At 41.0% G+C, this 57,671-nt stretch carries 59 protein-coding genes, 1 pseudogene and 1 other annotated feature (1 of these 61 running past the window's edge); of the genes and pseudogenes, 44 read left to right on the top strand and 16 right to left on the bottom strand.

Features of this window, described 5'->3' with window-relative positions; translation table 11 throughout:
• From V7654_RS17510 to V7654_RS17435, 16 genes are all read left to right on the top strand, one after another.
• Positions 1 to 93, top strand: partial view of a cytochrome c maturation protein CcmE gene (locus tag V7654_RS17510; RefSeq protein ID WP_335431969.1) — the 3' end only. Its footprint begins 357 nt before the window's first position; 93 of the gene's 450 nt are visible here — the last part of the coding sequence; the start codon falls outside the window, past its left edge; its stop codon occupies positions 91 to 93.
• Positions 94 to 114: 21 nt separating this feature from the next.
• Positions 115 to 2,094 carry a heme lyase CcmF/NrfE family subunit gene (locus V7654_RS17505; protein WP_335431968.1) on the top strand — a complete coding sequence of 660 codons (1,980 nt, stop codon included), beginning with the start codon at positions 115 to 117 and terminating at the stop codon, positions 2,092 to 2,094.
• A 5-nt stretch (positions 2,095 to 2,099) separates the two neighbouring features.
• A complete protein-coding gene (locus V7654_RS17500) occupies positions 2,100 to 2,570 on the top strand; it encodes a cytochrome c-type biogenesis protein CcmH (RefSeq protein WP_335431967.1) in 471 nt (156 codons plus the stop codon).
• 12 nt (positions 2,571 to 2,582) lie between these two features.
• Complete coding sequence (locus tag V7654_RS17495; RefSeq protein WP_335431965.1) at positions 2,583 to 2,936, top strand: hypothetical protein; 354 nt, start codon at positions 2,583 to 2,585, stop codon at positions 2,934 to 2,936.
• A gap of 6 nt (positions 2,937 to 2,942) precedes the next feature.
• Positions 2,943 to 3,272: a hypothetical protein gene (locus tag V7654_RS17490; RefSeq protein ID WP_335431964.1), complete on the top strand. Its 330-nt coding sequence runs from the start codon at positions 2,943 to 2,945 to the stop codon at positions 3,270 to 3,272.
• Positions 3,269 to 3,994, top strand: a complete 726-nt coding sequence (gene ccmA / locus V7654_RS17485) for a heme ABC exporter ATP-binding protein CcmA (RefSeq protein ID WP_335431963.1) — start codon at positions 3,269 to 3,271, stop codon at positions 3,992 to 3,994. The genes V7654_RS17490 and ccmA overlap by 4 nt, the downstream gene beginning before the upstream one ends.
• Complete coding sequence (locus V7654_RS17480; protein ID WP_335431962.1) at positions 3,991 to 4,674, top strand: heme exporter protein CcmB; 684 nt, start codon at positions 3,991 to 3,993, stop codon at positions 4,672 to 4,674. The genes ccmA and V7654_RS17480 overlap by 4 nt, the downstream gene beginning before the upstream one ends.
• A complete protein-coding gene (locus tag V7654_RS17475; protein WP_335431961.1) occupies positions 4,674 to 5,384 on the top strand; it encodes a cytochrome c biogenesis protein in 711 nt (236 codons plus the stop codon). The genes V7654_RS17480 and V7654_RS17475 overlap by 1 nt, the downstream gene beginning before the upstream one ends.
• 52 nt (positions 5,385 to 5,436) lie before the next feature.
• Entirely contained in the window at positions 5,437 to 5,568 is a 132-nt protein-coding gene (locus V7654_RS17470) for a CcmD family protein (RefSeq protein ID WP_335431959.1), read from the top strand.
• Positions 5,569 to 5,583: 15 nt separating this feature from the next.
• On the top strand, positions 5,584 to 6,090 hold the full coding sequence (locus V7654_RS17465; protein ID WP_335431958.1) for a TlpA family protein disulfide reductase: 507 nt from the start codon (positions 5,584 to 5,586) through the stop codon (positions 6,088 to 6,090).
• A 97-nt stretch (positions 6,091 to 6,187) separates the two neighbouring features.
• Positions 6,188 to 6,712: a cytochrome c3 family protein gene (locus V7654_RS17460; RefSeq protein ID WP_335431957.1), complete on the top strand. Its 525-nt coding sequence runs from the start codon at positions 6,188 to 6,190 to the stop codon at positions 6,710 to 6,712.
• A complete protein-coding gene (locus V7654_RS17455; RefSeq protein WP_335431956.1) occupies positions 6,705 to 8,150 on the top strand; it encodes an ammonia-forming cytochrome c nitrite reductase subunit c552 in 1,446 nt (481 codons plus the stop codon). The genes V7654_RS17460 and V7654_RS17455 overlap by 8 nt, the downstream gene beginning before the upstream one ends.
• A gap of 586 nt (positions 8,151 to 8,736) precedes the next feature.
• A complete protein-coding gene (locus V7654_RS17450) occupies positions 8,737 to 9,921 on the top strand; it encodes an MDR family MFS transporter (RefSeq protein ID WP_335431955.1) in 1,185 nt (394 codons plus the stop codon).
• 154 nt (positions 9,922 to 10,075) lie between these two features.
• Positions 10,076 to 10,603 carry a CueP family metal-binding protein gene (locus V7654_RS17445; protein WP_335431954.1) on the top strand — a complete coding sequence of 176 codons (528 nt, stop codon included), beginning with the start codon at positions 10,076 to 10,078 and terminating at the stop codon, positions 10,601 to 10,603.
• Positions 10,604 to 10,841: 238 nt separating this feature from the next.
• A complete protein-coding gene (locus V7654_RS17440) occupies positions 10,842 to 11,270 on the top strand; it encodes an NUDIX hydrolase (protein WP_335431953.1) in 429 nt (142 codons plus the stop codon).
• A gap of 79 nt (positions 11,271 to 11,349) precedes the next feature.
• Entirely contained in the window at positions 11,350 to 11,856 is a 507-nt protein-coding gene (locus V7654_RS17435; protein ID WP_335431952.1) for a GNAT family N-acetyltransferase, read from the top strand.
• A gap of 102 nt (positions 11,857 to 11,958) precedes the next feature.
• Here V7654_RS17435 and V7654_RS17430 read toward each other — a convergent pair whose 3' ends face one another.
• A complete protein-coding gene (locus V7654_RS17430; protein WP_335432028.1) occupies positions 11,959 to 12,273 on the bottom strand; it encodes an MEDS domain-containing protein in 315 nt (104 codons plus the stop codon).
• Positions 12,257 to 12,499: an MEDS domain-containing protein gene (locus V7654_RS17425; RefSeq protein WP_335432030.1), complete on the bottom strand. Its 243-nt coding sequence runs from the start codon at positions 12,497 to 12,499 to the stop codon at positions 12,257 to 12,259. The genes V7654_RS17430 and V7654_RS17425 overlap by 17 nt, the downstream gene beginning before the upstream one ends.
• 378 nt (positions 12,500 to 12,877) lie before the next feature.
• Here V7654_RS17425 and V7654_RS17420 point away from each other — a divergent pair, with 378 nt between their 5' ends.
• The 3 genes from V7654_RS17420 (at position 12,878) to V7654_RS17410 (ending at position 15,203) form a co-directional block, all read left to right on the top strand.
• Positions 12,878 to 13,384, top strand: coding sequence for a GNAT family N-acetyltransferase (locus tag V7654_RS17420; protein ID WP_335431951.1), 507 nt, complete (start codon positions 12,878 to 12,880; stop codon positions 13,382 to 13,384).
• Between the two features lie 385 nt (positions 13,385 to 13,769).
• Complete coding sequence (locus tag V7654_RS17415) at positions 13,770 to 14,207, top strand: GlcG/HbpS family heme-binding protein (protein WP_335431950.1); 438 nt, start codon at positions 13,770 to 13,772, stop codon at positions 14,205 to 14,207.
• Between the two features lie 435 nt (positions 14,208 to 14,642).
• Positions 14,643 to 15,203, top strand: a complete 561-nt coding sequence (locus tag V7654_RS17410; protein ID WP_335431949.1) for a hypothetical protein — start codon at positions 14,643 to 14,645, stop codon at positions 15,201 to 15,203.
• A 244-nt stretch (positions 15,204 to 15,447) separates the two neighbouring features.
• Here V7654_RS17410 and V7654_RS17405 read toward each other — a convergent pair whose 3' ends face one another.
• A complete protein-coding gene (locus tag V7654_RS17405; protein ID WP_335431948.1) occupies positions 15,448 to 16,893 on the bottom strand; it encodes a PQQ-dependent sugar dehydrogenase in 1,446 nt (481 codons plus the stop codon).
• A gap of 693 nt (positions 16,894 to 17,586) precedes the next feature.
• On the opposite strand from V7654_RS17405, the gene V7654_RS17400 reads away from it, so the two are divergent.
• Positions 17,587 to 17,880 (top strand): hypothetical protein, encoded by a 294-nt coding sequence (locus V7654_RS17400; protein WP_335431947.1) that lies wholly within the window; start codon positions 17,587 to 17,589, stop codon positions 17,878 to 17,880.
• Positions 17,881 to 18,098: 218 nt separating this feature from the next.
• Here the strand turns inward: V7654_RS17400 and V7654_RS17395 are convergent, their stop codons facing one another.
• Complete coding sequence (locus tag V7654_RS17395) at positions 18,099 to 18,350, bottom strand: WGxxGxxG family protein (RefSeq protein WP_335431945.1); 252 nt, start codon at positions 18,348 to 18,350, stop codon at positions 18,099 to 18,101.
• 171 nt (positions 18,351 to 18,521) lie between these two features.
• Between V7654_RS17395 and V7654_RS17390 the strand changes: the two genes are divergently transcribed.
• Positions 18,522 to 18,962, top strand: a complete 441-nt coding sequence (locus tag V7654_RS17390; RefSeq protein ID WP_335432027.1) for a GNAT family N-acetyltransferase — start codon at positions 18,522 to 18,524, stop codon at positions 18,960 to 18,962.
• Positions 18,963 to 19,115: 153 nt separating this feature from the next.
• Positions 19,116 to 19,490, top strand: a complete 375-nt coding sequence (locus V7654_RS17385; RefSeq protein WP_335431944.1) for a VOC family protein — start codon at positions 19,116 to 19,118, stop codon at positions 19,488 to 19,490.
• A 196-nt stretch (positions 19,491 to 19,686) separates the two neighbouring features.
• On the opposite strand, the gene V7654_RS17380 is transcribed toward V7654_RS17385, so the two are convergent.
• Entirely contained in the window at positions 19,687 to 19,830 is a 144-nt protein-coding gene (locus V7654_RS17380; protein WP_335431943.1) for a hypothetical protein, read from the bottom strand.
• Between the two features lie 414 nt (positions 19,831 to 20,244).
• Between V7654_RS17380 and V7654_RS17375 the strand changes: the two genes are divergently transcribed.
• Positions 20,245 to 20,655 (top strand): barstar family protein, encoded by a 411-nt coding sequence (locus tag V7654_RS17375; RefSeq protein ID WP_335432026.1) that lies wholly within the window; start codon positions 20,245 to 20,247, stop codon positions 20,653 to 20,655.
• 150 nt (positions 20,656 to 20,805) lie between these two features.
• Positions 20,806 to 21,351, top strand: coding sequence for a signal peptidase I (lepB, locus tag V7654_RS17370; protein ID WP_335431942.1), 546 nt, complete (start codon positions 20,806 to 20,808; stop codon positions 21,349 to 21,351).
• A 301-nt stretch (positions 21,352 to 21,652) separates the two neighbouring features.
• On the opposite strand, the gene V7654_RS17365 is transcribed toward lepB, so the two are convergent.
• Positions 21,653 to 21,823, bottom strand: a complete 171-nt coding sequence (locus tag V7654_RS17365; RefSeq protein WP_335431941.1) for a hypothetical protein — start codon at positions 21,821 to 21,823, stop codon at positions 21,653 to 21,655.
• Between the two features lie 268 nt (positions 21,824 to 22,091).
• Here V7654_RS17365 and V7654_RS17360 point away from each other — a divergent pair, with 268 nt between their 5' ends.
• From V7654_RS17360 to V7654_RS17350, 3 genes are all read left to right on the top strand, one after another.
• Positions 22,092 to 23,456 (top strand): sigma-54 interaction domain-containing protein, encoded by a 1,365-nt coding sequence (locus tag V7654_RS17360; RefSeq protein ID WP_335431940.1) that lies wholly within the window; start codon positions 22,092 to 22,094, stop codon positions 23,454 to 23,456.
• Between the two features lie 380 nt (positions 23,457 to 23,836).
• Complete coding sequence (locus V7654_RS17355) at positions 23,837 to 25,156, top strand: GntP family permease (RefSeq protein ID WP_335431939.1); 1,320 nt, start codon at positions 23,837 to 23,839, stop codon at positions 25,154 to 25,156.
• 124 nt (positions 25,157 to 25,280) lie between these two features.
• Positions 25,281 to 26,057, top strand: a complete 777-nt coding sequence (locus tag V7654_RS17350) for a 3-hydroxybutyrate dehydrogenase (protein WP_335431938.1) — start codon at positions 25,281 to 25,283, stop codon at positions 26,055 to 26,057.
• Between the two features lie 68 nt (positions 26,058 to 26,125).
• On the opposite strand, the gene V7654_RS17345 is transcribed toward V7654_RS17350, so the two are convergent.
• The 4 genes from V7654_RS17345 to V7654_RS17330 all read right to left on the bottom strand — a co-directional run bounded on the left by V7654_RS17345 (position 26,126) and on the right by V7654_RS17330 (position 29,960).
• The gene (locus tag V7654_RS17345) at positions 26,126 to 26,848 is read right to left on the bottom strand and encodes a LutC/YkgG family protein (RefSeq protein WP_335432025.1); all 723 of its coding nucleotides are present in this window, start codon (positions 26,846 to 26,848) and stop codon (positions 26,126 to 26,128) included.
• Positions 26,842 to 28,272 carry a LutB/LldF family L-lactate oxidation iron-sulfur protein gene (locus V7654_RS17340; protein WP_335431936.1) on the bottom strand — a complete coding sequence of 477 codons (1,431 nt, stop codon included), beginning with the start codon at positions 28,270 to 28,272 and terminating at the stop codon, positions 26,842 to 26,844. Before V7654_RS17340 ends, V7654_RS17345 begins: the two co-directional genes overlap by 7 nt.
• A 57-nt stretch (positions 28,273 to 28,329) precedes the next feature.
• Positions 28,330 to 29,046, bottom strand: coding sequence for a (Fe-S)-binding protein (locus V7654_RS17335; RefSeq protein ID WP_335431935.1), 717 nt, complete (start codon positions 29,044 to 29,046; stop codon positions 28,330 to 28,332).
• Between the two features lie 182 nt (positions 29,047 to 29,228).
• Complete coding sequence (locus V7654_RS17330; protein ID WP_335431934.1) at positions 29,229 to 29,960, bottom strand: FadR/GntR family transcriptional regulator; 732 nt, start codon at positions 29,958 to 29,960, stop codon at positions 29,229 to 29,231.
• Between the two features lie 321 nt (positions 29,961 to 30,281).
• Between V7654_RS17330 and V7654_RS17325 the strand changes: the two genes are divergently transcribed.
• The 3 genes from V7654_RS17325 to V7654_RS17315 all read left to right on the top strand — a co-directional run bounded on the left by V7654_RS17325 (position 30,282) and on the right by V7654_RS17315 (position 34,805).
• Positions 30,282 to 31,976, top strand: coding sequence for an L-lactate permease (locus tag V7654_RS17325; RefSeq protein WP_335431933.1), 1,695 nt, complete (start codon positions 30,282 to 30,284; stop codon positions 31,974 to 31,976).
• Positions 31,977 to 32,070: 94 nt separating this feature from the next.
• A complete protein-coding gene (gene glcD, locus V7654_RS17320) occupies positions 32,071 to 33,483 on the top strand; it encodes a glycolate oxidase subunit GlcD (RefSeq protein ID WP_335431932.1) in 1,413 nt (470 codons plus the stop codon).
• The gene (locus V7654_RS17315; protein WP_335431931.1) at positions 33,480 to 34,805 is read left to right on the top strand and encodes a (Fe-S)-binding protein; all 1,326 of its coding nucleotides are present in this window, start codon (positions 33,480 to 33,482) and stop codon (positions 34,803 to 34,805) included. Before glcD ends, V7654_RS17315 begins: the two co-directional genes overlap by 4 nt.
• 627 nt (positions 34,806 to 35,432) lie before the next feature.
• On the opposite strand, the pseudogene V7654_RS23945 reads toward V7654_RS17315, so the two are convergent.
• Positions 35,433 to 35,711 (bottom strand): annotated as a pseudogene (locus V7654_RS23945) (nuclease-related domain-containing protein); the annotation flags it as partial.
• A gap of 595 nt (positions 35,712 to 36,306) precedes the next feature.
• Positions 36,307 to 36,524, top strand: a binding site (T-box leader).
• Positions 36,525 to 36,631: 107 nt separating this feature from the next.
• On the opposite strand from V7654_RS23945, the gene leuS reads away from it, so the two are divergent.
• The 3 genes from leuS (at position 36,632) to V7654_RS17300 (ending at position 39,979) form a co-directional block, all read left to right on the top strand.
• Positions 36,632 to 39,046 carry a leucine--tRNA ligase gene (leuS, locus tag V7654_RS17310; protein WP_335431930.1) on the top strand — a complete coding sequence of 805 codons (2,415 nt, stop codon included), beginning with the start codon at positions 36,632 to 36,634 and terminating at the stop codon, positions 39,044 to 39,046.
• 378 nt (positions 39,047 to 39,424) lie between these two features.
• Positions 39,425 to 39,736 carry a rhodanese-like domain-containing protein gene (locus V7654_RS17305; protein ID WP_335431929.1) on the top strand — a complete coding sequence of 104 codons (312 nt, stop codon included), beginning with the start codon at positions 39,425 to 39,427 and terminating at the stop codon, positions 39,734 to 39,736.
• Positions 39,737 to 39,793: 57 nt separating this feature from the next.
• Complete coding sequence (locus V7654_RS17300) at positions 39,794 to 39,979, top strand: sporulation protein Cse60 (protein WP_207500865.1); 186 nt, start codon at positions 39,794 to 39,796, stop codon at positions 39,977 to 39,979.
• Positions 39,980 to 40,002: 23 nt separating this feature from the next.
• Here V7654_RS17300 and V7654_RS17295 read toward each other — a convergent pair whose 3' ends face one another.
• Entirely contained in the window at positions 40,003 to 41,271 is a 1,269-nt protein-coding gene (locus V7654_RS17295; protein WP_335431928.1) for an NAD(P)/FAD-dependent oxidoreductase, read from the bottom strand.
• A 474-nt stretch (positions 41,272 to 41,745) separates the two neighbouring features.
• On the opposite strand from V7654_RS17295, the gene V7654_RS17290 reads away from it, so the two are divergent.
• Complete coding sequence (locus V7654_RS17290) at positions 41,746 to 43,368, top strand: putative polysaccharide biosynthesis protein (protein ID WP_335431927.1); 1,623 nt, start codon at positions 41,746 to 41,748, stop codon at positions 43,366 to 43,368.
• A 43-nt stretch (positions 43,369 to 43,411) separates the two neighbouring features.
• On the opposite strand, the gene V7654_RS17285 is transcribed toward V7654_RS17290, so the two are convergent.
• Positions 43,412 to 43,693, bottom strand: a complete 282-nt coding sequence (locus tag V7654_RS17285; protein WP_335431926.1) for a hypothetical protein — start codon at positions 43,691 to 43,693, stop codon at positions 43,412 to 43,414.
• A gap of 269 nt (positions 43,694 to 43,962) precedes the next feature.
• Between V7654_RS17285 and V7654_RS17280 the strand changes: the two genes are divergently transcribed.
• Positions 43,963 to 44,682 (top strand): pseudouridine synthase, encoded by a 720-nt coding sequence (locus tag V7654_RS17280; protein WP_335431925.1) that lies wholly within the window; start codon positions 43,963 to 43,965, stop codon positions 44,680 to 44,682.
• Positions 44,683 to 44,739: 57 nt separating this feature from the next.
• On the opposite strand, the gene V7654_RS17275 is transcribed toward V7654_RS17280, so the two are convergent.
• Positions 44,740 to 44,961, bottom strand: coding sequence for a DeoR family transcriptional regulator (locus V7654_RS17275; protein ID WP_207500860.1), 222 nt, complete (start codon positions 44,959 to 44,961; stop codon positions 44,740 to 44,742).
• Positions 44,962 to 45,630: 669 nt separating this feature from the next.
• On the opposite strand from V7654_RS17275, the gene pepV reads away from it, so the two are divergent.
• The 3 genes from pepV (at position 45,631) to speD (ending at position 49,093) form a co-directional block, all read left to right on the top strand.
• On the top strand, positions 45,631 to 47,046 hold the full coding sequence (pepV, locus tag V7654_RS17270; protein ID WP_335431924.1) for a dipeptidase PepV: 1,416 nt from the start codon (positions 45,631 to 45,633) through the stop codon (positions 47,044 to 47,046).
• Positions 47,047 to 47,145: 99 nt separating this feature from the next.
• The gene (dat, locus tag V7654_RS17265) at positions 47,146 to 48,000 is read left to right on the top strand and encodes a D-amino-acid transaminase (RefSeq protein WP_335431923.1); all 855 of its coding nucleotides are present in this window, start codon (positions 47,146 to 47,148) and stop codon (positions 47,998 to 48,000) included.
• 241 nt (positions 48,001 to 48,241) lie between these two features.
• Complete coding sequence (speD, locus tag V7654_RS17260; RefSeq protein WP_335431922.1) at positions 48,242 to 49,093, top strand: adenosylmethionine decarboxylase; 852 nt, start codon at positions 48,242 to 48,244, stop codon at positions 49,091 to 49,093.
• A gap of 74 nt (positions 49,094 to 49,167) precedes the next feature.
• Here speD and cysK read toward each other — a convergent pair whose 3' ends face one another.
• Entirely contained in the window at positions 49,168 to 50,103 is a 936-nt protein-coding gene (gene cysK / locus V7654_RS17255) for a cysteine synthase A (RefSeq protein ID WP_335431920.1), read from the bottom strand.
• A gap of 317 nt (positions 50,104 to 50,420) precedes the next feature.
• Between cysK and thpR the strand changes: the two genes are divergently transcribed.
• The 5 genes from thpR to V7654_RS17230 all read left to right on the top strand — a co-directional run bounded on the left by thpR (position 50,421) and on the right by V7654_RS17230 (position 56,335).
• Positions 50,421 to 51,002 carry an RNA 2',3'-cyclic phosphodiesterase gene (gene thpR, locus V7654_RS17250; protein ID WP_335431919.1) on the top strand — a complete coding sequence of 194 codons (582 nt, stop codon included), beginning with the start codon at positions 50,421 to 50,423 and terminating at the stop codon, positions 51,000 to 51,002.
• A 30-nt stretch (positions 51,003 to 51,032) separates the two neighbouring features.
• Positions 51,033 to 52,010, top strand: a complete 978-nt coding sequence (locus V7654_RS17245) for an NERD domain-containing protein (protein WP_335431918.1) — start codon at positions 51,033 to 51,035, stop codon at positions 52,008 to 52,010.
• A gap of 17 nt (positions 52,011 to 52,027) precedes the next feature.
• Positions 52,028 to 53,008, top strand: coding sequence for a diacylglycerol/lipid kinase family protein (locus tag V7654_RS17240; protein WP_335431917.1), 981 nt, complete (start codon positions 52,028 to 52,030; stop codon positions 53,006 to 53,008).
• Positions 52,995 to 55,145 carry a type I pullulanase gene (gene pulA / locus V7654_RS17235; RefSeq protein WP_335431916.1) on the top strand — a complete coding sequence of 717 codons (2,151 nt, stop codon included), beginning with the start codon at positions 52,995 to 52,997 and terminating at the stop codon, positions 55,143 to 55,145. The genes V7654_RS17240 and pulA overlap by 14 nt, the downstream gene beginning before the upstream one ends.
• 416 nt (positions 55,146 to 55,561) lie before the next feature.
• Entirely contained in the window at positions 55,562 to 56,335 is a 774-nt protein-coding gene (locus V7654_RS17230; RefSeq protein WP_335431915.1) for a phosphotransferase family protein, read from the top strand.
• A gap of 8 nt (positions 56,336 to 56,343) precedes the next feature.
• Here the strand turns inward: V7654_RS17230 and V7654_RS17225 are convergent, their stop codons facing one another.
• The gene (locus V7654_RS17225; protein WP_335431914.1) at positions 56,344 to 56,622 is read right to left on the bottom strand and encodes a YtzH-like family protein; all 279 of its coding nucleotides are present in this window, start codon (positions 56,620 to 56,622) and stop codon (positions 56,344 to 56,346) included.
• 193 nt (positions 56,623 to 56,815) lie between these two features.
• On the opposite strand from V7654_RS17225, the gene trmB reads away from it, so the two are divergent.
• Positions 56,816 to 57,463 (top strand): tRNA (guanosine(46)-N7)-methyltransferase TrmB, encoded by a 648-nt coding sequence (gene trmB / locus V7654_RS17220; RefSeq protein WP_335431913.1) that lies wholly within the window; start codon positions 56,816 to 56,818, stop codon positions 57,461 to 57,463.
• Positions 57,464 to 57,671 lie beyond the last annotated feature (208 nt).

Below are 57,671 nucleotides of genomic sequence, written 5' to 3'. Positions count from 1 at the left end.
ACAAAATGTCCTTCCAAGTACGAGGGTGAAGACATGGAGAATTACGACTCTGAAATGCATAAGGAAATGTACAAAAATGAGAAGCAGGAATAAAACAGATGGGTGGTTATCTGTATGTATTTAATCGGAAATATCGCGATTTACCTTGGAATCGTGATTTCAGTCTATGGACTCATCGCCAATATCGCAGGAATTAAGAAAAATAGCAGCAAATGGCTTGAAAGTGCCAGGGGTGCAGTCCTTTCGCTAGCTTTCGTTTCAAGCATCGCTTCATTCCTGCTGCTCTATCTTCTTGGTTCGAGTCAATTTCAGTATAAATATGTGGCTTCCTATACAAATGAAAGCCTCCCGATGGCTTATAAACTGACAGCCTTTTGGGCGGGAAATGCTGGATCCTTACTGCTTTGGGCATTCCTATTATCGATTTACGCGGCGATGGTTGTTTTTTCAAAGGAAAAGAAAAATCCGATGATGCCTTATGTTTCAAGCATTCTCATGCTGAATCTCCTGTTCTTTTTCATCGTAATGGCAGTGAATGTCAATCCATTTGAAATGACCGATAAAATTCCTGCAGACGGCAAGGGCTTGAATCCAATGCTGCAGAATCCGGGAATGATCCTGCATCCAGTCACCCTTTATATGGGCTACGTAGGGCTTGCGGTCCCATTCTCTTTTGGAATCGCAGCACTGATCCTGAAGAGGATGGATTCCGAGTGGATTAAGTTAACAAGGAGATGGACGCTGCTCGCATGGCTGTTTCTTACACTTGGTAATGTAATCGGCGGCTGGTGGGCATATCTTGAGCTGGGCTGGGGGGGCTACTGGGCATGGGACCCTGTAGAAAATGCATCATTCCTTCCATGGCTGACCGTCTCGGCATTCCTGCACTCCGTGATGATTCAGGAGCGCAAAAACATGCTTAAAACCTGGAACCTTAGCCTGATCATTTTATCTTATATCCTGACGCTGTTTGGCACATTCCTTGTCAGGAGTGGAATCCTTACGAGTGTTCATGCGTTCGGCGACAGCAACCTTGGAACTTACTTCCTGATTTTTATGGCCTTCATGATACTGATGTCTGTGTACGTCGTCATGACAAGATACCACTTGATCAAAAAGGACAGCAGCCCAATCGAAGCTTATTTTTCAAAGGAAAGCAGCTTCCTGCTGAACAACCTGATCTTAGTGGCGGCAGCGTTCGCAGTATTCTGGGGAACCATGTATCCACTGATTTCCGAAACTTTTACGGGAACGAAGGTAAATGTCGGAGCGCCTTACTTCGATAAAGTCATGGCTCCAATCATGCTTGCTCTTATTGTCCTTATGGGCATTTGCCCGCTGATTGCCTGGCAGAAAGCAGTTTTTGAAAAATTCATTAAGAATATGCTTTGGCCACTGGCGATCGGCGTTGCAACAGCTATTATCCTTTTTGCAGCCGGAGTTAAAGGAGTATACGCAATCATCGGCCTTTCGGCAACAGCCTTCATGTTCGGCACACATCTTCTTGAATTCGCAAGAGGCATAGGGGCCAGACGAAAGGCTACAAAGGAAAATATATTTACGGCTGCTTTTAAGCTGACGGTAAAAAATCAGCGCCGTTACGGAGGCTATATCGTTCACATTGGGATTGCTATTATCGCAGTAGGAATTATTTCATCCCACGCCTACTCCACTGAATTATTGAAAACAGTGGATGCCGGAAACAGCATTAAAATCGGCGAGTACAATCTCCAATTTAACTCACTGACAGAGCATATGGAAAACGGGAATGGAATCGTTGTTGCTGATGTAGATGTTTCTTATAAAGGCAAGGACATCGGCAAAATCAAGCCTGAGAAAATATTCTACGAAACATGGCCGGAGCCATCAACAGAAGTAGCCATCAAGACAAACTGGAGCCAGGATTTATACGTTGTTCTAAGTTCGTGGGAAACCAAGGAAAAAGTAACGTTCATGGTAAAAGTAAATCCTTTTGTGAGCTGGATCTGGATGGGCGGCATCATCATGGTTATTGGAACAGCATTTGCTTTAGCAGGCGGCAGACCAGCGTCTCACAGATACCAGGTCAATAAAGGCTTAACAGCAGGAAGGTGAGGAAGATGAAAAAGAAAATTTTACTTTCAACACTGCTTTTTCTCATCCTGATACCAGGGCTGACGACAGCTTTCACCTACAATTCGAAGGAATTCAAGCACATTATCGCCCAGCTTGATATGCAGGGGCATGCGGACCATGAACTTTCAACATGTTCGATGAAAAAAATCTATTATGATGAAGTCATCGAAATGCTCAATGGAGGCAAGTCGGAAAAAGAAATCATTCAATCCTACGTCGATGAATATGGGCAGGCGGCCTTGAGGACACCTGGCGGAGGCACAAGCGGCTGGATTGCATGGGGAATGCCTGCTGCTGGCTTTGGTATCGGCAGCGTGATCGTCGGTGTTTGGCTGAGGAAATTAACGTTGAAAAAAGCAAAAATACAAAACGCCAGTGAGCGAAGCTGGGAGTCAGAAGTCGAGAAGGAAATCACATCAAAAACATTTGACGAAGAGCGCCGGAAGCTTTTCTAGGAGCTGATCAAAATGGATTATGTATTTTTAATAGCAGGTTCAATCGTGATCCTTACTTGTTTTTATTTTATCGTTTCACCTTTCTTCTCTAACAGTGAAGAGCATGCCGCAGGGACAGAGCAAGAAGATGAAATGACTCTTGAACAGGTATACGGTGCAGTGAATGAGCTTGAAATGGACTTTTTTATGAAAAAAATTACGCGTGAGGATTTTGAGAAATTAAAGGAGCAATACCAGCTGCTTGCGGCAGATTTAATGAAAAAAGAAACGATCACAATTAAAACAGGCAAAAGCAACAAGCAGATGGATGAGGTGGAAGATGAAATTCGAAGAGAATTAAAAAAGCTTCGCAGGCAAAGGGGGTGATGGCGAATGGGATCCGCATATCATCCCGAATGGCTTGTAACATTTTGGCTATCAACGCCACTCCTGAATGCGCTCAATCCGCATTATCTGCTGATGATTTTGGCAGCTGCCATTTTCATTCGCCTCTTTATGAAAAAGAAAAATGTAACTCTTGATATTGAAGATCAACATTTTAGGCACCTGCTTGCAAAGAAAAATGTGATAGAAGAGCAGCTGGCTGGCATTGAGAGAAAGCTAATGGCTGATGAAATAACCAATGAGATATACGCGCAAACGGTAAAGGCTTACCTGACCCATCTGGAACAGGTAAAAAAAGAACTGCAACAATACACATGATGAAAGAGTTGGGGACGATGCTTGAATTGAGGAAAATGACCAAATTGCTGGGAGAAAAACTCGTGCTGCGGAATATCAGCCTCGAATTGAAAAAAGGCGAGATTCTTGCCGTAGTCGGGCCGAACGGGGCAGGTAAGAGTACTTTTTTTAAATGTACAGTGGGTTTGATGCAGCCAACCAGCGGGCAAATTCTGCTGGACGGAAAACTGGTCAAGAAAAATTCAGCGGAAATCAAACAGAGGATTGGGTTCCTCGGACATGAATCATTCCTTTATAACAACCTCTCCCCGCTCGAGAACCTTAGATTTTATGGAAAGCTGTATAAAGTAAAGGACCTTGAATGGAAAGCAAAAGACCTGCTGAAGGACGTCGGGCTTTATCTTTTCAGGGATATGCCAATCCGTTCTTTTTCAAGAGGAATGATGCAGCGCCTGGCCATCGCAAGAGTGCTGCTCCCTGACCCGGAAATCCTTATGCTCGATGAGCCCCATACCGGGCTTGACCAAGAAGCCGTTGAATTGCTGAACCAAATTATCAAAAACAAGAGAGAGAATGGTACATCAATCCTGATCATTTCCCATGATTTTGAACAGGTACACGCGCTCGCTGACCGGGTGGCGGTAATGAAAAAGGGGCAAATCATCTCGACAAGGCAGCTTGCAACAGATGTAACCCTTGCAGAAATGAAGCAATGGTATGAAAAAGAGGTGAGGAGTTCATGAATACGATACTGAGAGACGCATGGACAATCGCCAGTAAAGACTTAAGCAATGAATTAAAAACAAAGCAGACGATTGGGATGATGGTCATCTTTTCCAGCCTGGTAATTCTGATTTTCAGCTTCGCGTTTGATCCAACCAACAACATGGTCAAAGCGGTCATCCCAGGCTTGGTGTGGCTAATCACTGTCTTTTCAGGAGTGCTCGGCTTGAATCGTTCCTTTTTATCTGAACATGAAAATGAGGCACTGACCGGATTGAGGTCTGCACCAATCGATCCTTCTAGTATTTATCTGGGGAAGGTTCTGGCGAATTTCACATTGGTGACGGCTGTACAATTAATCAGCATTCCTGTTTTATTCATCTTGTTTGACTACCGTTTTTTTGGAAAAATCATGTGGTTCATCCTTGTTGTTGTAATCGGGACTCTGGGATTCATTATTGTCGGGACATTCCTTGCCGCGCTATCGGCTAACGCAAAGAACAGCGAGATGCTGCTTCCAGTTTTACTGCTGCCGCTGTTAAGCCCGCTGATGATCGCAGCAGTTCAGGCGACAAGAATCATCCTGGAAAATGAAACAATCACAAATGCAGTTTCGTGGCTAAGGCTGATGTCAGCGTATGATTTACTCTTTCTTGCAGCCTGCTTTTTCTTATTCGAATTTATCATGGAGGGATCGTAATGAAAAAGAATTCGGGCATTGTTGATCGGATTTTATTCTTCACTCTAGTACCGTCATTCTTTATCGCACTTTATTTAGTCTTTATCTGGTCGCCTGTTGAAAAAGTCATGGGTGAAACGCAAAAAATCTTTTACTTCCACGTTGGGAGTGCATGGGTAGCATTCCTTGCCTTCGGAGTGGTTGGCTACTATAGCATAAGGACGTTAATCAAGCCGAAAATCCAGCATCATATCAATGCCGGTATTTCAGCTGAAATCGGCGTGCTGTTCACAACGATCACCTTGATTACAGGGATGATTTGGGGTAAATCAAGCTGGAACACCTGGTGGACCTGGGAGCCCCGTCTGGCAACTACACTGATTCTCTGGTTTATTTATGTAGCCTATCTCTTCGTCCGAAAAATGGATGGATCATGGGAAAAAATCGCCAAACTTTCCGCTGTTTTCGGAATCATCGGAGTCATCAACGTCCCCATCGTATTCATGGCCATTCGCTGGTGGAACACAAAGCTTCACCCGATCGTATTCGGAGACGGAAAGAATCAGCAGGGAGGCGGAATCGAACCAGACATGCTCGTTGCACTGCTGTTTTCGATTTTTACGATAACCCTCCTGTATGCATTCCTGATGCGCAAAGGCATCGAGATAGAAAAAATGAGACACATCGTAAAGAAAGCTAAATCAAAGGCTATCGAAAAGCTTGCAGGGTGACACAAGGAAATAAAGTTTAGAGAGCTTTTTACAAATAAAGGAGGATTCGAAAATGACTTATTTATTCATGGCTTACTCAGTTATCTGGACCTTGATCGCTGGCTATGTGGTGGTGCTAGGTAAACGCCAGAAGCAACTGAAGAAAGAAATCGAGCTTTTGGAAGAATGGAATTCAGATTTATAAAAGTGGGTGAGGAAAATGGGAAAGAAGATTGTTCCAATTATCATCATTGCCGCCGTTCTTGGAATACTAGGCTTTTTGGTCAGCGGTCTTGGCGGGAAAGCTTCAGCACAGCCGGGGGATCAGGCGATCGACTTTGAGCTGAGAGATACGAACGGAAAATCCTATAAGCTATCAGATTTTAAAGGCCAGCCAGTAGTCCTCAACTTCTTTGCAACATGGTGTGCGCCATGCCTCGATGAAGCACCGGAACTGGAGGCGTTTGGAAAAGAGTATAAGGACGCCAAATTGCTGATCCTGGCAAAAGGTGAATCTAAAATGCGGATGGAAAAATATATCGAGGAAAGCGGCTCTCAGCTTACCTACCTATTAGATACTAAGGAAGAGATATCAAAGGAATACAACGTAATTGGGCAGCCGGAAACAATCATCATCGATGAAAATGGCGTCATAGTTAAACGGTTTTCCGGTCCGACAACGAAGGACGATTTAACCACAATGATAGAGGAACAAGTTTCACCATAACCTTGTTTAAAGCACATTAGTGTTTTAATAGATATTTTTCAAAGCAGGGCGCTGATATAGAGTCCCGCTTTTGAATAAAGCAGGGGAGGTGAAAGGGATGTTGAAAAAGCTACTGGGAATAGACAAGAAAATGCTTTTATTTATCGGCGTTTTTGCTGGGATCATTGTTTCTGTCGTTACGGTCAAAACGCTCGCGTATACGGATTCACCTGAGTTTTGCAGCAGCTGTCACATCATGACAGAAGTTCATGATTCGTTCTCTGATTCAAACCATGCCGGACTCGCGTGCGGAGATTGCCACTTGCCGCATGAGAATCTTGTAAAGAAATACACCTACAAGGCAAAAGCGGGCATGACGCATGTGTATTTCAATACACTTGGGGAAGCAAAAATTCCAAAGGTGCTGCACGCTACAGAAAGCTCGGATGAGGTTATTAATGAGAATTGCGTCAGCTGCCATGAGAATACATTGGAAAATGTATCCCATGATGCAAAGGATAGCTGCTCAAGCTGCCATCAGGCAGTGCCGCATGGAAAAGGCTTCAAGACAGAGGATTATTTTAAACCGCCGAAACCAGGTGAGCTTTTAGAAAATAAAGGAGGTACGATGAACAATGGCTAGAAATTTCCGCTGGGCATATTTGCTTCTCGCGGCTGTCATGCTCATCATAACAGGCTGCTCCAGCTCAGAGGAAAAAGCAACTTCCGCAAGCGAGCTGAAAACGGGGCTGAGCAAGGATGAAATAAGCAATGAGGCATTCAAGGATCTCTTCCCGCTTCAATATGACAGCTATAAGAAAAATGAACAAATGGAAGATACGAAGTACAGCGGTTCAGTTAAACGAAGCAAGTTTGACCATGACAAGGAACCATATTTGCCGGTGCTTTTTAACGGCTATGGCTTTGCTACTGAATACAACGAGGACCGCGGCCATATCTATGCGAACGAGGATATCCGTGCAATCGCTCGTATCACTGATAAGTCAATCGGGTCTTGCTTAACCTGCAAATCGACCGCGGTACCGCACATGATCGAGGAAATGGGGGACGATTACTGGAGCGGTAATTTTAACAAAGATATCTGGCCAAAAGCAGAAGCAATGGGCCATTCCCCAATCGGCTGCTCAGACTGCCACGACCCGCAGACGATGGATTTGCGCATCACCCGTCCAAGCTTTATCAAAGCGATGGAATCACAGGGAATCGATATGACCAATCCAACCAAGAATGACATGAGGAATTATGTATGCGGCCAGTGCCACGTAGAATATTACTTCGCTGCCGACAATGGCGAGGTTACATTCCCATGGGCTAAGGGGTTCAAGCCTGAAGACATGTATGAATACTATGAAACGACTGCGAAAGAACAAGGATTTGAGAAGGATTGGATTCATAACGTATCAGGGACACCTATGCTTAAATCACAGCACCCTGACTTCGAGACCCATATGGAAGGTCCGCATGGCGAGGCTGGCGTAACATGTGCAGACTGTCACATGCCTTATGACAGGGTAGACGGCAAGAAAAAGATCAGCTCGCACTGGTGGACATCACCACTCAAGACAATGGACCAATCTTGTGCGACATGCCACAGCAACAGGGAAATGGATGATCTTGAGAAACGTGTCCTGAAAATCCAGGAAACACATATGGAAGCACTTCATAAAGCAGAGGATATTTCAATTACTTCCCACTATTACATCAATAAAATGATTACTTCAGGTGTAAGTGAGGATAAAATCAAGGAAGCGCAGCAGCATGTAAGGAAAGCGCAGTGGTTCTGGGATATCGTTGCAGCAGAAAGTTCTGCAGGGTTCCATAATCCGCAGGGATCCATGGATTCTTTGAGGGTTTCAATTGAAGAGTCCAACGCGGCAATCAATCTGGCCATTGAAGAATTGACCAAAAAAGGTGTAAATCTTGAAGAAGTCAAAACAGAGATCGAAAAAGTGAAGAAGGCTGTTTACGACGAAAAAGATAACTTCAAGAAGAAAGACAAAGCAATCAACAGTTACTTCCCGGCTCAACAGCCCCCGGCGACACCATCGCCAAAAAAATAAGAGAATAGAACATTTAGAGAATAGATAAATAGGAAAACACTGTGCAAATGGTAGTTGTACGGTGTTTTCTTTAGTTTTGCAGAAAATAAGGCGAGTGTCAATATCGGAACATACAATGTTGTTTCGATTGTTTTTGCAGCGTTTCGCACCAGTTTTAATTAGAGTGCGGAAAATTCACCTGAAATGTGCAATCTAGAGAAAGCACTAGCCTACTTTCCACTCCTTAGTATAGTTTTTTTGATATGATTCCGCGAAAAAACGTCTTATTCACGCGAACCGAAAAATTCGGCGATATTTTCCAGTTTACTAACCTGCAAAAAACAGAAGGTATTCTAGATTCCGCAACTTTTTGTCGAATTCCCGAAAGAAAGAGCCTTCATTCCGCAAGAATACATCCTTATTCCGCTACTTTTTGTCGAAATCCCGCAACATGGTAATTATCAGCTATTTTTTCCAATTTTCCGCCCTGAAAAAATAGAAAATTCCCACTTTAAAACACTATAAAAATACCTATTGCAACCCTAGATAAAAACCACTAAAATTACTTTGGTATTCGAAATTTATAACATGCAAAGGGGCGTTTTTTATGCCTAGAGCCCTCTGGCTTTTAATTATCGGGATGGCAGTCAATGTAACTGGCTCTTCTTTTTTATGGCCTTTAAATACAATCTATATCCATGATCACCTCGGCAAGTCGTTATCGGTTGCCGGAATCGTTTTAATGCTAAATTCTGCTGCCAGCGTAGCCGGGAATCTGTTTGGCGGCAGCCTTTTTGATAAAATTGGCGGCTACAAGTCAATCATGCTGGGAATCGGCATAACGATTATTTCACTGATTGGGCTTACCTTCTGGCCGGGTTGGCCACAATATATTTTCTTTTTAACATTGGTCGGCTTTGGTTCGGGAATCGTATTTCCGGCTATGTATGCTATGGCAGGATCAGTATGGAAAGAGGGCGGGCGAAAAGCGTTCAACGCCATATATGTTGCTCAGAACCTCGGGGTGGCTATTGGGGCCGCATTAGGCGGACTTGTTGCCTCCTATTCATTTCAGCTGATCTTCATGGCAAATGCAGTTATGTATGTGATTTTCCTGATGATTGCTGTTTTTGGCTACCGCAGCATCGATACACGTGCTGCCATGCAAACTAACATTCTGCAGGAAAATGGAATGGTCAAAAGCCGTACTAAGCTGTATGCTTTATTGATTTTATCCATCGGATATCTTCTTTGCTGGGTAGGATATGTGCAATGGCAGACTACGATTGCTGCCTATACACAGGAGCTTAATATAACGTTGAATCAATATAGCATTCTCTGGACAATCAACGGAGCGCTGATTGTATTAGGGCAGCCTGTTGTCAATAAACTGATCAAGCCATTTCAAAACAAGCTTAAATTGCAAATCGTCATCGGAATGGTCATCTTCATGGTTTCATATGCAGTTGCAGCAGGTGCACAGCAATTTTCAGGGTTTATCGCCGGGATGGTCATCCTGACGATTGGCGAGATGCTGATTTGGCCGGCAGTGCCAACCATCGCAAACACTCTGGCGCCAAAAGGGCGTGAAGGCTTTTACCAGGGAATCGTCAACAGCACTGCTACCGGCGGAAGGATGATTGGCCCGCTGATGGGTGGAATCCTAGTAGACGTGAATGGCATGCCGATGCTATTCGCCGTGCTGATTGGCCTAATGTTTATCGGCATTTTTACAACGGTGATTTATGACCGTAAAATAAAGGAAGCGCCGAGTGTGGCTGCAAGAGCATAAAGATTATGAAAGAAGCTGGAACGAGTCAACCAGCTTCTTTTTTAATGTTCACATTTTATGCATTTTTTCTCGATAAAAAATGCATATATTACGTCTAATATAGGAATGTGTAAATGTGATATAATCCTAATTTGAAAGACAGGGGGTGAATGGGTTGAAAGTGAAACTCCTTACGGTTGCGTTTTTGGCTGCCGGTTTGCTAACTGGATGTAATGGCGGAGAAGAATCTGCAAAAACGGAAAAACAGCAGCAAAACATAAAGGAATTGGTGAGTAATTACAGCGCGGGCAAGATTAAAAGCGATAATGCTTCCATCACCTCACACGAACTGGTCATTGCTGACAGTGAGGGAGACAAGCAGGTCTATGACTTATCTGAAGAGGACTTCTTCGTCTCAATCGCACCATATGAAAATCAAACCCATCCTTGAACGAATCATAGCTTGACAGGTTGTCAAGGTGAAATGGCTGAAGAAGAGTTTGATGTATATATTGAAGACATGGACGGCAATGTGATCGTTGACGAAACATTGAAGTCTCAGCCAAATGGTTTTATCGATCTGTGGCTGCCGCGTGACCAAAAGTATCAGGTAACGATCGAGCACAATGGCAAACAGGTGGAATCAGAAATCTCTACCTACGAAAATGATGCTACATGTATTACCACCATGCAGTTGATGTAAAAAAGCACCTCAATAATAAAGAAGCTGTTATCAAAAAATAGATAGCATACGATTAGCAGTCTGATTCTCCACTGAATCGGCTGCTTTTTTTATTAGATAACGAGCAATTTAACCAATATGATGAATTAGTAGATCCAGGAAGGATGCGTTGGTCCAGGGAGGATTAACGCTTTTTTTGTGGAATTGTTTTATTGAAAAAAAGAAGTAGGATAGTTAAAAAGGAGAATGGAGAAATAAAATGAAAAAAGGCCAAATTCGAGCAATTGCTATATGTGTGTTCAGAAAAGATGATTCCATACTTGTATGCGAAGGCTTTGACGAGGTAAAACAAGATTATTATTATCGTCCTATTGGCGGAGGAATCGAATATGGCGAAACAAGTGCTAATGCATTAAAGAGAGAAGTGCTTGAAGAGATCGGAGCAAGCATAACTAACGTCAACTTCTTAGGAGTAGTTGAAAATATATTTACATATAACGGTGACCTTGGGCACGAAATAGTCTTTGTATATAATGCTGAATTTGTTAATAAGCTCTTTTATGACAAATCTTATTTCGTGGGGAAGGAGGATAACGGTGCAACATTCACATTGTATTGGAAGTCAATTAGCGATTTTACCAATAATAAATTAAGGTTGGTTCCAGAGGAATTATTACCTTTGCTTTAGAACACAAAATGGATGCAAAACTTTTTATTGCACTATTGATGCAGTTGAAGAAGGGGTTCGTTAAAAGGGAGAAATGAATATGGAGACTAAAGGAGAAAACTTCATAAAAGTTAGACCTTTACACATAGATGATTTTAGTAATGTTTTAAAATGGAGTAAGGATGACATTTTTTGTTTAGCAAATGGATGGGAGAAAAATAGGAATACAGAAGAATTGTATCAGTGGTGGCTTCATTGTATAAATAATCAATCTGAAGATTTCGTTCGAATGGGAATAGAGATTAATAAGAAAATAGTTGGATATGTAGACTTAGCCTCAATTAAAGATAATATCGCTGAAATTGGCATTGCAATTGGCGAAAGTAAGCTATGGGGACAAGGCATTGGATTTTATGCTACAAAATGTATGATGGATTTTGCCAGCAAGAAGTTAGATATTACAATATTTGACGCAGAAACTCACAAGGCTAATATTCGTTCGAGAAAAATGCTTGAGAAAATTGGCTTTAAAGAAATTAGTAGAATTGGAAATGATGCCTATCAAGATACCAAAAATAAAAAAATGAAAAACCCGTTCTTCAACTAAAGGAGCAGTTTAGTTCAGTAAAACAACTGTTAAAGTTGAGCCTGAATTCGTGAATAGTCCTTATCCGGCTGGTCTACGAAATAATATGTTTGTCCTGTTACTTCACTCCTTCTCATTTATAAGAAAGTTGTGGCAAGTTAGAAGGCCTTCCTTAAATTCTTTACTAACTCTTTCTGAATCGTAGGCACAAACAGAAAGAGTTTTTGTTACGGTAACAATTTTATCCGCTTCATTTTCAGAATCCAATATATTTTTACTTACTTCCCGCTCATCCCTCCATTCTACATGAGCCCAACTTCGGACAACTAAATCCACTTCTGAATTACATTTAATTAAGTTAGGGAGATAATCGAAAATAGAATTAATTCTAAAGTCTCCCTTGGCATAATAGAAGTCATAATTATTGACGAACGTCACTTTTTCTAAACGACTTCCATTCACTAACACAGTAAGTCTTTTTTTTAATCAACGGAGTAATTCGATCATTTTCTAGAATGATACAATATTCATTCAGTTTTAAACCGGAAATGATAAAGTCAACCACATTTGAAATATACTGATCCTGATTATCGAAAAAATATAATACATGTCCCTTGGCAAGGTTTTGAATTTCATTAATTTCTATTAAATGCGTACTTTCCAACTGTGCACCCCATTGATATAGACATATAAAGCCTGTAAATCAAGTTTATCATACATAGATATTGAAATGGATTTCGCCAGCAAAAATCCCCTGAAAGGAAACATTAATTAAGCTAACAGGGCATTATCCTGTAATAATTGAGAGTGAAAAAGTCTTAAAACGCTAAGATTGTGAAGAAATGGAGTGCAAAAGTTGAAGATCATAATGAGCTGCGTTCATTGTTCATTCAGAGGTGAGACTAATGAAGGTAGGAATTAACGCCCTTTTTTACTGAGGTTAATGAACAAACGGAGCAGGTTAGTGGAATAAGGTTCTAGCAAAGGATATACCATTAATTATGTAGAATTCACATAAAAATAAATGTAGGAGGAAAGAAAAATGGACAATCCAGTTATATGCACGGAAAGGTTAATTTTAAGAAGAATGACTAAAGAAGATACTGGAAATTTGGTGGAAATCTTTTCGGATCCAGTAGCAATGCGGTATTATCCTTCAACCAAAAACGAAAGTGAAACAATGGAATGGATTAATTGGACCCTAAAAAATTATGATGAATATGGGGTTGGTTTATGGATAGTAGAAGATAAAGTAACTGGAGAATTTCTTGGACAATGTGGTATTGTGCCTCAAGAAGTAGAGGGCGTAATGGAGATGGAAATAGGTTATTTATTTGTTCGGCGTGTGTGGGGGAAAGGATATGCAACAGAAGCAGCTTTAGCGTGTAAGAATTACGGATTTGAACGATTAAAATTAAATAGGTTGGTCTCATTGCCCGATGTAAATAATATTCCTTCAACTAAAGTCGCTAAACGAATTGGTATGCAGGAGATAAAAATTATAAACAAATGGGGAAAAGAAGTGTATGTTTACTCTTTGTCTATTTAAAATCAATGATTAAATTGAAGTATGTGAAGGGTTACACTTAAACTATCGGGTGCTTGAGTTTAATTAGAGGGTACTTCGATTACTCTTTATCTTATCCAACCCGTTATTAATAAGAGACGGGCTTTTTTTCTTAAAATAACTGTACCCTCTCACATTTTAGCTTAAAGGTTTTTAATTTTCTTTACTTACACAGCAATAAGTTCTGATAAATCGTAACTTGTTTTTATCCAAACACCTTCTCTTCCATTTTGACACCACTTCCACATTTTTTCGTATAATGTAAAATCCCAAATAAATGATAATTAACGGTCAATTGTGTTGACTTAATTTTTTTAAAAAAATTATTCATCGTACTAAAAATTCGCCCAACAAAGGAGAGTGTAATGTGATAATCACGTTAGATATTGCAAAAAAGTTAATAAAAGGTGCAGAACGAAGAGCAAGAGCACTTGGTATTTCAGAAGTTATTGCCATTGTTGATGAAGGTGGAAATTTAATCGCTTGTCACCGTATGAATGATGCTTGGATAGCAAGTATTGAAATAGCTCAGAATAAGGCTTGGACTTCTGTTTCCTTGAAAATGCCTACTTTAAATTTAGCTAGATTGGCGGTTCCCAATGCAGAATTGTATGGAATAAACACCACAAACCATGGACGTATTGTTATTTTTGGCGGAGGAATTCCTCTTGTACTAGAAGGTCGTGTTATCGGTGCGGTTGGAGCGAGCGGTAGCACTGTTGAAAATGATGTGGAGGTTGCAAAATCAGCTGTTCAAGTATTTGAGAGTTTGTATGCACACGGTTTTTCTCATCCCCAAATATGATAGCAATTTCATTTACTTCATAAATCACTTCAAAAATGCTTTCATAAGTTTTAGCTTAAATTGATTTATCTTAGAATAATTTCATATATATATTTTAGGCTTGATTTACAAAGCAAACGACAGTTATCGGTCGTTTTTTAGTTATGGAATTAACAAGCCAATTCGCACATGTCATCTATTAGGGTCTTTTTATTCACCATTCATAAATTTTGTCTAAAGGTGTTGCCCACTTATTACGGAATTTTTAACAACGATTTGAACCGAATGATTCTATAGAGGAAATTGAAAAAGCGATCAAAACGTTAATATAGACTGAAAATCACTAGGGAGTAGGTACAAGGGTATGGTTTGATGAATTTCGAATCAAAGTTCCACCTCTATTAAAAGGTTAATATATTGTATGGTATCTAAAAATTGATTTGAATGAGGTGGACCATGTATTTTTTAAAATCAATTTCAGATGATGTTCAATTTGCCCAATTAGAATTTCGTAAACATACCAAAACGAAGAGGCTTATTTTCGGATCTATTCTCGCCTGTATGGCTGCTGTACTTCAGGCAACAGGTGGCTATTTACCAGGACTCGGGTATTTGATCAGCCCATTTGCCACTCAGCCCATTCTGATTTGTGCCATGTTTTCCCTTCCGATTGGAGTGATGTCTTATTTTCTTACTATTCTATTGCTGCTTATTCTGCAGCCAAGTGAACTAATCGTGTTTCCTTTTACAACAGGTTTGTTAGGTATTGGAATTGGTGCAGCTTTTTCCTTTTTTGGGAAGCGACTAAGCATTATTTGTGTTGGTGCAGTTTCCTTATTTATTGGAATCATGATTCTGCTATATGTTTTCCACTTTCCCGTTCTTGGCCCAACCGTATCCGATTCCTTTTCGTTCCTTATAACAGGAAGTGTTTCTTTATTCGCTTTCCTTTATAGCATGTTATGGGTTGAGTTGGCCTTATTCTTTTTTAAAAGATTAAAGTCAATTATAACTTAGTGATCTTACGAAATACCCCTGTATTCGTAGCAGCACTAGTCTATTAAAACCTTTTCAAATTCAACGGGGTAACTAACCCGCGTTGCAAATATTTGGGTTGAAATCAAGGGGTTAGGCTTTTAAATTCCCGGAAAAATAAACAAACAAGGGGTCATGATTGCTCTCTTGTTTGTTTTATATTTCGATTCAATTATATTCAAGAAAGGGATATTTCTGGTATTAAGTCAAATTTTATAGTTATTAATCATTGAACAATTTCAAAAACAGTACCTTTGTTGAAATCAGTCACATTCATAGAGCCATAAACCGCTAAATATAGTCTGGAGTGAGCCAAATTCGTCCCCAAGCTTACATAATAAGCTGATTGAGCCCCAAAATTATAATCGGTTTCAATAACACTAAAATCATTTAGTTTACAATCTGTTCTTACCCTGGTATAAGCTAAAACCCCTCTAACCGGAGGTTGAGATTCTTCATCCCGGGCAAAATCGGTAAACACAACGCTTCCCGTTAAATCAGGAATTCCATTCCCCATGTATGACTGGACTCCTGTAAGTGCAGTTCCTCCAAACTTATCGGGTCGTGGATCTTTATGAAAATAACTAGTTAGAGGCTGAAGACGCCGAACTGATGTTTTTACTGCTTCATTGTAATAAGCAATTGTTTTCTCGTCCAAAGTCTGATTTGCAGAGCAGCCCCCTATAATCGAAGCAGGAAAAGCACCTTCCCACCCTCGCCAGCCAAAGTTAATAAATCCTTCTTGGTCAGGTTCAGATTCCATTAGAGAAGCTTGAATAAGCTGAGTAACCGGTATTGGTTTATAATGAACGAATGAAAAAATCGACTCTACTAAATCCTGTCCGACATTTCCTACATATTTGATATACTGATTATAAAACCTTTGAAATGAAATGCCAGGTATATTGCGTACCCCTTTGGCAATCACCGTAAGCGCCTCCTGAATAGGTGCGGGAAGTTCATTAAAACGTGTGACTACGGGTGGATTATTGATAAATGTATACTTAACTACATCAATTTCAATTATTTTACCAGCGATTTCCATATCATCCTGGCTTAAATTAAATGGATCATAGCCTGATCCACCATCTCCAGTTGTTAAAACAAGTTTTCCTGTTTCAGGTGAAAAGTTTAAGCTGTTGACACCATTATGATTAAAAAATGGTCTTCTTAAATTAAGTAATGTCCGCCGTTTTTGAGGTTGACCATTCGATTGTAAAATCCATTCTTCAACTGTATCAATATGATCATATTGAATTTCTCTATTTATCCACTTTAGGTTTAAGGTTCTGGGGTCACACGGATTAGGATTAAAAAATTTAGGAAGACCTTGTCTTGCAGCTTCTGAATCAAGAAGAGCACCTGGACCTTGTGTTCCAGTTACTGAATAATGAAGATAAAACAGACCGTTATTATAAAATTCGGGATGAAACGCTAGCCCTAGCAATCCCCGTTCATCATATCCACCACCAGAAACACCAAGTTTTATGATACGAGGTCGAATATCTAAAAAAGTCCTTATAACTCCGTCTCTTATATAAAAGATCTCTCCTACCTGGGTTGCAATAAATAATCTTTCAATTGAGTCACCCGGAGGTATAGTAGTTTTCAAAACAGTGGGTAAATTTATCTTACTTACAATGGGCCGTAAACTAACCTTTACTTTCATCAACTAACTATTCACTCCTTCTTATTGTTTTCTTTTATAAGAATATGAATAGAACTATTCTATTAGTACCAAATTAGGACCGGGGAATCTAACAATGACATTGAACCATTTGGAAAGAAGAGGGGGGATTTGTAAGCTGCAAGGCTATACATTACATCCGGAGCTCAAGGAATAGGCAGGTCCAAGGAGCAGATGAAAGTAGCACTCGACTACGCCAAAGAACATTATTATACATACTGTTACATAGAAACATTGAGGAAACTCCATGCAGCTCATCTCATTTACATCAAATTTTTTTAACAACTTGAAAAGGCATTAGTTGAATCAAAGCATAAAGGCTGTGACACTTGGTATATAAAAGAATTATCATAAAGGAGGTATAAGATAAGATTTTGAAGAAGTGTACTTTAAGTAACGGGTGCAAGAGTTAAAGATCAAGGAGTTGTCGCAGCAGCTCCTTTTCTTAACAAACGGGTGCGTTGATCCAGAAGGATTAACCGCCTTTTTTGTTGAATTCCTTATTATGCTAAAGGGGCAGTTTAGTTGAAGTAGAAAGAGAATAAAAACAAATGTCTTATGCTACAAAGGTTACGAGAAATCAAAAATGTAAGGGATGATGTAAAGATTATGAAACTTTTCCAAAATTGATGTTTTTAGTCGCTATAATAAAAGTATCAATGCAATGGAGGGCGTAAAATGGGAAGTTATTTTACCATCAAAGGGGATAAAGAATCAGGGAAGTATATTGTGCATGAAAGCGGCAAACCCGAACCAATTATTGAAATCACTGGTATGCAATATGGGGGGTTAAAAGAGGCAAGGCAAAGGATTGGAAACTACTTGAAAAGCAAGGGGCATGGTCTTAACAGTGTATTTGAACACCAGTGCATTAAGCCTCTTAGAAAAAATAATCCAGTCCATAATTGGACTGTTGAAGAGTACTTAATTGGAGTACCAATGAAAAAGAAGCTAAATAGCGAGGGTCGCTAGTTATACAATCAACAGTCAAAATGTAGAATTCTCTTATTGAGCTAACGGGGCAGGATAGTTGAACAAGGAAATGAAAGCCCTGCGGTGGTGAATATACAATTATTAATATCGTGTTTCATAAAGTGAAGGCAAAAATTGAAAAAGGATCCAAAGGACCCTATTTTGTTAATATAAAATTTTAATTTGATTAAAATTAAATCGTTAGAATTAAACTTTGTCTAATCTCTTCTGTCATCTCTTCTTCTTAATCCTAACAGGCCTGCTAATCCAAGTAACCCAACCCAACCCCAATCGGTATCATCGTCATCATTAACATCTCCTGTTTGAGATATTCGAGCGATTCCGTTGGTATCATTGTTATTGTTATTGTTATTGTTATTGTTATAATTTTGCGCGTTAACATTTAACTCGGAAAGCATGACAAAAGAAATTGTAAGTGCAACAAACAAATTAAGAATTCTCTTAAGCATCATATTTCACCCCTTTCATTTTCATTAGCTTTAATGTTTCCGAAAAAAATAACTTTATACTGTTTTGTGAAGGAATTAATTTTATTGAACAAACGGGACAGGTTAATTGAACAACAATAGCTTTGTAAAGGGGTGGTTACAAAATGTCTAACATAAAACTTTTAAAAATAAATTCAAAAAAACTGGCGAGAAGCTCTTGCCCTATCTGTACATCCTGAGCAACAAAAGTTTGTCGCTTCTGTTACACCTCCTGTAGCTATTGCACTTGCTAAGGCATATATCAGACCAGATGGTAAAGTCGTTGAACCATATGGTATTTTTGATGAAAAGCAGATGGCAGGCTTTTTCAATCTGCATTATATCCCTGAAAGCATAGAAGAATATTGGGTTTTCCATTTTTTCATTGATAAAAGATATCAAAGAAGAGGAGTTGGTTCCGAAGCATTTAAGGAGTTAGTGAAGTATATTAAATTTAGCCATCCTTCTTGTCATCGACTTCGTTTAACCGTACATCCAGAAAACGATGCAGGAAAATTATTTTATACAAAATTGGGATTTACAAATGATAATATCCTAACATATGGGGAGCCTACTTATTCCCTATATATTTAGTTAAAGGAGCGTTGATCCAGCAAGGATTATGCCCATTTTTGTTGAAGTTCTTATTGAACTAAAGGGGCAGGTTAGTTCAATAAATCGGAAGGGAAAAGGGATATGAAAAGGGAATTACTTGATAAACCATACTAAATAAAGGAGAGGTAGTTTATGAGTAATTCATTTATTGAACAAGTACATTATATTAGAATTCCGGTAAAAAATTTAGAGCAGTCTGCACAATGGTATAGAGATATATTAGGGCTTCAATTATTAACCATTACTGAGGATCCATTTGCCATTATAAAAGTTAATGAGGGACCTTTTTTACTTATCTTAGTTCCTACTGAAGATGATACATTTGCACATTTTACAATTGGTAATGTCCCAGCCTTTAGCATTGGTTTTACAAGTCCAGAATTATCTAAATTTCATACACACCTTATTGAAAATGGTGTTAAGGTTGAGGATATAAAAGAGGATAACGGACATGCCTTTTTTCACTTTTTTGATTTAAATGGCAATAAACTTCAAGTACACTGGTAAGAAATATATATAAAGGTAATATTTAGTGGAAGGTCACACTTAAACTAAAAGGGGCATTCTTTAATTAAGAATGCTTTTTTTCTTATTGAAGTAAAGGGGCAGGTTTGTGGAAAAAGAAGAGTAAAGTTCATCTCTTTATAAATTTGCAATTGACAAAAATAACAATGAAAGTAACTAAAGGCTAGGAAGTATATACCTAGCGTTTAATTAGCTTATTTACTTTTTTATCAATTTTATAAACATAAAGAAATAGTATAGAAGTATAAAGGGTGGTAAGTATCCCAGCTCCAATAGCCATAAAAAAGATTGTAGCAAGTTTTTTCTTCAATCCAAATAACATAAGGCAGCCCCCTTTTACCAAAGTATCTATCTTATTTATAACCAAACCTTGGTTATTTATGAATAAGAAGAGGATGTTCATACAAGAAGAGTGCTTGATTAACTTACAGAGTGCTTATGTGGAAGATCTGTCAAAGATACTGTTGGCTTTTCTTATTGTAGTAACGGGTTAGCTTTCATTAAGGAATTTGCTGCAAATTAATCAATTATTTTCTTATTCGACTAACGGCGCAGGATAGTTTAATAAGCAACCATAATCTAACGGGTGAGGTTAGTTCAATAATTAGTTATCATAAAATAAATTTAAAAACGTTCGGAAACTTTTCAATGTATGAGGAGATAGAATGGAATTATGGAGAAAACTTTTACTAAATGGCTCAGTTAAGCTTTTTAGGAGAAACGAAATATTAGATAAATACGTAATGATATATCAAGCGAAGGGTTTGAGATTTATACTTTAGATTGCTCTGAATGGAGCTTACAAAATTACCACAATGATTTGGCATCTGTCTTAAATTTTCCAGATTATTATGGGGGAAATTTAGATGCATTTAATGACTGTCTTTCGGATATGACTACTGAGGGTATTGGTATCGTATTAGTATATAAAAACTATGACAAGTTTGCTATTAAGGACAACTATGCTGCACGTACAATTTTAAATATTATTCAGACCAATGCTTGGAGATTTTTACTTGAAGAAGAGAATCTTAAGCTACTTGCTTTTGTGCAATCAAATGATGCAACAATTGATTTCCCAGTTTTAGGTGGAATGTCTGCCGAATGGAATAATGAAGAATGGCTCAATAAAGATAGAGATTTGTAATCGGTGTTGATCCAGAAGGATTAACGCCCTTTTTGTTGAAGTTCTTATTGTACAAACGGAGCAGGATAGCTTCAGAAAAATAATATATACCCAGACAAATATGGTAAAATGAGGATATGAATTCAGATGAATATTAAGGGAGGATGAGTTATGACAAAGAAGAAAAATGAAACGTTTGAATGGGTTAAATCAATAATGGGTGCTCTTGTTATAGCATTTCTTATTCGCTCTTTTTTCTTTACCCCCATTGTTGTTGACGGTGAGTCAATGAACCCCACTTTACAGGATAAGGACCGTATGGTTGTAACCAAAATTGGGGAACTAAAAAGATTTGATATTGTTGTGTTTCACGCCCCAGACGGTACGGATTACATTAAACGTGTAATTGGACTCCCAGGTGAGAGTATTGAGTATAAGAATGATATTTTATATATAAATGGTAAGGCATATAACGAACCTTATTTAGAAAAATATAAGAAAAAACTAAATGGAGGAACATTAACAGGCTCTTTCACTTTAAATGAAACCGCAGTAGGTAGCAATACTGTCCCTAAAGATTGTTTATTTGTAATGGGAGATAACAGAAGGAAAAGCAAAGACAGCCGGGTTATAGGAGCGATACCAATGGAAAAGGTAATAGGGACAACAAATGTTATTTATTATCCGATAAAAGAAATTAAAATCGTAAATAACTAATTTCTGCTTATGCATAAAGTTGGATTGGTCTCTTCTTCAAAACCATCGGGTACGTTGATCCAGGAAGGGTTAACCATCTTTTTTGTTGAATTCCTTATATAACAAACGGGGCAGCATTCCTATATTAAAGCTAAGTTTGTGAACAAATGTACTTAAACTATCGGGTGCTTTAGTTGAAAAAAAAAAGTGCAAAAACCATAGAAAAAGGATAGATGTAACCAGGTATACGCTCCTGTTCATCTATCCTTTCTTTTTATCTATCTTTACTGCTAAAAAATTTAAAGATGGTTTTTATGCAAACTTATGCTATTTGTTTCTTTATGACTTTTTTGCATATCGCTATATTTTTATATTGGGATTGTAAGATTTCTAAATCATATTGATCTTTTTCTTTTACGCCATCAATAATGGCTATTGTTGCATAAATACAAATTAAAAATACACTGATTGTAATAAACCAAGCTACAAACATGGTATTTCCCCCTTTTAATGAACTTAAGGATATTTTAAGAAATTCTTAGTTATTTCTGAGTGATATAAGTCACAGAAAAGGGGGACAGATGTTGCGATTTTATGAACGATTGGAACCTTCTATTTTAATTATGTAAATATAAAAGCACGATAGCAAAAAGCAAATCCATTATTGGTGATCCTCCCCTTGTCCCCTATTATTTCTTCTCGAAAAAATTTAGTTATCAGAAAAGTATGATAAAATGAAAAGAAAAACTAGGTGACGAATAATGAATGCAAAGCTTTTACATATTCCAGCTGACATTATAGAAACAATTGTCGAGAATGCCTTCGAATGGCTCGTCGTCGTCGACAGAGAAGGCAGGATTATTTACATCAATCACAATTATTGTGAGTTCCTTGAGGTGAACCGTGAAGAAACGATTGGAAGGCACGTTACGGAGGTAATCGAGAACACAAGGATGCATATCGTCGCTGAAACTGGCAAGGAAGAATTAGCCGACCTCCAATATATTAAAGGTAATTATATGATTGCCAACCGGGTTCCAATCATCAAAAATGGAGAGGTAATTGCGGCCTTCGGTACCGTATTTTTTAGGGACACTCAGGAATGGATGAAGATGGACAGCCATGTAAAAAGCCTGCTGACACGGATGCAGCCGTACATTCAGAAAATCGATTCTGGGGTAAAATATTCACTCGATGATATTTTAGGGGAATCCAAGCAGATTTTAAGTTTAAAAGAAAAAGTCAAGATGGTGTCCAATAGTGACATTTCCGTCTTAATCAGAGGAGAAAGTGGTACAGGCAAAGAATTATTTGCCCACAGCATCCACCAGCTGAGCGGCAGGAGCCAAAAGCCGTTTATAAAAGTGAATTGCGGTGCGATACCAGAGAATTTGCTTGAATCAGAGCTTTTTGGCTATGAGGAAGGAGCTTTTACAGGTGCAAAAAAAGGTGGGAAAAAGGGGAAATTCCAGCTCGCTGACGGGGGGACTTTGTTTCTCGACGAAATTGGGGATATGCCGCTTAGCATGCAGGTAAAGCTTTTAAGAGCGCTGCAGGACGGTGAAATAGAACCTATCGGGTCAACAAAGTCTGTATCCGTTGATGTCCGGATCATTGCGGCAACGAACAGGCCATTGGAAAATATGATTGAAGAGAAGCGCTTCAGGGAGGATTTATTTTATCGGATCAATGTCGTTCCTTTCAGTGTGCCTTCGCTAAGAGAAAGAGCAGAGGACTTGAGCTTGCTGATCAGGCATTTTATCGAGAAAGTCACAAACCGGTTGGGTAAGCGAATCGCAGGAATCGATAATGAGGTAATGGCCATTCTCAAATCCTATAGCTGGCCGGGGAATATCAGGGAGCTTGAAAATGTGATCGAAGCCGCCGTCCATCTGACATTAGGAGAGAGAGTCACACTTGATTCCTTGCCAGATTATTTGCTAACAAAGAACGTTTTCTACCGATTTAATAACAAGAAGCTGAAGGACATTCTTGAAGAAACGGAAAAGTGGGTTCTGAAGCAAAGTCTCGACCGGAATAATAATGACAAAACTCTTGTGGCTAAAGAACTCGGTGTGAGCAGGTCCACTCTTTATGAAAAACTGAATAAATTCGGCTTATTATAGTCCGAAAATCCGGATTGGTGTCCGGGTTTTCGGATTTTTATTTTTCTATTAAATTATATGAAGGTTTTCACTGTAAGAAAGGTAATAAACCAATCGAAACGGGACAGGGTTTTAAGAAGAAATTCTATTAATGTAAGTGGAAGAAAAAATAATAGAATCCGAAAATCCGGAATTAAATAACTGAAAATTTAGAATAAAAGTCGTGCATTGCACAGTAAAAAAGTTGGCACGAAAGTTGCAATAGTATTTATCAGCAATTTTATTTCATTGTTTCAAGTCATCAAGTTTAATGTAAGCGTTGACATTTTTTTGTGAAGTGAGGTGGAACAACTGCTGGGTTATCTTTATGAAGATTACTAAATGAACAAGGGGGAAAAGGAATGCTAAGTATGATTGGTTTGATTGGCGGATTGGCATTATTAATTTATCTGACGATGAGGGGTATGAATTTACTTATTGTCGGTCCAATCTCCGCTTTATTTGTGGCGTTGTTTAGCGGTATGCCGCTATTTCCGCAGCTTGCTGAAGAAGGAGCAGCCAATTTTGTCGGGAATTATATGGCTGGTTTCTCTGGATTTGTTACTTCATGGTATCTGATGTTCTTGCTTGGAGCGATATTTGGAAAGGTTATGGAGGATAGCGGCGCGGCTGATAGTGTGTCCGAGTATATCGTCGGAAAGTTCGGCATGAAATATGCTGTCTTGGCAATCGTTATTGCCTGTGCGGTTTTAACGTATGGCGGTGTAAGTTTGTTCGTCGTTGCATTTTCCGTCTATCCAATGGCACTTAGCTTGTTCAGGCAGGCAGATCTTCCAAGACGTTTTATCCCTGCTGCACTGGCATTTGGGTCTGTAACCTTTACGATGACTTCTGCAGGTTCTCCAGAAATCCAAAACTGGATTCCAATTGAGTTCTTGAACACTTCTCCATATGCAGGCTGGGAGGTCAGCTTAATTGTAGCTGTCTTCATGATGATTTTTGGTTATTGGTGGCTGAAACGGATGATCACAAAAGCTATTGCCAATGGAGAAAAATTTGTTTCCAGGGAATCTGATCCTATCAATGAAAAACGCACTTTGCCTAATCCATGGATGGGTCTCATTCCTTTGCTAGTCGTTCTCGTTATTGCATTTGTTTTCCATGATTCTTTAAAACAATCTGCCTTGATCATTGCACTTCTCGGAGGGGTCATCGCTACTTATGTGTTAAACCGTAAATACTTCAAAAACTTCTGGGAGGCGATTTCCGAAGGAACACTTGGTGCCTTGATCGCAATCGGTAATACAGCCGCTGTTGTAGGATTCGGCGGCGTTGCCAAAGCAGTGCCGGCGTTCCAGACAGCTGTTGAGGCAATGACAAATATTCCGGGAAGCCCGTTAATCGGTGCTGCTGTCGCAGTCAGTGTAATTGCAGGTATGACTGGTTCAGCTTCAGGAGGCCAAGTAATCGCACTGCCACTTTTGGCACCACACTATATGGATATGGGTGTAAATCCAGAAGCGCTTCACAGGGTTGCGGCCATTTCCTCTGGTGCGCTTGACTCACTTCCGCATAACGGTTACGTAGTTACTACGGTTAGGGCAATTTGCGGAGAATCCCATCAGGATGCATATAATCCGGTTGGAGCTTTGACCGTCATTGTACCAGCACTTGGTGTTGTTCTGGCTATTATTCTATTCTCACTTGGTGTGGGGATTTAAGGAAGTTATGTTAGTGTCGTTTAGCCATTCCAATTTTGTTTTGCAATCGAAAGCTGCCAAAGCCATTTTAAAAGTAAATTGCATCAAAGTTTAGGAAATCAGCCTAACGGAAAGGAGTTTCATGATGGTAAAAGATAAAGTAGTGCTCATAACCGGTGCCGCTCAGGGAATCGGTTATGAAATAGGCAAAAGCTTTGCTGAACAAGGTGGAAAGGTTTTCCTTACAGACTTGCAGGCTGATGCCGTCGAGACTGCAGCAGCTACCCTTCGAGAGCTTGGATTTGAGGCTGCAGGATTGAAATGCGATGTCACAAATGAAGAAGAGATCGAGCAGGCTGTTGCGAAATGCGTTGAGCAATATGGACGGGTTGATGTCCTCATTAATAATGCTGGATTACAGTATGTTTCGATGATCGAGGACTTCCCGACGGAAAAATTTGAATTGCTGATAAATGTCATGCTTACCGCACCGTTTGTAGCCTTGAAACACACCTTGCCTGTCATGAGAAAGCAGGGTTTCGGCCGCGTGATAAATATGGCGTCGATCAATGGGCTCGTCGGCTTTGCAGGTAAAGCAGCATACAACAGTGCCAAGCATGGAGTCATCGGCCTAACAAAGGTTGCAGCACTTGAAGCAGCGCAGCATGGGATCACTGTAAATGCAGTGTGTCCAGGATATGTGGATACGCCACTAGTTCGAAACCAGTTAGCAGACCTTGCTGAAACCCGCAATGTCCCGCTTGAAAAAGTTCTCGAGGAAGTCATCTTCCCTCTTGTTCCCCAAAAGAGGCTTCTGGCTGTCGAGGAAATCGCTCATTATGTCTTGTTCCTTGCCAGCGATGCAGCCAAAGGAATTACCGGGCAGGCTGCAGTCATTGACGGCGGCTATACAATTCAATAATAAAATGAGCCGGCATCCAAGGAAGGAAGCCGGCTCATTTTTTATAAAAGGTTTGGTTATGGTAATTTTTAAAGGTCATCAATCACGATATAGGTTGCTTTCACTGGTCCATGGACGCCGACAACCAGGTTCAGCTCAATATCAGCTGAATTGCTTGGACCGGTAATAAAGTTAATGCATGATGCTACCTGTTTGCCAGAGTGATGCAATTCGCGCAATTTGCGCGCTGCCTGTGTAATCCTTGGTACGATGGTGCTCTTAGGAATAAGCGCGATGTAGGTGGCTGGAAGGAAGCTGACTGTCCGGCCTTTGTCTTTATCGCTGAATAACACAACCGTACCAGATTCGGCGAGGGTCATTTCACTGATTGTGATGCCGACATTCGCTTTTTCTGCCTGGCGGATATTTTCTTCACCTTTAGTATGGTCCCACTCATAAACTTCAACGTTATTTGATGGCCATTCATTTTTCATCAGAGAATCGAGTCCCCATTTTGAAAAACGGTCATCCTTCCAGGAAACGACTGGGCCGCCTCCATAGTTTGACACAACCTCATTCAATGTTTCAGGCAAATTTTTCGAATCAGTCATGACAAGACTTGTATGAATTTTAAGGCATTGAGTTTTTAATACCTCAATCAATTCATCAGGAGTGGCTCCGTTTAAAACCTGGTCCTGGGGGCGATGTTTCCAGGCAGGCACCTTAACACTGCTGGACAATCGGCCTCTTCCGAGTGAGCTTGCAATTTGATCTAAAAAGGCTTCGCGGTTCTGGATTGTTCCTGTCATGATTCTTTGCCTCCTTTTTCCCGGTTTTTGAACCAGTCTCTGAATCTTTCTTTGTTAGGAGCAGGGAACTCCCTAATTTCTGTCCATGCTTTTAGCGGGCCAGGCCCTTTTGATATTTTATCACCGACAGTGAACGGATTCATGGCTGCAGGAGCAACCTTGGATCCGAGCTTGTAAAGCATTGGGGAAGCAGCTCCAAGTCCGAATGCCTTCATGGCAAGTTTTTCAGATATTGGCGCTTTGCCTTCCTGCTCGACGATGACCTGCCGATGTTTATGCAAAAGCTGGTGCAGCGGTATTTTTACAGGGCATACATCTGTACATGCTCCGCAAAGGGTAGAAGCATATGGAAGCTCTTTGAATTCATCGTACCCTCCAAGCAATGGTGACAGAACAGCGCCGATAGGGCCTGAATAAATGGAACCGTACGAGTGCCCGCCAACATGTCTATAAACAGGGCAGACATTAATACATGCTGCACAACGGATACATTGCAGGACAGATTGGAATTCACCGCCAAGAATTTTAGAGCGGCCATTATCAACGATGACAAGATGGAACTCTTCTGGTCCATCAACGTCATGCTCTTCACGTGGACCTGTCAGGACAGTGATATAGCTTGTAAGCTTTTGGCCGACGGCGCTTCTTGTCAGCAGGCTGACGAGGACTTCCATTTCTTCAAATGTCGGCACAAGTCGCTCCATTCCCATTACCGTAATCTGGGTTTTTGGGAGGGAGGTAACCAAATCTGCATTTCCTTCGTTGGTCACTAGGCTGAAGGAGCCTGTTTCAGCAACCGCGAAATTGCAGCCTGTGATGCCGATATCTGCTGTCAAATATTCCTGGCGCAGCATTTCGCGTGCATGCCAGGCTAGTTCTTCCGGCTTCTCCGTTTTTTGATAGCCTAGCTTCTTTGTAAAAACGTCCCTGATTTGCTCCTTGTTTTTATGGAGGGCAGGAACGACGATATGTGATGGCGGATCATGATCATCCACCTGGAGGATGTATTCCCCGAGATCCGTTTCAACGACAGTGCAGCCAGCCTCTTCAAGTGTTGCGTTAAGGCTGATTTCTTCTGTTACCATTGATTTGGATTTAACGACTTTTTTGGCATTCTTTTTAGCAACTACACCTTTTATATACTCATTTGCCTGCTCTGCAGTCTTGGCAAAGTAGACATGCCCTCCGCGTTTGGCTACATTTTCACTAAGCTGCTCCAGATAATAGTCCAAATTTTCAAGGACGTGCTGGCGGATTTCTTCACCATGACTACGCCATTCTTCCCAATTCCCCAGTTCCTCAGTCGCGTTCTGCCTGCGAACGCCCATGCTGTTCTGGGCACCAGCAACCGCGCCCCGCATGAACGAATCATTAATGCCAGTGTCGACACGTTCTTTAAAATTATCAGTTCCAATCTTCATTGCCATGCGAAATATTCCCTCCTTTTTCATCAGGAAAAATAGTTTTTTATTGTGTTAGAGTGATTATCGGCTGTTTAATACTTCTGCAATATGGAGAACTTTAATCGGCTTTCCTTGCCTTTCAATCCGTCCGCCGATGTTCATAAGGCAGGCAGCGTCTGCTCCAATTAAATACTGTGCTCCTGTTTCTTCTACATGCATGACCTTTTCATCAACCATCTGCTCAGAAATCTGGGCCATCTTGACAGAGAAAGTACCGCCGAAGCCGCAGCATTGCTCCTTGCCAGGAAGCTCTGTGAACTCAAGTCCCTTTACATTGCTTAATAGAATCATAGGAGCCTTTTTGACACCTAACAATCTAGTCATGTGGCAGGATGTGTGGTATGTAACCTTGCCTTCAAAACGGGCGCCAACATCTTCAATTTTTAAGACATCCACAATAAACTGAGTTAATTCAAAGGATTTAGCCGCAAGCTTCTTAGCCTTTGGCTCCCAAACAGGATCTCCCTTGAATACATGTGGGTATTCATGGAACATAGTGATACATGAGCCAGAAGGAGATACAACGTATTCTGCATCTATAAATGTATCAATCATCGATTTCATTGCTTCTTTCGCTTCTTTAACATAACCACTGTTATAGGCTGGCTGACCGCAGCAAACCTGGGATTCTGGGAATTCGATTTCACATCCAAGCTTCTCCAGCAGCTCCACTGTGGCTTTGCCCGCACTACTCTGGAACATGTCGACTAAACAAGTTGCAAAAAGAGTTACCTTCATTGTTCAACCTCTTTCCTCACGATTGATATACACATAGATTAACAGGTCATCTGATGACCTGAAAACTGCGTGCTCTAATTAATTTCAATACTACTATAAAAATGTGTTTTTTTGAAAGGGGTTTCAGAATTTTTTTATGAAAATAAAAACCACACCTCTTGTGGTGAGGCATGGTAAATAGATTATAGTGTATTTGATTTTGACTGGTTGATGTACTTGTGAAGGATATCCTCTACATTTTCAATATGACTAAGCATCAGGCTTCTCGCAGTTTCTGCATCCTGTTCTTTTATCGCCTGAAAAATGGCGTAGTGCTCATCATGAAGACGATCAGTAGTTGTTTGTTTAGAGTAAAGCCAGAGGCGTCGTGTTTCCTTCATTGTTTCACCCATTAAGCCGGAAACATGATTCATTAAGCTGATTAATAATGGATTTTGCGAACTCTCGGCAATGGCCAAATGAAATTGCAAATCTGCTTTTTCACCAAGCTCTTCATTGCCATTTGCGCGCTTCATTTCCTCCAAAGCGTCTTCCATAGCCTTCAGCTGAATGTCGGTGCGCTTCTGTGCCGCAGAGAAGACAGTTCCCGCTTCAAGAATTTTACGAACCTCTAATAGATGTGCTGTGTCTTCAGCATTCATCAGGATGGCAGTGGATAAAGGGAAGCTGATTTGCGCTGATTCGAATTCCCTTACATATGTTCCTTCGCCTTGCCTGATTTCAATTAATCCCATTGCTCTTAAAGCAGTAAGCGCTTCCCTAATGGCGGAACGGCCAACCTGGAAGTTTTCTGCCAGCTGCTGTACTGAATCCAGTTTGTCACCAGGCTGTAATTGTCCTGAGCGAATCATGCCATGAATCGCTTCTGCCACTTCTTCATATATCTTTTTAGGTTTTATTTTTTTATATTGCAATATAAAGCCCCCAAGTTTGTTCTCTTACCACCCATTATACAATTTTTCGCGGGAAGGGGAAGATTCTTTAAGCATGAAATGGGTTTAAAGTGGTAAATTACAGTTAAAAAAATCACATGGAGATATAAATATATTTTACTAAATTTAAAAAAAGATATTGAAAATTTTGTAGAAGGAACCCTATAATTCAAATAACAGTCATGTTAATGACCTAGTCATCAGATGACCTTATCATAATATGTAAGCGATTACTCGGTAAGGGGATGACCAAACAGTTGGGGAACTGTTTCATTATGACAACTTGATAATAGGGGGTAAATTATGTCGTTCACACAAAATTTCACAGCGGTAAGTGATAACCTCGCCTTATCGGCACTCGTTGCACTGATTCCTATTTTGTATTTCTTCTGGGCCCTTGCGATTAAAAGAATGAAAGGGCATATTGCAGGCTTGACTACTCTTGCTGTTGCAATTCTTGTAGCGGTTATTGCTTTTAAAATGCCTGCCGGAATGGCACTCATGTCAGCTTCACAAGGTGCGGTTTATGGTATTTTGCCAATCGGCTGGATCATCATTACGTCCGTATTTCTGTACAAACTGACTGTTAAAACAGGACAATTCGACATTATTCGGAATTCAGTCTTATCGATCACAGAAGACCGCCGTTTGCAGGCACTTTTGGTAGCGTTCTCATTTGGTGCGTTCCTTGAAGGAGCAGCAGGATTTGGAGCGCCAGTAGCCATTTCAGCAGCACTTTTAGTAGGATTAGGCTTTAATCCTCTTTATGCAGCCGGACTTTGTTTAATTGCAAATACTGCACCAGTAGCCTTCGGTGCAATCGGAATTCCAATCATCGCGGTTGAAGGGCCAACAGGGATTCCAGCAATGGAAATTTCCAAAATGGTCGGCCGCCAGCTGCCATTCTTATCTGTATTCATTCCATTTTACTTAATCGTTATCATGGCAGGCTTCAAGAGAGCTTTAGAAGTAATGCCGGCGATCCTTGTATCAGGGGTTTCATTTGCACTTACTCAATACTTGACTTCTAACTTTGTTGGACCAGAGCTTCCAGATATCCTTTCTGCACTCGTTTCCTTGTTCGCACTTGCAATCTTCCTGAAGTTTTGGAAGCCTAAAACAATTTTCAAATTTGCAGCTGAAGAGGAGTTAGCAGCGACTGCAGCTGTAAAAATGCCAGCCAAAAAACAGCAAACCAATACTGGAGCTCAAGTCTTCAAAGCATGGTCTCCATTCCTTGTTTTGACTGCTATTATTTCTGTTTGGGGCATTCCGACGATCAAGCTTGCTCTTACAGGACATTATGAAGGTTCAAACGCTTTATTAAAGGCAATCAACTCAATTGGGCATGCCTTAACATTTGTACCGGAAGTACCTTTCTTGAACAATAAAATTATCAATGCAGCAGGCGATCCGATTGCTGCAATTTATAAGCTGGAAGTACTGGGTGCTGCTGGGACAGCGATTTTAATCGCAGCCATCATTACTAAATTCATTGTAGGCATCTCCTGGAAGAACTGGGCATTAACCTTCGGTGAGGTAATGACTGAATTGAAGTATCCTGTTCTGACGATTGGTTCTGTTGTTGGATTCGCATATGTGACAAACGCGTCTGGCATGAGTACTACATTAGGTTTAACTCTAGCCAAAACTGGTGCTGTATTGTTCCCATTCTTCTCTCCATTCCTTGGATGGCTTGGAGTATTCATCACAGGATCTGATACATCAGCGAACCTTTTATTCGGAAACCTGCAGAAGATTACGGCAACTTCAATTGGCATGGATCCTGTTCTTGCTGTTGCAGCGAACTCTTCAGGTGGGGTTGCTGGTAAAATGATTTCGCCGCAATCAATCGCAGTAGCGTGCGCAGCAGTTGGACTTGCTGGAAAAGAATCCGATCTGTTCCGCTTCACGATTAAACATAGCTTATTCCTGGTAACGCTGGTCGGCATTATTACATTCTTGCAAAATAGCGTTCTATCATGGATGATTCCGTAATTAAAGATTTGTAAAAAATACAAAATAATCCCAGGCTTCTGTCATAATGATAGGAAGCCTGAATTTATTTATCTTCACAAGGAGGAATATCTTAATGCTTACAACAGCAGTAAAAGAAAAAATCATTTCAGTCGTTTCTGCGGCAAATTTTGACGATACGAAAACAGGACGCCTTGTCTATTCATACGATGCCACACCTAATTTTCAATCGATGCCTGATGGGGTAGTGAGTCCACGGAATAAAGAAGAAGTTTCAGAAATTGTTAAGATCTGTAATGAGTATAAAATTCCGATTGTGCCACGTGGATCCGGAACAAATCTTTGTGCCGGCACCTGCCCGACAGAAGGCGGGATTGTGCTGCTTTTTAAACATATGAATAAGATTATTGAAGTAGATGAAGAGAACCTGACTGCTACTGTGCAGCCTGGGGTCGTGACATTGGATTTAATCAACGCTGTTGAAGCAAAGGGGTTATTTTTCCCGCCAGATCCAGGGTCTATGAAAATATCAACAATCGGCGGAAATATTAATGAAAATTCAGGAGGACTTCGCGGATTGAAATATGGTGTAACAAGAGACTATGTGATTGGTCTTGAAGCTGTCCTTCCTAATGGAGACATTATCCGTACAGGAGGAAAGCTTGCCAAAGATGTAGCAGGCTACGATTTTACAAGATTGTTCGTCGGTTCTGAAGGAACGCTTGGAATTGTTACAGAAGCGATCCTGAAACTGATACCTGTTCCGGAAACAAAGCAGACGATGCTTGCTCTTTATCAGGATCTTGAAGCGGCAGCGAAATCTGTTTCAAAAATAATTGCAAGCAAAATCATCCCGGCCACGCTCGAATTCCTTGATCAGCCAACACTGAGGGTTGTTGAGGATTTTGCTAAAATCGGCTTGCCTACTGATGTAAAAGCTGTTTTATTGATTGAACAAGACGGTCCTCCTGAAGTTGTCCAGCGGGATATGGCGCGGATTGCCGAGGTGTGCAAGGAGGAAAAAGCTGTTTCAGTACAGGTCGCACAGTCTGAAGCAGAGGCAGAGGCCTTACGGACAGCACGACGCAGCGCTTTATCAGCACTTGCCCGCTTGAAGCCGACGACGATTTTAGAGGATGCTACTGTCCCAAGATCTGAGATTGCTAGAATGGTAAATGCAATTAATGAGATTGCAGTGAAATATGATTTGAATATCTGTACTTTCGGCCATGCAGGTGACGGTAACCTGCACCCAACATGTCCAACCGATTCCCGCAACCATGAGGAAATGGAAAGAGTCGAAAAAGCCTTCGCGGAAATTTTTGAAAAAGCAATCGAGTTTGGCGGCACTATTACAGGTGAGCACGGAGTTGGCGTCATGAAAGCACCATATCTTGAGTTGAAGCTTGGCAAGGAAGGGGTCGCTGCCATGAAGGCTGTGAAGGCAGCGCTTGATCCGAACAATATCATGAATCCAGGCAAGATTTTCGCGAAAGACAGCAGGAAACGAGTGGTGGTTTCAAGATGACAACAGTTCAAGAACAGCAGAGAATCCAGACACAATTCCAGGAAAAAATGAACCAGGACGAACTATTGAATTGCATGCGCTGCGGCTTTTGCCTGCCGACATGCCCGACATATATCGAATCTGGTTATCAGGAATCCCATTCACCGCGCGGACGCATCGCTTTAATGAAGGCGGTAGTCGATGGATTGATCGAGCCTGATGAGGATTTTGAAAGGTCGCTCGATCTCTGCCTTGGTTGCAGGGCGTGTGAGCCAGTCTGCCCATCAGGTGTGAATTATGGACATCTTCTCGAGGAAGCTCGTGATATTGTAAATCAAAACAAGAAATTCTCTATGCCGGTTAGAGTTGTCCGAAAAGCTGTATTTAAGGGGCTTTTCCCTCATCAGAACAGAATGAGAGGACTTACTGGGCTGATTGGTTTCTATCAGCGCTCAGGGCTTCAGAAGATTGCGCGTGGCACAGGAGTTATGAAGCTATTCCCGGAATCGCTAGCTACTATGGAAAAAGTGCTGCCGAGGGTCCCAACAATGAAGGAAATGAAAAACCGGCCTGAACACCTTGAAGCAATCGGTACAAAAACCCATAAAGTTGCCTTTTTCAGCGGCTGCCTGATGGATACGATGTTCCTTGAGACAAATAATGCAACCATGAAGCTGCTTCAGCTTGCAGGCTGCGAAATTGTCATTCCGAAAGAGCAGGCCTGCTGCGGTGCGCTGCATGGCCACAGCGGTGAAAAGGAAGATGCGAAAGCACTGGCCCGCCGTAACATAAAAGCCTTCGAGGATGACGGGGTTGATTTTATCATCACAAACGCCGGCGGATGCGGTGCATTCCTGATCGACTATGACCATCTGCTTAAAGACGATCCGGAATGGAAGGAACGAGCCCAGGCTTTTGCAGATAAAATCAAGGATATCTCGCAAATTTTAGTAGAGGTCGGCTTCCATGAAAAAGTGAAGCTGGAACTGCCGCACCAGGTCGTGACGTACCAGGATTCATGCCACCTTCGCAACGTAATGAAGACTGCCTCAGCGCCCAGGACCCTGCTGAAAGCTATTAATGGTGTGGAATTCCGCGAAATGCAGAATGCCGACCGTTGCTGTGGTTCTGCTGGAATCTACAATATAGTCGAAAGCGAAATGTCCATGCAGTTGCTGGACTCCAAAATGGTCCAGGCAAAAGCAACCCACGCAACGACAATTGTCACCGCAAATCCAGGGTGTCTGCTCCAGATGAAACTTGGGATTGAACGCGAAGGTTTGGCCTCGACTATGAGAGGCGTGCATATTGTTGATTTGCTGGTGGAAGCTGTGAAGGAATAGATTTTTTTGTGAGACTCCATTCGTGTTTTTGCGGATGGAGTTTTTTAGTTGAAGAAATCTTTTGGTGGGTGATATAGCCTGTTTCTCGTAGTACCAGTAGAATTGATTTAGTGATTTTAATAAATGAGTTGCGAAATCATCGGAGTTTACTTGAAGAAATAATCGTAATTGTTTATTTGTTAAGGTGTTCCCATATAAAAGAAAGTAATCTTTAATTGCTGAGATGTGTGCATCTTTTGAAGTGTGGCTGCAGGATTTGCAAAACCAAGTTCCATAGGTACGCTCCATCCCAAAGGCAGAGCATTTTGGACATTGTATCCCCAGATTAAGGTGCTTAAAGGGAATATTCATACCACTAATATCGGGAATAAGTGGTTCATGTTTTTTTAATAACAATTTGGTTATTTTTTTGATGTCTTTCTTGGACCAATTCACTTTTTTATATTTTGACTTCAAATCTAAAATTTTGTATGGGATTCTTGCAGTTCTGCAGACTCTGTAGGCAACTTCTTGACTCCTGCTTGGATTTAAGATTAGTGTTTGCGGGTTGCTGATTGTAACGAAGAACTCTAGTGGAGAAGGGGGGAAATGATTCATAGATAACAAGGTTTGCAGGTGTGATGTTTGGGTTTTAGCTTGTATGACTGGGCTAGAATAAACCTTTGCACTTCCATCAAATCGTTGAATCATCTGATCAAATTCAGTGTTAAACTCGATTTCACCGACAAGATTTTTGTCTGCCATATTTATTATAAAGTATGGACTAAGTAGGAGAGCGTCTATTTGGAAATGGGTATCATTGTGGGGAAGCCGAATACTCTGGATTATGGTGAAATCATCATCAGGAAACTGAGAAAGAAAGTAATCAAGTTCTTTTTCTCCTTTGTATCCTGATCTCCTGCGCATTAATTTTGATTCGAACTCAGATTTACGTGGGTTTTTGTCAGGCAGCCTTCTCACAACTGCTTCATAAATGAGGATTTCTAATGGGATTGTACGTTTTTTAGCAATCAAATACATCACTCCTTGTAATTAGTATTATTATAGTTCGATAATGAACGTGGAAATTCCTGTTTTTCAATGAAAATCTATGCTTTTGTTAAAAAATGTAATTCGTTAAAAGTGATGTTTGAGGTCATTCCGCAGGAATTTGTCGAAATCCCGCATGCTCAGGATTAGATTCCGCGATTAGGCATCCTTATTCCGCAACCTTTTGTCGAAATCCCGCAACTTGGAAATTCCGTACGGTTTTTTCCAATTTTTCAAAACAAAATCTCAGCTAAATAAATACGAAACCAATGAATGACATGGCCAGGGCTATACCCTGGCTTTTTAGCGCGCACTAGCTGAATTGATTAACCGAATATTTATCGCGGCACAATTTCAGCACAACCCCACACCAATCCACCGCCAAAAACATAAAATAACCTCCATAATCTTTTATTCCATCCCCTACTTGCATCCAAACGGGAATTTTATTACAATATTCCTATATCTATAACGAAAGACTTTGACAAGGAATAGTAGTGGTGTAAGCCTGAGCAAGAGAGCTGGCGGTTGGTGCAAGCCAGACGGGACCATCATGAACTCGCCTTTGAGTCGCAAGCGTGAACCTTCAGTAATGCTTGCCGTATTCCGCGTTAAGGATGAATGAAGCGAGTGTTGCACACTAATTTGGGTGGTACCGCGGGAGATCATACATATCCTCTCGTCCCTTTTACAGGGACGGGAGTTTTTTATTTTTTTTAGGAGAAACAGCACAAGCGGCTTTAATATCCAAACTCCATCCCTAAAAATAAATTGACAAAAAACAGGAGGACAAATCGATGAGCTTTAACCATCAGGATATCGAGAAAAAGTGGCAATCGTATTGGGATCAGAACAAAACCTTCAAAACAACTGAAGATAAAGGAAAGCAGAAATTTTACGCGTTGGATATGTTTCCGTACCCTTCTGGAGCTGGACTTCACGTTGGCCATCCGGAAGGTTACACGGCGACTGACATCCTTTCACGCATGAAAAGGATGCAGGGATTCAATGTCCTTCATCCAATGGGCTGGGATGCTTTCGGTCTTCCTGCAGAACAGTATGCATTGGATACTGGTAACGATCCGGCTGAGTTTACGGAGCAGAATATCAATACATTCCGCCGCCAGATAAAAGCATTAGGCTTTTCATATGACTGGGATCGTGAAGTGAACACGACTGACCCTGGATACTATAAGTGGACTCAATGGATATTCTTGAAGCTTTATGAAAAAGGTCTTGCTTACATTGATGAAGTGGCAGTGAACTGGTGCCCAGCACTTGGAACTGTTTTAGCGAATGAAGAAGTCATCGACGGGAAAAGTGAGCGTGGGGGACACCCAGTTGAACGGCGTCCAATGAGACAGTGGATGCTAAAAATTACAGCATATGCTGACCGCTTGCTTGAGGATTTGGATTTATTGGATTGGCCAGACAGCCTTAAGGATATGCAGCGCAACTGGATTGGCCGTTCAGAGGGAGCGGAAATCACTTTCAACATCGACAGCCATGAGGGAACATTCACTGTCTTTACAACTCGTCCAGATACATTATTCGGAGCAACTTATGCAGTACTTGCACCTGAACACCAATTAGTTGATAAAATCACGACTCCAGAGCAGCGTTCAGCAGTTGAACAATACATTGATGAAATCAAGAGCAAGAGTGACTTAGAGCGTACAGACCTTGCAAAGGACAAAACTGGCGTGTTCACTGGAGCTTATGCGATCAACCCAGCAAACGGTGAAAAAATGCCAATCTGGATTGCGGACTACGTGCTTGCTTCATATGGTACAGGAGCAATCATGGCAGTACCTGCACATGATGAACGCGACTATGAATTTGCTAAAAAATTCTACCTTGAAATCAAAGAAGTCGTTGCCGGCGGGAATGTAGCTGATGAAGCGTACACTGGCGATGGCGAGCATGTGAATTCTGAATTCCTTGACGGTATGAACAAAGAAGACGGAATCAACAAGATGATTGCATGGTTAGAAGAAAAAGGCATCGGAACGAAAAAGGTAACTTATCGTTTGAGAGACTGGCTGTTCAGCCGCCAGCGCTACTGGGGCGAACCGATTCCAATCATCCATTGGGAAGATGGCACAATGACAGCTGTTCCTGATGAGCAATTGCCGCTTGTCCTTCCAAAAACAACTGAAATTAAGCCGTCCGGTACTGGTGAATCTCCGCTTGCAAATATTGATGAGTGGGTAAATGTTGTTGATCCTGAAACAGGCAAAAAAGGCCGCAGAGAAACAAACACAATGCCACAGTGGGCAGGTAGCTGCTGGTACTACCTACGCTACATTGATCCAAAGAATGAGCAGGCGCTTGCAGATGCAGAAAAGTTAAAAGAATGGCTTCCGGTTGATATTTATATCGGTGGAGCAGAGCATGCTGTATTGCACTTGTTGTACGCTCGTTTCTGGCACAAGGTCCTTTACGATGTGGGAGTAGTCCACACGAAGGAGCCGTTCCAAAAGTTATTCAACCAAGGTATGATTCTCGGTGAAAACAATGAAAAAATGAGTAAATCAAAGGGCAATGTAGTTAATCCGGATGAAATTGTTGAAAGCCATGGTGCCGATACTTTGAGACTTTATGAAATGTTCATGGGACCTCTTGAAGCTTCAATCGCCTGGTCAACAAATGGACTTGACGGATCCCGCCGTTTCCTTGACCGCATCTGGCGCTTGTTCATTGAAGAAAATGGCACATTGAATCCGAAAATCCAGGAAGGTGACGGACAGAGCCTTGAAAAGGTATATCACCAAACTGTGAAGAAAGTAACTGAGGACTATGAAGGACTTCGTTTTAACACAGCGATTTCGCAAATGATGGTCTTCATTAATGAAGCATATAAAGCTACAGAGCTTCCAAAGCAGTATGTTGAAGGCTTCGTTAAAATGATTGCTCCTATTTGCCCGCATATTGCAGAAGAGCTTTGGGCAAAGCTTGGTCACAGCGAATCAATTACTTATGCGGCATGGCCTGCATATGATGAAGCAAAACTTGTCGACGATGAAGTTGAAATCGTTGTTCAGGTAAATGGCAAAATCAAAGCGAAAATGATGGTACCTGCAGATGCGAACAGAGAAGCTTTAGAGCAACTAGCGATGGAGGACGATGAAGTAAAAGGACAAATCGATGGCAAGACAGTCCGTAAAGTAATTGCCGTACCAGGAAAGCTAGTAAACATCGTAGCTAATTAATTTCAGGCAAACTTGTCTACATTATCCCCATAAATCGAAGGGTCGTTGATAAACGGCCCTTTTATTTTTGGCTGTGTTAAAGGTTAATGTTGATTTTTAGCACCTGTTGATTGGAGCGGAAGGCACTCGACTCCTGCGGGATNNCCCCGCAGGAGCAAAGCGACGAGGAGGCTCACCTGACGCCCCGCGGAAAGCGAGTGCCTGGAGCGGAAATCAAGAGACAAGTTTAACACAGCCTTATTTTTAAAAAATACTATACCTGGTATAGTTTATTTTTGCTTATGTGAAAGAGTTTTTCTATAATAAATAGGGGAAAATACATCAATGTATGTGTTCTCGTACAATTGAAGAATTAACCTAAAAATGGAGGCCAATAAGATGAATAAAATTGAAACGATTTCTACTGAAGAACTTCAAAAGAAGCTTGAAGCTGGCGAGAAGCTTGAAATGGTTGATGTTCGTGAGCATGACGAAGTTGAATCTGGAATGATCCCCGGCGCTAAGCATATTCCAATGGGCGAAATTCCTGAGAGAATGGGCGAATTCGATAAAGATAAGGAATACATCTTTATTTGCCGTTCAAGCGCACGCAGCGGCAATGTATGCCACTATATGAATGAGCAGGGCTACAAAGTACGCAACATGGTTGGCGGTATGATGAGCTGGGGCGGAGAAACGAGGCGTCCGTAATTATAAAATTCTGAAAATCTGGCCAGACTGGATGTAAAAAAGGAAGGAAGTTTTACCTTGATCCAGGTCAGAGTATTTGATCATGAGCATGAAAAAGATCTTGAACAAGAAATGAACCGATTTCTCGAGAAGCTGGATGAAAAGAAATTGCTGGACATAAAGTATAATGTCGCAGTCGTGCCAGAGGAATTGGAGGAGGAGCAGATTTACTGTTTTTCCGCGATGATAGTGTACAGAGCCTGAGTCTATCAGGCTCTGTTTTAATTTTATTTGTGCAAAGCATGCTGCGCTGCATTCATACCGGCAAGCCGTCCTGTTACAAGGGCTGAGGTAATGTTGTATCCACCTGTGTAACCGTGGATGTCGAGGATTTCTCCGCAAAAATAAAGGCCCACGGCTTTTTTAGAAGCCATAGTCTGCGGCTCGACTTCTTTAACTGAGACGCCCCCACCTGTTACAAATGCTTTATCAAGAGACAGGGTACCATTTACCTTGAACTCAAATTGCTTTACCGATTTAGCAAAACTTCTGATTTTTTCATGGCCAAGCTGGCCGCCCTGCATAGTAGGGTCAATTTCGTTTCGTTCCAGCAAAAACAAGAGATAACGTTCGGGCAAAAGCCCTTTAAGCAGATTTTTGACAGTCTTTTTCGGTTCAGCCTTAATAAGCTTGTTAATCTCCTGGAATAACTCTTCTTCTTTCATGTCTGGGAGGGAGTCAAGGGACATCACAACCTCTTTTAGGTCCCATTTTTGCATAGCTTTGACGACAAATTGGCTGCAGCGCAAGACAGCAGGTCCGCTTATTCCAAAGTGTGTAAAAATCATATCCATCTTATGAGTAATGAGTGCCTTGCCTTTTGGATTCAATACACTGAGGGCAATACTTCTTAAAGATAGACCCTGAAGGGCTTTTTCCTTGATAAAAGGTTCGCTGGAGGTGACAGGTACCTCAGTCGGAAAAAGACCAGTAATTGTGTGTCCAGCTTTTTTAGCCCATGCATATCCATCACCAGTTGAACCAGTATGAGGAACTGATTTTCCACCAACAGCAATTATGATGCTGTCAGCGTGAATCATTTCGCCGTTTTTCAAGTGAACTGCTTCAACCTGGCCATCCTTATAATGGACATCAGCAGCGGGGCTGTTTGTCTTTATCTCGACTTTTAATTCTTTTAGCTTTGTAAGGAGAGCATCTACAACAGATTGAGCCTTATCCGTGACAGGGAACATCCGGCCGTGATCTTCTTCCTTAAGCTGAATTCCCAGCCCTTCAAAAAAGGCAATTATATCCTCATTGCTGAAAATGTTAAGGGCGCTGTAGAGGAAACGCCCGTTGCCTGGTATATGTTTGATAATTTCTTCCACAGGCAAGCGATTTGTCACATTACAGCGTCCGCCGCCGGAAATAGCTAGCTTGCGACCGAGCTTGTCCCCTTTATCAATCAACAGAACCTTTGCGCCCTGTTCACCGGCTGCAATGGCAGCCATTAATCCTGACGGTCCGCCGCCGAGGACGATTACATCATATTTCATACTTTCACCATCTTTTCGAGTTCACTTTTATCAGCGGCCAACCATCAGCCAACTGTGTTCATTTAGTTTTGTAAAATATCGCTAATGAAGGAACTTGCGACTTTATCATTATATAGTATCTTTCTCTTAAAAACATTGCCGGCATGGAGGAAATCCAAACAGGTAGCATTAAATTGAGTTGCTAGAAAAAACAATGAGAAAAAAGAATTAAATAGAATCTCCGTGATTTAGAGATATCGTCTTAAAGCAAAACCTTTGGAAAAACAGCTTCCATAAAACTCCTCGAAAACTGTCATCTAGAAAAGTAGCGGTTAGTTTAAAAGAAGAGTAAACTAGGGAATGCAGATTAAAAACTGTAATAATTGATTATTATCATAGTGTCTAAACTTGTTTGTGGTAAAATACAAGTTTGTAGTCAGTTTTTAAACTTTAATTTTTTTATCATGTGAAAAGTAACTGTTAGGAAGGGATTTTATGTCATCAAAGCTTTTAAGAGGGACGTTTATTTTAACGCTTGGCACAATCATTTCCAAGGTTCTGGGGCTGTTTTATGTTATTCCCTTTTACGCCATCGTTAAAGAACATGGTACTGCTCTTTATTCGTTTTCTTATATCCCATATACGATTTTTATAAGTATAGCAACTGCTGGCGTACCGCTGGCTGTTTCAAAATTCATTGCTAAATACAATGCGATGGAGGAATATGCGGTTGGCAGGAAGCTGTTTAAATCTGGTCTTGTTGTCATGCTCGCGAGCGGGGTTATTTCTTTTCTGATTATGTATATGACAGCACCATTTCTTGCGGAGATTTCGATTAGTTCTACTAAAAAGAATCTGGAAATCAGTGTCGAAGACGTTACAACCGTTATTAGGGCGGTCAGCTTTGCACTGATTGTTGTTCCTTTTATGAGCTTAATCCGAGGTTTTTTCCAGGGGCACCAATCTATGGGGCCGTCAGCAGTATCACAGGTTGTTGAACAAATTGTCAGGATTGTATTTTTACTTGCTGGAGCATATGTCGTCCTTAATTGGTTAAATGGAAGCATGGTAACTGCAGTGAGTGTAGCAACATTTGCCGCTTTTATAGGCGCACTCGGCAGCCTCGCGATATTAGGATGGTATTGGTTTAAGAGGAAGCCTCATCTTGATGAGCTTTTAAAAGAGGATAAAGGTACACTTGATATATCCCTAAAGGATATTTACAAGGAAATATTGCTCTATGCAGCACCATTCGTTTTTGTCGGAATAGCCAATCCCTTATTCCAATTCATAGATCAGATCACGTTCAGCAGGGCAATGGGCTTAATTGGCCTTGAAGATCAGGCGCAGGCCGCGTTTTCTGTCTTGAATTTTGAATCGCATAAGCTGGTGATCATTCCCGTATCGCTGGCAACGGCCTTTTCGTTAACACTTGTACCAAGCATCACTAAGTCTTTTGTGGAAAACGACCGGAAGAGTATGAGGCGCCAGCTGGACCAGACCTTCCAGGTACTAATGTATCTGACTGTTCCAGCCACGTTTGGACTGGCACTCCTTGCAGAGCCAATGTTCACTGTTTTCTATGAGCATAAGGATTTAGGCACAGAGGTATTGAGGACCTACGCTCCTGTTGCGATTCTGTTTGCTCTCTATTCGGTGACTGCGGCAATACTGCAGGGAATCAATGAGCAGCGATTTACGATTTTAAGTCTGCTGACAGGATTATTGGTCAAGCTAAGCTTGAATATCCCTTTGATAAAATTATTTGAAACACAGGGAGCAGTTCTATCAACCGCACTTGGCTATACAGCTGCAATAGTTATAAACATGCTTGTAATTAAAACTTTTGCAAGATATCCTATGGGATTTGTTGCTCGAAGAATTGCATTGATCATCGTCTTTTCTGGCTTGATGGCCGGGGTTACGATGGCATTCTATGAAGTGCTGGTTCAGTTCCTTTCCCCAGCTTCGAAGTTCCAGTCGATTGTCATTATAGCAATCTCGGCAGTAGTTGGATCAGCGGTTTATTTATACCTCGGGTTAAGGACCAAGCTTGTGGACAAGCTTTTTGGAGATCGTGTAACCAAAATCAAGCGTAAGCTAAGGCTGCCGGTATAATAGAAATGGCCTTCTTGATTGAAGGCCATTTTTACATAAAATCTTAATAATAAAACTGCTGGCTGTCTTCACGGATGCCCAGACGACGTTCAATCCTGTCTACCCTGCGATCAAGCCGGTCGACACGGTTATTCAGTCTTTCAACCTGGCGCTCAAGGCGGTTTAATCTTTGCTCGAATTGTCCTCCAGGGAAGCCGCCTCCAGGAAAGCCGCCTCCTGGGAAACCTCCTCCTGGGAAACCTCCTCCTGGGCCACCCGGAAAACTTCTTCCAGGCACACCAGATAGTGGGATGTCCAAGCCTTGACCTTGCTGACCGTAGTACATAGTGTTCATCTCCTCGTTATTTAAGGCTCTTTTCGTCTATACTGTTGTATGTGCATAAGAAAGAATCCATCAATCCCAATATCTTTTGAAAATGGAAATATTAATAGGAACAGATGATGCCCCCAAATCCTTATTTATTAAGGATTACTCATGCGAAAAACAACAATTTATGCGAAACTGCCTCTTATAAAGTAAAGTTATGATATTAGTCTATGTTGAAATTAGAAATTGGAATGGGCGCACGCCTAATAGAAAATAGGAGGTTCGCGATGAGAATCGATAAAGTTCTTTCGAATCTTGGTTATGGAAGCAGGAAAGATGTGAAGAAGCTTTTGAAAGACGGTGCCGTTAAAGTGAATAACGTAATCGTTAAGGATGCAAAACAGCATGTCGATCCTGAGAAGGATTCTGTGACATTGAACGGGGAAGAAATTCAATACAGGGAATTTATTTATTTGATGATGAACAAACCGCCAGGCGTAATCTCCGCAACAGAGGACAATCGTGATGAAACAGTAATCGATCTTCTTGGAGTCGAGGATCTAGTATTTGAGCCATTCCCTGTTGGCAGGCTTGATAAGGATACTGAAGGCCTCTTGCTGATCACCAATGACGGACAACTGTCTCACAGGCTTTTATCACCTAAGAAACATGTTCCAAAAACGTATTTTGCTGTTATCGATGGAGAAGTAACAGACGAGGATATAGAAGCGTTCAAAAATGGGGTCACCCTTGATGACGGCTATGAGACTATGCCGGGTGAGCTTGTTATTTTAAAATCAGGACTTACATCGGATATTGAGCTGACCATTACCGAAGGAAAGTTCCATCAGGTAAAGCGGATGTTCCAGGCCGTTGGCAAAAGGGTGATCTACCTGAAACGATTGTCTATGGGACCGCTCGAGCTTGATGAAACACTCGAACTCGGTGAATACAGGGAGCTTACTGATGAGGAGCTTGATCTGCTCATGACGTACGAACCTAAATAACTTTTTGTGTTATACAAAAAAAGAAATCGCCCTAATGCAGGCGATTTCTTTTTATATTTACGATGACATCTTTACCTTTTTCTGGGTCGTTGTCCATTTACCTCGGCTAGGACTTTTCACCAAGTCGTTATAAGCCAGGACATTCAAATCCCTCTGGATGGTTCGAGGTGTAATCCCAAACTCCTCTACAAGATCTTGAGTTGTGACAGTACCATTCTGACATATAAACATGTAGATGGATTTGATGCGGTTTATCATCCGGTTAGTCGAAGGTTTCAAACAACCACTCCCTATCCTTTATTAAACCCCTTGTCATTTTCCTGCAACCGACAACTGATTGAAGACGAATCCTCAAGTATGTAGTTTTCTTCTTTCCAGACAGCTCCTTTAGCGTCCTTTTTAAAAGGTAGTTATTAGATGTCCTACCTTTTGGACTATTTTAACGCTAAATAAAATAAAATTCCAGATAATTCACTGTATTTTACAAAAAAATAATAACTCGACTATTCACTTCCTCCTTCCTAATAATCTTTATACTTAACGATATGGCTTTAAACAGGCTAAATATGACAAAAGATTGAAAATTTAGAAAAATAGCTTAAATCGTAGAAACTAGCTATAAAATGCTTTTTCAACAAGGATGTTTTCGTATACCTTCTTGGTTTTAATAAGTTTATTTCCAATCCACTTATTATCAATGTTTTGCTTTCAAACAATCCATTCTAAACATCAATCTTTTAGAAAACAGCCTTCAACTAAAATTCTGAAATTCCAAGAGTTTACGGCAAGAGCTAATTAAGAGTAAAATAAATTCAAGTTTTCAAAAGGAGATAACAGACAGATTAGAGGTACAATAAGATTATGGAGCTGCTTAGACTTTCTCTAATAGGGAAATAGCATCCAAAAGAGAACATGATTACATACAATTGCAATATGGGAGGTATGAAGATGACTACAATCCAATGGATGAAGGAAGTAGAAAAAAGAGAGGCTGACCTGATAAAAGACGCCCAGGATCTCCTGAAAATTAAAAGTCTCCTTGATGAAGAAAATGCAACTCCAGAGGCTCCACTTGGAGAAGGTGTAAAAGAAGCACTGGAATTTCTGTTGCAATTAGGTGAAAAGGATGGATTCACAGCCAAAAATGTTGGCAACCTTGCAGGCCATCTTGAGTTTGGACAAGGCGATGAAATTATCGGTATTCTCTGCCATGTTGATGTCGTGCCAGAGGGAGACGGCTGGACAAGCGATCCGTTTAGTGCAGAAATTCGCGATGGGAAAATCTTCGCGCGTGGAGCAATTGATGACAAAGGTCCAACAATGGCTGCATATTATGCAATGAAAATCGTTAAAGAGTTGGGTCTGCCGCTGAACAAACGGGTAAGGATGATTATCGGTACAGATGAGGAAAGTGATTGGCGCTGCGTAGATCATTATTTTAAACACGAAGAAATGCCAGTGATGGGCTTTGCTCCAGATGCTGATTTTCCTATTATCTATGCTGAAAAAGGGATCGCAGACTATGATTTAGTATATAACCCTGCAGGAACTGAAAATACAGACTATGATGCAGAAGTGATCGAGTTCTCTTCTGGAAGACGCTATAACATGGTACCCGACTTTGCCCAGGCCAGTTTAGTGGTTCAGGAGAGACAGACTGACCTTGTCCAGCGTTTTGAAGATTATAAAAAACAAAATGAACTCCAGGGAAAAGCGCATGTTGAGAGTGGTAAGCTAATCCTTGAGTTCGAAGGGATTTCTGCTCATGGAATGGAACCTAATAACGGTAAAAACGCCGGCTTGCATATGGCAAATTTCCTTTCTCAGCTAAACCTTGACGGAAATAGCGGCAAGTTCTTTCAATTTGTCTCAAAATACTTAGGCAAGGATTCCCGAGGCAAGGAGCTTGGCATCGCATATACGGATGAAATTACGGGAGACTTGACGATTAACGTTGGTAAGCTATCCTATTCATCAGAGAACGGCGGGCGCGCCGGCTTGAATATGCGTTACCCAGTAACGACAAAGCTTGAAAAAACAAAAGAAATTCTTAATGGCCTTTTGGAAACAGAAGGGATAACGATTGAAAATTTCTCTAACTCAAATCCACATCATGTGGATGAAAACGACTTCCTCATCCAAACCCTTAAAAAGGTATACGAGGAGCAGACAGGAGAAAAAGCAGAGTTAATTTCCATTGGCGGAGGAACATATGCAAGGTCATTGAAATCCGGGGTAGCATTCGGCCCACTATTCCCAGGAAGACCAGATATCGCCCACCAAAAAGACGAATATATGATTATAGAAGATCTCTTAAAAGCAACAGCAATATACGCACAAGCAATATACGAACTAGCGCGTTAAAGCGTTGGGGGTCAGACCCCCAGCAATGTAAAGCGTTAAAGCAGTGGGGGTCAGACCCCCGGCAGTGTAAAGCGTTAAAGTGATGGGGAGGGTTATTGGATGGAGTATGTGATTGTTAATGGTGAGGTTATGGACCGCGCTTCGGCGAAGGTTGATATTGAGGACAGGGGATATCAGTTTGGTGATGGCGTGTATGAAGTAATACGGGTTTACAATGGCAAGATGTTCACCGGTACGGAGCACTTAAACCGTCTTGTGGAAAGTGCGAAAAAAATCCAGATGGAGCTTCCATACGCTTCTGAAGCTCTGGCAGGAATGATGGAAGAGCTGATTGCCAAAAACGAATTGCAAACGGGGATCGTTTACATGCAGTTCACAAGGGGGACATCACCAAGAAACCATGTTTTTCCGGGAAAGGATGTTGCGCCAACTTTCGTAGCTTATACGCGTCAGGTTGCCCGTCCAGAAGAGTCTATGCAAAAAGGTGTCCGGACAATCCTGGATGAGGATATCCGCTGGCTGCGCTGCGATATTAAGAGCTTGAACTTACTAGGCAATTTACTATCTAAGCAAAAAGCTGCCGAAGCTGGCTGTTTTGAAGCGATTTTACATCGTGGCCAGACGGTGACTGAGGGGAGTCATTCCAATATTTCGATTATCAAAGATGGTGTGATTATCACTCACCCTGCAGATAACCATATTCTCAATGGCATCACGAGGCAAAAGGTCCTCGAGGTTTGCAATAATGAGCAAATCCCTTATGAGGAAAGAGCATACTCACTCGACGAACTTTACGCCGCTGATGAAGTTTTCTCTTCAGGGACAACCGTCGAAGTAATGCCGGTGGTTGAAATCGAAGGCAAACCAGTAGGAAATGGTGAGCCAGGACAAGTGACACGCCGACTGCAAGATCTGTTCAAAGCTGAAATTGAACAGCAATGCGGCAAAATCTAATATTTTTAAGCTTGCAGCTCCAATGCTGCAGGCTTTTTTATATGTTGTAAAACGCATAAATTTGAATCGTGTTTATTTACAAATCAAAATCCACCAATTCAGGTTTTAAAGCAACTTTGTTTTTTATTGGCAGGAATGGGTATCATAAAAATATTTAAATCAGTATGATACCTGCTTAAAAACATGTCGTATGTACAATTACAGACAGAGCATAGCAGAATACAGACAAGGGGGAACACAGATGAAATTCACACCAGCACAGCATATCGAATTGCATGGATTTAATAATCTGACTAAATCACTGAGCTTTAATATGTATGACATCTGTTATACGAAAACAAAGGAAGAGCGTGAAGCTTATCTTGAATATATTGATGAACAGTACAATGCGGACAGGCTGACGAAAATTCTGACTCATGTATCAGATATCATTGGGGCGCATGTGCTTAATGTGGCCAAGCAGGACTATGTCCCTCAAGGCGCTAGTGTGACGATCCTTGTTTCTGAAGGCCCTGTTGTCGAGGTCCCTGAGGAAGCCTATGATGAATCGCCAGGGCCGCTTCCAGACAATGTGGTCTTACAGTTGGATAAAAGCCATATTACCGTGCATACGTATCCAGAATACCATCCTGACGAGGGAATCAGTACGTTCAGGGCAGATATCGATGTATCGACATGCGGGGAGATCTCGCCGTTAAAGGCGCTGAATTATCTGATTCATTCCTTCGAAACCGATGTCATAACAATCGATTATAGGGTAAGGGGATTTACACGTGATAAGGATGGCAACAAATTGTTCATCGACCATGATATCAGTTCGATTCAAAACTATATCCCAGAGAATATCAAAAATCAATTCGACATGGTCGACGTCAATGTATATCAAGAAAATATTTTCCACACAAAGTGCAAGCTGAGAGAATTTGATTTGGATAATTATCTCTTCGGTTATACGAAGGAATCATTATCTCCTGAAGAACGAGAAGAAATCACCGAAAGACTCCAGGCTGAAATGGAAGAGATCGTCTCCGGAGTGACGCTCCATTCTGGTACCATTTTTGAAGATGAAGATGAGAAAGATGATGAAAAATAATAAAAAGCTGCGGGAGTGGAATCCCGCAGCTTTTGTACGTATTAAATGAGACAGGCTTTAAACAAATCTCTTACCTATTCTTCAAACCTAAAAAGGTCGCTGGACAAGTATCTTTCACCCGTATCGCATGCGATGCAGATGACAACTTCATCTGGCTTCAGCTGTTTAGCCACATTAATGGCAGCAAATGCTGCAGCTCCAGATGAAGGGCCTACTAGGATGCCTTCCTCTTTTGCCAGTCTTCTTGCTGTTTCATAAGCATCTTCATCTTCTATCTTATGAATCTTTTCATAAACGTCCTGATTAAGGATTTTAGGAATGAATCCCGGGCTAGTACCAACAAGCTTATGTTTACCAGGCTTACCTCCGGATAGCACTGGAGATCCCGCAGGCTCAACGACATGTACATGCAAATCAGGGAATTCTTCCTTAAGTGCCTCTCCTGTGCCTGTGATTGTCCCGCCGGTTCCTGCAGTTGCAACAAATGCACTGAGAGGCTTATTTAGTTCTTTCATGGCTTCAATGATTTCTAGTGCTGTTGATCTTCTGTGGGCATCCGGATTAGCGTCATTTTCAAATTGCATTGGCATAAAGCTGTTCGGGATTTCTTTTAAAAGCTCCTCTGCTTTTTTTATCGATCCAGGCATTTTTTCATCACCTGGGGTAAGCACCACTTCTGCTCCATATGCCTTTAACAAATTGATTCTTTCGATTGTCATAGTATCTGGCATGACAAGGATTGCTTTATAACCTCTTGCTGCTGCATTCATTGCCAGACCGATTCCCGTATTTCCGCTCGTTGGCTCGATGATTGTGGCACCTGGCTTAAGCTTTCCTTCGTTTTCGGCGGTGATCATCATATTATACGCTGCTCTGTCTTTAACACTCTTGCTTGGGTTGAAATATTCAAGCTTCAAATAGACTGAAGCGCCTCCCTCAGGTGCCAGATGATTTAATTTTACAAGAGGGGTTTCCCCTATTAATGCGGCGATATTATTGACAACTTTCATGGCAATAGCCTCCTTGCTGAATGTGCCTAAGCTTTAGTATTTACAAAAAAATGTTTTCGCATAGATTGTTGTTTATTTCCCGCATATGATCAGTTTTCGATAAAACCGATTTTTAGTTATACGATAAAAGTCTTATTACAATCATGAATAATTGATTATAGGCAAATCAAAAATAATGTTACCTTTTTATTATCATACAAAAAATTAACTATTCCTATCAACTTGTAGGGATTAAAATTCATATTAAGGAATATATGCCAAAACAACAAGTCATTTGCTACAATTAATTCATGTACAAGAAAGGGTGTATAGTGTCAATGGAGCAGCATGCACATTTTTTCTATGCTTTGGAACTGCCGGGCGAGGTAAAAGAAAAATTGGAGAAAACAATATCAGAGCTACAGCAAGCATTGCCTTTCAAGAAATGGGTTCACCCCCAGGATTTACATATCACCCTGGCATTCCTCGGAAATGCTGCTGCACCGCAAATTGATGCTGCCAATAACCTGATTGATTCTGCACTTAGCAGGAAATTCGAATTTGAATTAGAAATTGATCATCTCGGCATATTTGGCCGTAAGGATTCACCAAGGATTTTTTGGGCGGGTCTCGAGGAATCAGAGAGCTTAACCGTGGTAAGAGAAGAAGTATTTTCGGCATGCATTTCGGCCGGTTTTAAACTTGAGACTCGTCCATTCAGCCCTCATATTACGTTGGCAAGGAAATGGACAGGAGAGTCGTCATTTACATACAAATTACTCGAAGAATTAAATCCTTTCAAGGATGGAAAAATAAATTTTTATGCTGAGAGAGTCGTTTTGTACAGGACTCATTTAGGGAAAAGTCCGAAATATGAACCACTTAAAATATTCCCGCTTGCATCCCGTCCAAAAGCTTAACAAGGAGCAGGTTTAAAGGAAGGAAACTCAATGGCACAGTTAATTAAGCTGCAAGACTATGTATCACGCTATGCACAAGATATATACCTTTATCCTTCAAGGTTTGTGCGTCTAAAGAAAAAGCAATGGGAAGGTGTAAAGGAGAAATGGGAAAACGGCCCTATTCAGCCTGAAGAGGTAAATAGTTATGGGCAGCCAGAGGAACTGACCAATACCATTTTACAGAAGATTAAAAGTATCGTACGTCAGTCTGACACACCGCAATCTGAACCTAAACAATATTCTCCAGTCGGCCTGGACGATGACCAGGAAACAATGATAGACGATCATGAAGTAGAGATGATTAGCAAAATCAAAACAATTGAGGGATTGAAGCAGCATTTTCTAGACCAATTAATGCCATTCCAGCTTAAATGGGCGAGTTCTACATTGACGGAAAAATCGTTTATCGCAAAAGAGTTCACTAATGATTCAACATTGAAATTTGTGCTCCAGCGTTTTCCTGACACTTTCCTTATTTTATATAAACCTATTTTCTTACTAAAAAAAGCGCCAGTAGAAACTGAGTTAATCATGATTACTCCAGGCGCAACCATCTGCATTTCTTTAATAGAGGCAGAAGAAAATGCTGTGTTTGTGGGCTCAAAGGATCGTTTCTGGATAAAGATGACGAAGAATAAAGAAACGAAAATCCTGAATCCTCTGACCGCGCTTAACAGAACCGAAAAAATCGTCAAGACACTCTTTGATCTGCATGCAGTTGAACTCCCTGTACAAAAATTGCTGCTAAGCAGAAATGGCTTTATTGATTATCCGCTTGCACCATATGGTGTCCAGTTAATCGAAAAACGGAATTTTGATGAGTGGTTCACCGCTTTGAGAGGTATGAAATCCCCTTTAAAGCATATGCAATTAAAAGCGGCCCAGGTTCTTTTGCAATATTGCCAGACAACTTCAATCAGAAGACATGAGTGGGAAAGCAGCCCAAGACAAGGTGGCCAAAATTAGGGTAAAGGTTGAATCATATGGATAAGATCTATTTTATTGTCAATCTAAATGCAAAGAATGGGAGTTGCCGGGAGATTTGGAGAAACATAGAGAAAAATTTAAGCGAAATCAAAATCCCCTTTCTCGCTTTTTTTACAGAGTATCCTGGACATGCGACGGAGTTAGCAGAGTCAATTGCGCGCAAAGCCAATGGTAAGCAGATTACGATAGCTGCAGTAGGCGGAGATGGCACTCTTCATGAAGTGGTGAATGGAACAGCAAATATGTCCAATGTGATATTGGGATTCATACCAGGTGGCTCTGGAAATGATTTTTCAAGAGGCTTTGCTATTCCTAAAAAAGCGGCAGCAGCACTCCGTTTATTAATAGAAAACCATTCAAAGGCCAGCCATTTAATTGATCTCGGAAAAATTCAGCACAATGAATTACAGGAAACATATTTTATGAATAATATGGGTGTAGGCTTTGATGCCGTGGTTGCAAAGGAAGCGAATGAATCAGAAATGAAGCGGCTTCTCAACCGTGTTTCGTTGGGCAGGCTAGTCTACGTATACATCCTGATAAAAAAATTGCTCACGTTCCGTTGCCTTCCAGTTCGAATATCTGTAGATGGCAAGGAGTATGGGTATGATGCAGCCTGGTTTGTAACCGTTTCAAATCAGCAATATTATGGAGGCGGAATGAAAATCGCTCCTGATGCTCTGCCTGATGACGGTCTACTAGATGTCACTGTCGTGCACAATCTTTCAAGATGGAAACTGCTATTAATCTTCATAAGTGTCTTTTGGGGGAAGCATACATTGTTCCATGAAGTGGAGCAATTCACAGGAAGGTCTATTTCAATTCGTTCCGAACATAAAGTTTTGACGCATGCAGATGGGGAAGTGATTGGGTATACACCTTTAAAAATCCAAGCTTGTCCCAAAGCACTAAAAATAGTATCAGGAAAAAGCAAAGCAGGGCCTACCGAGGAGTTGAAAAGAGATGATTGCCATTGAACGGAAGTTTAACGCCTATCTCGATCATATTAATCATATTACCGTATTGCTCCCATTTACTTATTTTGAAGGAATTTCTAATAAGTTCAGCATAAAGGGAGAAGGCGTTGATGTGCCTTTGGCAATTGAGGATAAGGTTTATCTTGAGCATGCTGTAAAGTATATTTGCTTATCGAGTGTCGAACCTGTAATAGGGCGCCAATATACCATAACGGATGAACATGGCGGAGAAACGGATCTGCAAATCGGAGCGGTGATCCGCACAGAAGAATTTGATCAGTTATTCTATTATGACGGAAATGACCTGGGGGTTCATTTTACTCCGGAAAAAACAGCATTTAAACTATGGGCTCCTACTGCTTCAAAAGTAAAGCTTAAGCTTTTTAAAAGTGAGGAGACAGACTACGAGCTTATCTCTATGGAGCGAATGGATAAGGGAATCTGGAGCATCGCGGTTGACCGGAACCTTGATTCTTACCGATACACATTTTTGATCTGCATCAATCTTGAATGGCGAGAAGCTGTCGATCCATATGCTAACGCCTTAACCGCAAATGGAGAGTATGGAGTCATCATTGATAAAGAGAAAACGAAGGTCCCGATGGTCGATCTTCCTCCATTTAGCTCTCCGACAGATGCTATCATATATGAAACGCATATAAGGGATTTAACGATTCATCCAAACAGTGGAGTGAAAAGCAAAGGGACATATACAGGTGCTGCTGAAATCGGTACTGTCAGTCCAAGTGGCATGATGACTGGACTTTCCTATATAAAAAGCCTGGGTGTCACACATATTGAGTTTTTGCCGTTTCATGATTTTGAAGGCGTAGACGAGCTTGACCGAACCGGTTCATACAATTGGGGCTATAACCCTATCCATTTTAATGTGCCTGATGGAAGTTATGCTACTGATCCTGAAGACCCTATTAATCGGATTATCGAGTTGAAACAGCTTATTTCGGCAGTCCACAGCCTGGAATTAAGAGTCATCATGGATGTCGTCTACAATCATGTTTACATCCGGGAAGATTCGTCTTTTGAAAAAATTGTTCCGGGATATTATTTCAGACATAATGAGCATGGACTCCCTTCGAACGGCACAGGGGTAGGGAATGATTTTGCATCAGAAAGATTGATGGCAAGGAAATTCATTATAGATTCCGTCCTGTACTGGCTGAAGGAATACAAGATTGATGGCTTTCGCTTCGATTTGATGGGAATCCTTGACGTGGAGACAATGGACGCTGTCCGGAATGCAGTGGATGCCATCGACAGCAGCACGCTGATCATCGGTGAAGGCTGGGATCTCAATACCCCGCTCCTGCCAGAAAAGAAGGCAAACATTGCCAATCAGGCAAAGCTGCCACGAATAGGCCAGTTTAATGATTTGTTCAGGGATACGATAAAAGGAAGTACATTCAATTTATACGACAGAGGCTATGCTTTGGGAAATGACCGTGTAATAGAATCAGCCAAGCAAGTGCTAGCCGGCAGCATCGGCATCGGAAAGCGAAGGCATGGATTATTCCTGCAGCCAACACAGTCGGTGAATTATATTGAATCGCATGATAACCACACCCTATGGGATAAGCTGGGAATTTGTGATCCTGAAGAAGATGAGAGCGTTTTAAAGAAGAAGCACAGGTTAGCCACTTCGATCGTCCTGCTTGCACAAGGTGTTCCATTTTTGCATAGCGGCCAGGAATTTTTCCGGACGAAAAAAGGAATTGGAAACAGCTACCGCTCACCAGATGATGTCAACTGGCTAGATTGGGATCTGCGAGATGAGAATCTTGATAATGTAAATTTTATAAAAGGGCTCATAAACATCCGAAAAATGAATGCAGCGTTCCGTTTTTCTGAAAGTGAACAAATTCGCCAGCATATATCCTGTTTATCCTTGCCTTCACCTTTAATTGGTATTTCGATTGTAGATATCGGCCATTTGGGAAGTTGGGAAAATATATTGGTATTTTTTAACCCTTCACTGACCCAGCAGCTGGTCGAGCTTTCTGAAAGTGCAAGCTGGAAAGTCCTCGCTGACCATGAAAAAGCCTCTGCCATGCCATTTCGTCATATCGAGGGTAATAAGGTAATATTGGAACCTTGCTCGCTCCTTATTGCAGCTAAGTAATCGATTCTTGTATTGTATAGTCCCAGCGCTCTACAAAGCGGCGGACACATTGTACCAGTGCCGGCGTTGTACAGGGACGCGGAGTACTTAGTCGGCTCACGCTGGTCGGACTTGAACATGGAATTTCCGACACAGATGTTGCGATAGGAGTGACGGTTTTTATCGCCTTTTCTAAAAAAAACAGCTTAGACTTTTTAAATGATAACTTTTTCACAATATTAAATTGAGGTTCATGGGGTTGACGAAGGAAGCCTCTAGGAGATAAAATTTATAAGATAGCTATTGTATGTGAATTTTTCTATCAATAGCTGTCTTTTTATTTCCGATAATAAGAACAACAGTGAATTTATATTTTATAGATACATTTCCGGTTTTTTAGCATAAGGGAAATAGTGATAAATTGAAGGTGACTAACTTTGGAACATTTATTTGGACAGGATTGGGAAATCGTTCCTGCAGGCGGCGCAACAGGTGCTGCTTATTTTGCACAGCATGAAGAACAAAGGCTGTTTTTAAAACGTAATTCGTCCCCTTTTCTTGCTGTACTCTCCGCAGAAGGAATCGTACCCAAGCTTGTTTGGACTAAAAGGTTAGAAAACGGAGATGTTATAACTGCACAGCAATGGATGAATGGAAGAGAGCTGAAGCCCGGAGATATGAATGATGACCGGGTGGCCAAGCTTCTAAAGAAGATCCATGCGTCTGAACCTTTGCTAGGCATGCTTACCAGGCTAGGCAAAAGTCCTTTGCAGCCTGAGATGATCCTGCATGCATTAAACGAGGAATTGGATGAAGAACTTAGGGCAAAGCCTGCAGTGAAAGATTCGATGGAGTTTCTTACAGAAAACGTGGGAAATGTCGACTTTCATGAAAAGGTGGTTTGCCATTGTGATGTTAATCATAACAACTGGCTGCTTACTGAAGACAACCAGTTGTATTTAATTGATTGGGATGGCGCGATGATTGCTGATCCGGCCATTGACCTTGGCCTTCTCCTATATTCCTACATACCCAAAGAGTCATGGGAAGAATGGCTCGAAATGTATGGCATCAGCCTGACAGAAAATCTCAAGCAAAGGATGAAGTGGTATGCTCTTGCGCAATCGCTTTCGTCCATTCAATGGCACAAAAACCAGAATCGCATTCCTGAAATGGATAAATGGATCGAATTTTTAAAAGCACTTTTTTAATACTTTTTTTATGAAAACTGACCAATATCATCTACCCATTGAGATAATTGATTTTGGTTTGTCTGGATATGCTGCTCCAAATCCGAGGCGTTGACCCCGTTCTGGCTGTACTGATAAACATCCTGTAAAATTGATTTTATATTGCCGTCTACATTTGTGTTGACCATCAAAGACTTAATGAGACGTTCCAATTGCTGATACTCCGCAACCGTTCCGCAGCAGTCAGTCTGGTGGTTGCTTAATATATCCTTTAATAAATTTACCTGGTCATGGTGGCTTAAAGGCACGCTGATCACCCTTTCGTTTTAAAAGGAATTCACCATTATAGTGTGGATTCCTTTTTGCATTTATACATGAAGCAATCCCTTTTCATATGGAAAAAACCATGTAATAAACCGCCAAAGTGGAAATTTCACCTTGAAAACATATGGGTTGCATGATATCGTTTGAAACGAACGAAAATAGTACAGAGGTGTAAGCATGAGATTAAGAAATAAGCCTTGGGCAAAAGATAAATTGCAGCAATTCTCTAACTACGTCATCCAGGAACCGGAAACGCTTCGTGGAAAGTGGGGAGAGGCATTTGAAAAAGATCAGCCGCTTCACATTGAAATCGGAACAGGCAAGGGCCAGTTTATTACTGGAATGGCAAAAGCGAATCCTGACATTAACTATATCGGGATCGAATTGCAGGAGAGTGTCATCGTCAGTGCGCTGGACCGTTTAATTGAAGCAGAGCTGCCAAACTGCAAGCTCATGAATGTGAACGGAGCGGAGCTTGCTAAATACTTCGAAAGCGGAGATGTCAGCCGTGTTTACTTGAATTTCTCTGATCCATGGCCAAAAACGCGCCATGAAAAGAGAAGATTGACATTCAAATCCTTCTTGGAAGTGTATGAAGCCATCCTTGTGAAAAATGGAGAAGTTCATTTCAAAACGGATAACCAGGGTTTATTTGAATACTCACTTGTCAGCTTTTCACACTATGGCATGCTGCTGAAGTATGTAAGCCTTGACCTTCATAACAGCGACTACGAAGGCAATATCATGACTGAATATGAAGAGAAGTTCTCTTCACGAGGCAGCAGGATTTATCGCTGCGAGGTTCAATTTCAGTCGGGAAAATAAACAAAAATGCCAATTTAAAGGTTCTTTTCTGTAAGATTGTTGTTTTTAATAGGTTTTTTAAAATTAACTTATTAAAACCAAGAACTATACGAAAACAGCCTATATTGATTAGCCGATCAAACTAGTTGATCGGCTCAGACTGTAGACAAACTCGATGAAAATCGAGCTTGTTTACAGTCTTTTTTGTTTGGAGGAGAAATGGGGCTGT

It is taken from the genome of Bacillus sp. JJ1609 (genome assembly GCF_036967045.1).
Classification (GTDB): Bacteria; Bacillota; Bacilli; order Bacillales; family Cytobacillaceae; genus Mesobacillus.
This window is presented reverse-complemented; position numbering and strand designations above follow the sequence as displayed.

Excerpts from the sequence above, each read along its gene's own strand:
- V7654_RS17290 (WP_335431927.1), top strand. The coding sequence starts at position 41,746 with ATGTCATCAAAGCTTTTAAGAGGGACGTTTATTTTAACGCTTGGCACA.
- lepB (WP_335431942.1), top strand. The coding sequence starts at position 20,806 with ATGACAAAGAAGAAAAATGAAACGTTTGAATGGGTTAAATCAATAATG.
- V7654_RS17380 (WP_335431943.1), bottom strand. The coding sequence starts at position 19,830 with ATGTTATTTGGATTGAAGAAAAAACTTGCTACAATCTTTTTTATGGCT.
- V7654_RS17365 (WP_335431941.1), bottom strand. The coding sequence starts at position 21,823 with ATGTTTGTAGCTTGGTTTATTACAATCAGTGTATTTTTAATTTGTATT.
- V7654_RS17495 (WP_335431965.1), top strand. The coding sequence starts at position 2,583 with ATGGATTATGTATTTTTAATAGCAGGTTCAATCGTGATCCTTACTTGT.
- V7654_RS17245 (WP_335431918.1), top strand. The coding sequence starts at position 51,033 with ATGGCACAGTTAATTAAGCTGCAAGACTATGTATCACGCTATGCACAA.
- V7654_RS17440 (WP_335431953.1), top strand. The coding sequence starts at position 10,842 with ATGAAAAAAGGCCAAATTCGAGCAATTGCTATATGTGTGTTCAGAAAA.
- V7654_RS17350 (WP_335431938.1), top strand. The coding sequence starts at position 25,281 with ATGGTAAAAGATAAAGTAGTGCTCATAACCGGTGCCGCTCAGGGAATC.
- pepV (WP_335431924.1), top strand. The coding sequence starts at position 45,631 with ATGACTACAATCCAATGGATGAAGGAAGTAGAAAAAAGAGAGGCTGAC.
- thpR (WP_335431919.1), top strand. The coding sequence starts at position 50,421 with ATGGAGCAGCATGCACATTTTTTCTATGCTTTGGAACTGCCGGGCGAG.
- speD (WP_335431922.1), top strand. The coding sequence starts at position 48,242 with ATGAAATTCACACCAGCACAGCATATCGAATTGCATGGATTTAATAAT.
- V7654_RS17335 (WP_335431935.1), bottom strand. The coding sequence starts at position 29,046 with ATGAAGGTAACTCTTTTTGCAACTTGTTTAGTCGACATGTTCCAGAGT.
- cysK (WP_335431920.1), bottom strand. The coding sequence starts at position 50,103 with ATGAAAGTTGTCAATAATATCGCCGCATTAATAGGGGAAACCCCTCTT.
- glcD (WP_335431932.1), top strand. The coding sequence starts at position 32,071 with ATGCTTACAACAGCAGTAAAAGAAAAAATCATTTCAGTCGTTTCTGCG.
- V7654_RS17395 (WP_335431945.1), bottom strand. The coding sequence starts at position 18,350 with ATGCTTAAGAGAATTCTTAATTTGTTTGTTGCACTTACAATTTCTTTT.
- V7654_RS17340 (WP_335431936.1), bottom strand. The coding sequence starts at position 28,272 with ATGGCAATGAAGATTGGAACTGATAATTTTAAAGAACGTGTCGACACT.
- V7654_RS17465 (WP_335431958.1), top strand. The coding sequence starts at position 5,584 with ATGGGAAAGAAGATTGTTCCAATTATCATCATTGCCGCCGTTCTTGGA.
- V7654_RS17455 (WP_335431956.1), top strand. The coding sequence starts at position 6,705 with ATGGCTAGAAATTTCCGCTGGGCATATTTGCTTCTCGCGGCTGTCATG.
- V7654_RS17450 (WP_335431955.1), top strand. The coding sequence starts at position 8,737 with ATGCCTAGAGCCCTCTGGCTTTTAATTATCGGGATGGCAGTCAATGTA.
- V7654_RS17400 (WP_335431947.1), top strand. The coding sequence starts at position 17,587 with ATGGGAAGTTATTTTACCATCAAAGGGGATAAAGAATCAGGGAAGTAT.
- V7654_RS17360 (WP_335431940.1), top strand. The coding sequence starts at position 22,092 with ATGAATGCAAAGCTTTTACATATTCCAGCTGACATTATAGAAACAATT.
- V7654_RS17315 (WP_335431931.1), top strand. The coding sequence starts at position 33,480 with ATGACAACAGTTCAAGAACAGCAGAGAATCCAGACACAATTCCAGGAA.
- pulA (WP_335431916.1), top strand. The coding sequence starts at position 52,995 with ATGATTGCCATTGAACGGAAGTTTAACGCCTATCTCGATCATATTAAT.
- V7654_RS17475 (WP_335431961.1), top strand. The coding sequence starts at position 4,674 with ATGAAAAAGAATTCGGGCATTGTTGATCGGATTTTATTCTTCACTCTA.
- dat (WP_335431923.1), top strand. The coding sequence starts at position 47,146 with ATGGAGTATGTGATTGTTAATGGTGAGGTTATGGACCGCGCTTCGGCG.
- V7654_RS17305 (WP_335431929.1), top strand. The coding sequence starts at position 39,425 with ATGAATAAAATTGAAACGATTTCTACTGAAGAACTTCAAAAGAAGCTT.
- ccmA (WP_335431963.1), top strand. The coding sequence starts at position 3,269 with ATGATGAAAGAGTTGGGGACGATGCTTGAATTGAGGAAAATGACCAAA.
- leuS (WP_335431930.1), top strand. The coding sequence starts at position 36,632 with ATGAGCTTTAACCATCAGGATATCGAGAAAAAGTGGCAATCGTATTGG.
- V7654_RS17435 (WP_335431952.1), top strand. The coding sequence starts at position 11,350 with ATGGAGACTAAAGGAGAAAACTTCATAAAAGTTAGACCTTTACACATA.
- V7654_RS17295 (WP_335431928.1), bottom strand. The coding sequence starts at position 41,271 with ATGAAATATGATGTAATCGTCCTCGGCGGCGGACCGTCAGGATTAATG.
- V7654_RS17500 (WP_335431967.1), top strand. The coding sequence starts at position 2,100 with ATGAAAAAGAAAATTTTACTTTCAACACTGCTTTTTCTCATCCTGATA.
- trmB (WP_335431913.1), top strand. The coding sequence starts at position 56,816 with ATGAGATTAAGAAATAAGCCTTGGGCAAAAGATAAATTGCAGCAATTC.
- V7654_RS17240 (WP_335431917.1), top strand. The coding sequence starts at position 52,028 with ATGGATAAGATCTATTTTATTGTCAATCTAAATGCAAAGAATGGGAGT.
- V7654_RS17480 (WP_335431962.1), top strand. The coding sequence starts at position 3,991 with ATGAATACGATACTGAGAGACGCATGGACAATCGCCAGTAAAGACTTA.
- V7654_RS17285 (WP_335431926.1), bottom strand. The coding sequence starts at position 43,693 with ATGTACTACGGTCAGCAAGGTCAAGGCTTGGACATCCCACTATCTGGT.
- V7654_RS17490 (WP_335431964.1), top strand. The coding sequence starts at position 2,943 with ATGGGATCCGCATATCATCCCGAATGGCTTGTAACATTTTGGCTATCA.
- V7654_RS17355 (WP_335431939.1), top strand. The coding sequence starts at position 23,837 with ATGCTAAGTATGATTGGTTTGATTGGCGGATTGGCATTATTAATTTAT.
- V7654_RS17410 (WP_335431949.1), top strand. The coding sequence starts at position 14,643 with ATGTATTTTTTAAAATCAATTTCAGATGATGTTCAATTTGCCCAATTA.
- V7654_RS17385 (WP_335431944.1), top strand. The coding sequence starts at position 19,116 with ATGAGTAATTCATTTATTGAACAAGTACATTATATTAGAATTCCGGTA.
- V7654_RS17505 (WP_335431968.1), top strand. The coding sequence starts at position 115 with ATGTATTTAATCGGAAATATCGCGATTTACCTTGGAATCGTGATTTCA.
- V7654_RS17460 (WP_335431957.1), top strand. The coding sequence starts at position 6,188 with ATGTTGAAAAAGCTACTGGGAATAGACAAGAAAATGCTTTTATTTATC.
- V7654_RS17470 (WP_335431959.1), top strand. The coding sequence starts at position 5,437 with ATGACTTATTTATTCATGGCTTACTCAGTTATCTGGACCTTGATCGCT.
- V7654_RS17420 (WP_335431951.1), top strand. The coding sequence starts at position 12,878 with ATGGACAATCCAGTTATATGCACGGAAAGGTTAATTTTAAGAAGAATG.
- V7654_RS17280 (WP_335431925.1), top strand. The coding sequence starts at position 43,963 with ATGAGAATCGATAAAGTTCTTTCGAATCTTGGTTATGGAAGCAGGAAA.
- V7654_RS17325 (WP_335431933.1), top strand. The coding sequence starts at position 30,282 with ATGTCGTTCACACAAAATTTCACAGCGGTAAGTGATAACCTCGCCTTA.